Here is a 48,239-nt window from a genome sequence, read left to right as displayed (position 1 = left end):
ATGATTTTCATTTATTGCATCTGTTTGTTTTTAATGGTTGGGTGTGAGAAATGGAAAGAAACTGTCTCCCGAAACGATACAAAACTGAAGGTGAACCCGGCCTTTGTTGCACTTGCTGATGGAGATCGCAAATTAATTTTTCTTGACTGTAGATGAGCAATTTTCATTACAATATTTTCCGTTAACAAAGAGACCAACCTACAGTTTATTAGTGAATTTGCTCAACTATATAGATGCAATTTGAAGCTTTACCATTTGCAGCTTTTCCCGAGTATTTGATCGACTGTCGGGCGACCGAACAACGCCGCTTAAGGTGATCGCGCCTAGAATCATCTTTTTCATGGCGCTGACTGTTTCGGCCGCGTCTATCTTTACTTTTGTGCATGGGCGGGGCACCTCTCTTTTGGACGCGGTATGAGAACCTCGCGTGCGGTCGCAAAACGATGGACGCAGACTGGCTGTTGGTTTATAATATTTTTGAATCGTCCAAATATTCAGAGGAGTGGGAAGAGGATGGAACGAACCGTTGTTGAAACACGGTATGGGCGGCTGCGCGGTGTGGTGAATGGAAGCGTTTTCGTTTGGAAAGGAATTCCGTATGCGAAAGCGCCGGTCGGTGAACGCCGTTTTTTGCCGCCGGAGCCGCCTGAGGCATGGGATGGGGTGCGGGAGGCGACTGCCTTCGGTCCTGTCGTGATGCAGCCGTCGGATCCGATTTTCAGCGGATTGCTCGGGCGGATGAGCGAGCCGCCGAGCGAAGACGGGCTGTACCTGAACGTTTGGTCGCCGGCGGCGGATGGGAAGAAGCGGCCGGTGCTCGTCTGGATTCACGGCGGCGCCTTTTTGTTCGGCTCGGGTTCTTCGCCGTGGTATGACGGGACGGCGTTGGCGAAACACGGCGATGTCGTCGTCGTAACGATCAACTACCGAATGAACGTGTTTGGCTTTTTGCATCTCGGTGATTCGTTCGGCGAAGCGTACGCGCAAGCCGGGAATCTCGGCATTTTGGACCAAGTGGCGGCGCTGCGCTGGGTGAAGGAGAACATTGCGGCGTTTGGCGGTGATCCGGACAATGTGACGATTTTCGGTGAATCGGCGGGAGCGGCGAGCGTCGGCGTGCTGTTGTCGCTTCCGGAGGCCAGCGGGCTGTTTCGGCGCGCCATTTTGCAAAGCGGTTCGGGAGCGCTTCTCCTCCGTTCGCCCAAGACCGCCATGGCGATGACCGAGCGCATTCTCGAGCGCGCCGGCATCCGCCCGGGTGACCGCGGCCGGCTCTTGTCGATTCCCGCCGAGGAGCTGCTGCGGGCGGCGCTGTCGCTCGGTCCGGGAATCATGTACGGTCCGGTGGTGGATGGCCGCGTATTGCGGCGCCATCCGATCGAGGCGCTCCACGACGGGGCGGCCAGCGGCATTCCGATTCTCATCGGCGTGACGAAAGACGAGTACAACCTGTTTACCTTGACGGATCCATCGTGGACAAAGCTTGGCGAAAAAGAACTGCTTGACCGGATCAACCGTGAAGTCGGGCCCGTGCCGGAGGCGGCGATTCGCTATTATGCAGAGACGGCGGAGCCGTCGGCGCCCGACTGGCAAACGTGGCTGCGCATCATGACGTACCGTGTTTTTGTCGAGGGGATGCTGCGGACAGCGGACGCCCAAGCGGCCCACGGAGCGGATGTGTACATGTACCGGTTTGATTATGAGACGCCGGTGTTCGGCGGACAGCTGAAAGCATGCCACGCGCTCGAGCTGCCGTTTGTGTTTCACAATCTCCATCAGCCGGGCGTCGCGAATTTCGTCGGCAACCGGCCGGAGCGCGAGGCGATCGCTGACCAAATGCATTACGCCTGGCTGGCGTTTGCCCGCACCGGCAACCCGAACGGCGATCACTTGCCGGAAGCGTGGCCGGCGTATACGAGCGAGCGCAAGGCGGCCTTTGTCTTTTCAGCCGCCAGCCATGTCGAAGATGATCCGTTTGGCCGCGAGCGAGCGGCATGGCAAGGACGCTAGAAGATTTGATTCGTGAGGGAGCACCGCCATCTGTGAAAAAATGGAGCTTCGGCCTCTCTCCGCTAAACCAACAAAGGAACGGCCAACCGCCGTTCCTTTGTTATTCGTTTGCCCCCTGAGAAGGAAGCCCGAACTGTTCCGCCAGCGCTGGGTCGCGGTCGATGGCCTCGATGAGCTTGCGCATGACGTTGACGTCAAACGTAAAGTTCGCCCCAATCGGCGAGGTGACGAAAATTTTCCCTTTCTTCGCCTCCCGCGCCCGTTTGAATTGATAGCCGTCAATCGCGATGACGACTCGTTCGTCCGGTCTTGCCATTGAAGTCCCTCCAGTCGTTGCCGATTTGCTTTCTATTGTAACGTATTTCGGCGGCGGACGACAATGATCATACCGCACCCGATTCATGGAGCGTCAAGCGGATGGAGGATGAAACGCTCCCCCATCTATGCCAAAGGGGAGGAGCAGGGAATTTTTTGGCCCCATCCCTTCGATTTAGCCCTCTATATAAGTTGAAACTTTGTTTTACATCCAGTAGAACGCCCGCTGCATTCTATCAAAATGACTTGTTATGAAGGAAAACAGAATCGAACAATCGGAAAATCTTTATTGCAACTTATATAGAAAAGACAGGAAATGTAGTCTTTCCTTCAACATCGTTCCATTCTTTCGCTGCCTCCAGGCCGATCAGATCAGGTCAGATACGTTGCGATTTTTGCCAGGCATTCGTCAATGATTTCATCGATTTCCTCCATTTGAGCATCTTCTGGCTTGTATTTTTTTAAAATTTTTAGATGACGGGCTTTCCAATCTAATGTTTCACAAAAAAGAGAATCTGTTCCTTTCGTCGTGTTGAGACAGGCCCGCCAGTTGCCGCCAACGGCGATCTATGGTATAGTGAAATTATTGCAACGTCGGTCGTTGGAGGTGTCAGGCATGCATGCCTTGCTTGTGACGCTGCTTGTCATTGTGTCGATCGCGCTGATCGCAGTTGTCTTGCTGCAGTCGGGCCGCAGCGCCGGGCTGTCGGGGGCGATCACCGGCGGCGCCGAGCAATTGTTCGGGAAGCAGAAAGCCCGTGGGCTCGATGCGGTGTTTCAGCGCGTCACGGTCGTGTTGGCCGTCTTGTTTTTCGTATTGACGATCTTGGTTACGTACGTACAGCCATCATAAGTCAAACATGGGGCGGTCCATAGAATGAAGGGCTGCCCTTTCTATTTCACACCAGAGAGGAAGGAGAACCTATGATGAAAATTGTTCCGCCGAAGCCGTTTTTCTTTGAAGCCGGGGAGCGGGCGGTGCTGCTTTTGCATGGGTTTACCGGCAATTCCGCCGACGTTCGGATGCTTGGGCGATTCTTGGAATCGAAAGGGTATACGTGCCACGCTCCGATTTACAAAGGGCATGGCGTGCCGCCGGAAGAGCTCGTCCACACCGGACCGGATGATTGGTGGCAAGACGTCATGAACGGCTATCAGTTTTTGAAAAACAAAGGCTACGAAAAAATTGCCGTGGCTGGATTGTCGCTTGGAGGCGTATTTTCTCTCAAATTAGGCTACACTGTACCTATAGAAGGCATTGTGACGATGTGCGCGCCGATGTACATCAAAAGCGAAGAAACGATGTACGAAGGTGTGCTCGAGTATGCGCGCGAGTATAAAAAGCGGGAAGGGAAATCAGAGGAACAAATCGAACAGGAAATGGAACGGTTCAAACAAACGCCGATGAAGACGTTGAAAGCCTTGCAAGAACTCATTGCCGATGTGCGCGCCCACCTTGATTTGGTTTATGCGCCGACGTTCGTCGTCCAAGCGCGCCATGATGAGATGATCAATCCAGACAGCGCGAACATCATTTATAACGAAATTGAATCGCCGGTCAAACAAATCAAATGGTATGAGCAATCAGGCCATGTGATTACGCTTGATCAAGAAAAAGATCAGCTGCATGAAGATATTTATGCATTTCTTGAATCGTTAGATTGGTAATGGAGAAAGGAGGGGATGGCCAATGGATCATGTGTTGGCCGAACGAATTTTAACGTTTATGCGCGATGAGGCGTACAAACCGCTGACCGTTGAGGAACTGGAGGAAGCGTTTGGGATTGCGGATGCTGAGGAGTTTAAAACGTTTGTCAAAACGCTTGTCGCCATGGAAGAGGAAGGTCTTGTCGTCCGGACGCGCAGCAACCGCTACGGCGTGCCCGAGCGGATGAATCTCGTGCGCGGCAAGGTGATTGGCCACCCGAAAGGATTCGCGTTTGTCACACCGGAGGAGCCGGGACTGGATGATATTTTTATCCCGCCGTCCGAACTGAAAAACGCCATGCATGGCGACACGGTGCTTGTGCGCGTCCAAGCCGATTCATCCGGGGCGCGCCGCGAAGGAACGATCGTCCGCATTTTGGAGCGCGGGGTGAAAGAAGTCGTCGGCACGTACACGGAAAGCAAATATTTCGGCTTTGTCATCCCCGATGACAAACGGATCGTCAACGACATTTTCATTCCGAAAAACGCGGCGAACGGCGCGGTCGAAGGGCATAAAGTCGTCGCCCGGCTCACCTCGTACCCGGAAGGACGAATGAGCGCTGAAGGGGAAGTCGTCCAAATTCTCGGCCATAAAAACGACCCGGGCGTCGACATTTTGGCGATCATCTATAAATACGGCCTTCCGCTTCAATTTCCAGAAGACGTGATCGAGCACGCCAACCGGGTGCCGGATGTCATTACGGAGAAAGACTTGGAAGGGCGCCGCGATTTGCGCGGCGAGATGATCGTCACGATCGACGGGGAAGATGCGAAGGATTTGGACGATGCCGTCACCGTGACAAAGCTTGAAAACGGCAACTATAAGCTCGGCGTTCATATCGCCGATGTCAGCTACTATGTTGAGGAAGGCTCGCCTATTGACCGCGAGGCGTATGAACGCGGCACGAGCGTTTATTTGGTTGACCGCGTCATCCCGATGATCCCGCATCGGCTGTCGAACGGCATTTGCTCGCTCAACCCGAAAGTCGATCGGCTGACGCTCTCGTGCGAAATGGAAATCACCCCGCAAGGAGAAGTCGTCCGCCATGAAATTTTCCCAAGCGTCATCCGCACGGCGGAACGGATGACGTATTCCGATGTCAATAAAATTCTCGTTGACAAAGACGAAGCCTTGCGGGAAAAATATGCGCCGCTTGTGCCGATGTTTGAGCTGATGGCTGAGCTTGCCGACATTTTGCGGGCAAAGCGGATAAAGCGCGGGGCGATTGATTTCGATTTTAAGGAGGCGAAGGTGCTTGTCGATGAAAACGGCAAGCCGTACGATGTCGTCTTGCGCGAGCGGTCGGTCGCTGAGCGGTTGATTGAAGAGTTTATGCTGGCGGCGAACGAAACGGTGGCTGAGCATTTCCATTGGTTGAACGTGCCATTTATTTACCGTGTTCACGAGGATCCGAAGCCGGAAAAACTGCAGCGCTTTTTAGAGTTCATCACGAACTTCGGCTATGTCGTGAAAGGAACGGGCAACCAAATCCATCCGCGCGCCCTCCAGCAAATTCTCGAAGCGGTGCGCGGCGAGCCGGAAGAAATGGTGATCTCGACCGTCATGCTTCGGTCGATGAAACAGGCGCGCTATGACGCCGAGAGCCTCGGCCATTACGGCCTGTCGACCGAGTTTTACACCCATTTTACGTCACCGATCCGCCGCTACCCGGATTTGATCGTCCATCGGTTGATCTGGACGTATCTCATTAACGGCCAGATGGATCTTGACACCCAGCAAAAATGGGCGGAAAAGCTGCCTGAAATTGCGGAACACGCTTCCGATATGGAGCGGCGCGCCGTTGAGGCGGAGCGGGAGACGGACGATCTGAAGAAAACCGAGTTTATGGAAGACAAAATCGGGATGGAGTTTGACGGCATTATCAGCTCGGTGACGAACTTCGGCTTGTTCGTTGAGCTGCCGAACACGATCGAAGGCTTGGTGCACGTCAGCTACTTAACGGACGACTATTACCGCTACGACGAACGCCACTACGCGTTGATCGGCGAACGGACGGGGAAAATGTACCGCATCGGCGATGAAATCACCGTCCGCGTCATCAACGTGAACAAAGACGAACGGATCGTCGATTTTGAAGTCGTCGGCATGAAGGGACGCCGTCCGCCGAAAGCGAAAGCCGCTCCGGTCGTCATTGAAGGGAAAAAGCAAAAGAAAGGAAAAGCGAAGGCGGAGCCGAAAGCGCAAAGCGGCTCAAACCGCAGCGCGAAGGCGAAAAAGAAGAAAAAGAAAAAACGGTGAGGAAAAGCCGAACGGGCGGCTTTTCCTTCTTTTTCGTTTTTGGTAAAATAAGAAACGCTACAATGAGGAGGGGGAAAACGGATGCCGAAAGGCGAAGGAAAAGTGATCGCCCAAAACAAAAAAGCGCACCACGACTATTTCATCGAAGAAACGTATGAAGCCGGCCTTGTGCTGCAAGGGACGGAAATCAAATCGATCCGCAACGGCCGGGTGAACTTGAAAGATTCGTTCGCCAAAGTGGAAAAAGGGGAAGTGTTTCTTCATAACATGCATATCAGCCCGTATGAACAAGGCAACCGCTACAACCATGATCCGCTGCGGACGAGAAAGCTCCTTTTGCACCGCCGCGAAATCAACAAGCTGATCGGCTATACGAAAGAGCAAGGGTATACGCTCGTGCCGCTGAAATTGTATATTAAAAATGGCTTTGCCAAAGTGGAGCTTGGAGTGGCCAAAGGGAAGAAAAAATACGACAAACGGGAAGACATGAAGCGGAAAGAAGCGCAGCGCGAAATCGAGCGGGCGTTCCGCGAGCGGCAAAAACTATAGAGGGTTGGTGATTCAAAGAAAAAACGGGAGATCCCAATTCTTTTTCTATTTAGAGAAACTTTGTCAGATCGACATGCCTTTCTCGTCCAGCGCCGCCGATCTGGGCGCAAAACCCGTTTTTCACCAGCCTTATAGGGAGTCGGTGGTGTATGGGAAAAACAGTTCTCAATCGAATCTTCTCCAGTGGAGAAGCATTGAAACATCGGCTCTTCTTTCCTGGCGAACTCCATCGCTTTGGCAAAAATGACCGTTTTTCACCGGGGTTGAAAACATTCCCATTGAAAATGCGCATCGCCATGGTATAATAAATAATGCAACAGCCAGTTATCCATCGCTTACGCTATTCCGATCTTTCTTCGCCACCGCGGGGACGATCCGGATTCGACAGGGGTAGGTCGAGCTTAAGCGGCGAGCCGAGGGGGACGTCCTCGTAAAAACGTCACCTAAAGATAACTGGCAAACAAAACTACGCTTTAGCTGCCTAATTGCTGCAGCTAGCTCCTCCCGCCATCGCCCGCGTGGCGTTCGAGGGGCTCATATGAAGCGGGCTACGCCCAAATCCGCCGCCTGAGGATGAGGGAAGAGACGAACCAGGCTAGCCGCCGGGAGGCCTGTCGGTAGGCGGAACGGACGGCGAAGCGAAATATACCGACTACGCTCGTAGATGCTTAAGTGGCGATGCCTCTGGACGTGGGTTCGACTCCCACCGTCTCCATTTCCAACATGTTGCTGTTTCGGATTAAAAATGGTGAACCTCTTGATACGACCGTGTTTGCGGTCGTTTTTCATTTTTGGGGAATCCTAAAGAAATCGATAGAATCCGAAAAAATTTTGCACGGATTTTGCACCGCGTTTTTACCTTGCATTGTATACCGAGTTCGACAGTGACTAAGTAAACAAAATGCCTCTCATCCCTTGATGCCAAAGGGACAAGAGGCATTTGGGCATCCTTCCAGCGTGTATCTAGGCGCGAGGATGGATGCCTAGAATCTTCGGAGGCGGCCTCAGCTCTAGCGCCGCCAAGAGTTGCACTTGTCTATTCTAACCAAGGAATCGAGTCCATGTCGCCTTTTTTTGTTTGGATGTAAATTTATGTTAGTGAATTTGCTCATCTACAGATGATTAAAGGATTCGTTGTTTTTGAAGATGTAACATATTTTGAAACAGATTGCGTTAAAGACTTTGATGCTGATGAAATATTGGAAGTAGTGCTTATTTCCGCCACTCAATCGCTTGAAAAAGTTAAAATAGTAACCGACGGGGTGAACATCATCATGATTGAGGCGGGGAATGTAGAGTGGCACTCACTTTGAGCGCAATGCTTAAGGGTAATTCTTACAATGCGCGCATACCGTTGGCCCGATATTTTTATACAGTTTTGAGAAACAGAAAGAGATTTGTCGGCTGCCCAAAAACGCGGCGATGCATAGCCCCATCACCGAAGTGGTTGTCAGCGGTACAAATACGGGGTGCCGTAGTATTCCGTCCGGTTGAGCTCCGGGTATTCCAAAGTGAAATGAATGAAAATCGGGCACCAATCACAAAACGGGTACGTGTGAAAAAAAGCGCGGTCGCCATAGCGAATGGCTTCGAGCGCCAACGGCAATTCTTTCTTGAATACGTTCGCCCGGCGCGCATTTTCTTGCCGGCCCATTTGCCGGTTGCCAATGAATACATAGAGAAACAATACTAGCTGTTGCCCGGCTTGTTTCCATTCACCGAGCACTTCATCGCGTTGAGAAGTGAGCTGATCAGTGACAAATGCGCGGGAGACGGTGAGGAATAAGGCGCCAGTCGTGTCCGAGTGGGTTAAGGTGTACAGACGGCCGTTCACTGGTGACAGCTGGGTGATTCCAGCGGTCTGGGTGACGTGCAGTCGCTCGGGAGAAAGGTGTTTCATGGCGGTCCCTCCTTCTTTCATCTTGTTCTGCAGCGATGATGGGCCCATAATATGAATATGCGCCTCGTTTGTTCATGATGAATGGATTCGTGATCGGGAAAAAGAGATAAAAAAGAAGGCCGAACGAGCGAATCTTTCGCTTCGTTCGGCCGAGCGATCGGCGCCTGTTAGTCGGTTGCGGCGGATGGCTCTTTGTCTGCCGCTGCTTCACGATGAGCGGCAGGAGTGTCGGCTTCGGCCCATTGCGGGCGCCAGGCGATGCAAAGCGCCCCGCCGATGATGCCGAGAATCGTGCCGACTAAGAAGCCGCCCAAGGCGCCCATGATCGACAGAATGGCACTGAACATACCGATGATGCCGAGCAAGGTGGATAGCCGCGGCATGGCGTAGGAAAGAATCCCCATCAACATGACCATGCCGCCAAGGAAAAAGCCGACGAACACCATGCTTCCGGGAACGAGAGAAATTTCGTATAGCTGCATCGGAACCCATAAAATCACAAGGCTTGATAACAAGAGAAACGTTGCCCCCCAAAACGGGCGGCGTTTCCGCCAGCGACCGAACGCCTGCCAGCTAGAACGAATGATGCCCAATGTTTCTCATCCTTACTGAAATTAGTTGAGTTTTTCAAAGTACACTTTCATGCCCGGCAGCGACACTTTTTGCTGGAATAAGTAGACGGTTTTGATATCGCCGTTTTCGATCGTAATGCTGTCGGCTCCTTGTGTGAATTCTTTGGCCGCTTTCTCGACTGGGTTGCTCGTATCGCCGACATAGCTTTCTTTCATCGTCAAGCTGCCGAAGGAGATGTTGCCGTTGATTTGCGTCGCTTTTTGCACGAGGCCGTCAATGGAGACAGGCTCGCTCGCGACAATGACGACGCGAATGCCCAAGGCCGGGAAGTCTTTCGAAATCCGAAGACCTTGAATCGTCGCTTTATCCATTTCATTGACGAAGACCGGCGTCTGCGGCGCATTGCCTGCTTCCGCCACGCCGCCGTACATTTTAAACCCGCTGCCGTTTAGCTTGTCAAACTGAACAGTGAATTCGCCGACCCCGCTGATTGGTACGGCATAGGCGACGCCTGTCAGCCCGAAGGCGGACAACATAAGAGTGAGGGCAAAAAATCCTCCGAGCAAGGCGAGAAGCAACGGTTTTTTCGCCGTGTGCCCTCCTACAATCAGTGATTGGCTGGCCATATTCATGAACATTCTCCTCCCCTTCACATAAATTGAAAGCGCTTTAAATATAGATTTAATTAAATATTAAAATAATTCAAATAAAATAAAATCCCTACATTTGTAGGGTTTTTTCCCGTCTTCGTCGCAGAGGGGAGAAGGAATCAACGCACGCGTTGCGAAAATACAATAGTGAGGGAACACGGTCGACCAAAAAAGGGGGGCGTTGCCTTGTCAACAGAATTGGACAATCATTTGTTTCGACTGCTGAGAGAGGCTTCGGATATTTTGCGGCAGTATGAAAGGGAAGTGAACCGGGAATGGAAGCGGATCGGCGAAGCGCTTGGCAAGCGGAATGCGCGGGTTCAAGAGGTGTTTTCCACGCTGTGCGCATTCGTTCAGGCAAGATTGCTCCCGTACGGGGGCGAACACCCAGCGAATAGGCATCTCGAACGCATTGCGGCGTTTCATCCGGAGATGGTCATATTTTCCCTAAATTTAATGGAAAATACGGTTCATCAAGTGTTGAAGGCGCATGCGTCAGCGGCTGCTACGCTGCACCCAGCCGTGCGGTATTTGTTTTTCAAATGGAATGAATGGTTGTTGTATGAAATGAATGAGCAATCATTCAAAATCGGCCGCGATTCCTCGTGGAAAAAAGAATCCTTGTGGAAAGACGCCGTCATTTTGTTCAACGAATGGATTTTGCGGGCGCAGACGTTTGAGGAATCGGCGGCGCATATTTGTTTTGGTTTTTCCTATTTTCTTCCTTTCAGCCGCTGCGCTCTGTTTCAATTTGTCAATCAGGAGAGCACAGCCATCGGTCTGCACGGGCATGGCGTGGACAATGGGCAAATTCAGCGCTTGCGCGTGGAATTGGACAGCATTCCGATGTTGAAAGAAAGTGTGGGGAAATTGAAAGCGGAAGTGCATGAATTTCGACATTTTCGTCCGATTTATGTGCCGAGGGCGAGCGAACAGTTTCCGCGCCTGTATGTGGATTTGTTCGGTTTGGCCTCACTGGTGATCGTTCCGGTGTATGTGCCGACGGAAGGGCGGATGATTGGAGGCGTCGTTCTCGACCGCGGACCGGGCCGCTTCTTTGCCGTTGACCGCCGCCTGTTTCCCGCGCTGATGAAATTTGGCCAAAGCGCGGGGGAGTTGCTGTTGAAATGGATCAAGGCGCCAAAAAAAGAATGGGAAGGGATGGCGGAATCCTTGTCGCCAAGAGAAATCGAGATTTTGAAGCTGCTCGCCGACGGAGCCTCGACATTGGAAGCGGCCTGTCAGCTTTATTTGAGCGAATTTACGGTGCGCGACTACATTTCCAGCGCCTTAAGGAAACTCAACGCGAAAAATCGGACGGAAGCGGTGGCAAAAGCGCTGCGTCTTGGGTTGATCGGATGATGAGGCGGACCGGTCTGTCCGGCCGTTTCATTTCACACCATTTTCGCCGATTGCTCACCGTTTGGACACAGTTTTGTTCTATACTGCCTACTGAAAAACATGAAAACATGGCAGGGGGGAAAACTGTGGAACAAACGGTGAAGGCGGCGGACAAACAGCGGCCGATGTATGCGGCGGTCTGGAGGTGGCATTTCTATGCCGGGATCATCTTTGCGCCGTTTCTGATCATTTTGGCGTTGAGCGGGGCCGTCTATTTGTTTAAGCCGCAGATCGAATCGGCTCTGTACGGCCATTTGTACGAGGTGGACAAGGTAGGGGAAAAAAGGCTGTCTCTCGTTGAGCTGACGGAACGGGTCAAGGAGAAATATCCGCATGATTCCGTTGTCTCTGTGACGCTTGAGAAAGAAGCGAATCGGACCGTGAAAATCGGGATGATGGACAAAGGAGAAATGGTGTTTGCTTTTGTCAATCCGTATACCGGGGAGATTCAAGGGGCATTGCGCGCGGATGAGAATTGGACGGAAATCGCGAAAAAAATCCACAGCGAGCTATTGATTGGCGGAACGGCAGCCAACCGTTTTGTAGAGCTGGCGGCTTGTTGGGGCTTTATTTTGTTGGCCACGGGCCTCTATCTTTGGTGGCCGCGGCAATCATTCTCTGTTCTCGGGACGTTTTGGCCGCGCTGGCGGGCGAAAAAACGGTTGGCTTGGCGCGATTGGCATGCAGTGACAGGCATATGGTTGAGCATCGGCATTTTGCTGCTCATTGTGACAGGGATGCCGTGGACAGGGGTCATGGGGGAGGTCATCAACCGCGTGGCGACGGCGACAAACACCGGGTATCCGCCGTTTGCGTTCAGCTTCGGACCGAAGCCGGAATCGAAAGTGGTCACCAAAGACGTGGCGCAAGACGTGCCATGGGCGGCCGAGCAACTGCCGGTGCCTTCTGTTCATACACACAACACGACTTCGTTGTCGCTCGATGACGTGTATGCGATCGCGGAGGCGAAAAAGGTGAAAAAGCCGTTCACCATTTCGCTGCCGCAAGGGCCGAAAGGGGTGTTTACCGTTGCGACATCGAAGACGAAGCCGTGGGATAACGCCACCTTGCATATTGACCAATATTCGGGACGGGTGCTGAGCGATGTCCGCTTTTCCGACTACGGCGCATTGGCCAAAGCGATTACGATTGGCATCGCGTTCCATGAAGGGCGGTTGTTTGGGCTGGCCAATCAGCTCGTCAATCTCGTTTTTTGCCTCGGGCTTGTGTTTTTGTGCGTCAGCGGCTTTGTCATGTGGCGCAAGCGCAAGCCGAAAGACGGTTTCGGCGCTCCGGCGCGGGTGAAAGACCCTCAAGCGGCGAAAACGGTGTGGGGCGGCATGATCGCTGCAGGAATTGTGATGCCGTTATTTGCTTTGTCGCTCGCCGCAATTTGGCTGTTTGATCGTTTTGTTGTGCAAAAGATTCCGAGCATTCGTCGCTTTCTAGCGGCGTAAACATCTTTGGAAGCGGCTTGAATGTCCTTGAGCATCAGGCCGCTTTCTTTTCTCGACGTTGGGTTTTTTTGTCATGTTCTGCATGGGGCGGCATATGGATAAAAAGGGAATCTTCTTCAGCGCATCAAAAGGGAGGAAATGAGAATGAACCAGCCCTACGCGTCCCATGCTTCGTCACCGCAGCTCATTGCCCTGGTTGACCCGTATGTGTACCACGCTTTCCAAGCTTTGAACGGCAAAGAAGTGGTGGTGGAAACCGTCCGCGGTTCGATCCAAGGAACTGTGAGGGATGTGAAGCCGGACCATATCGTCATCTCGGCGCATCAGGCGGTTTATTACATCCGCTTGGCGCAAGTGGTGTCTGTTCGCCTCAGCAATTAATGGAGAGGAGGAAAAGAGTCGTGGTATTTCAGCGGATCGACCGGCTGGCGATTGAATTGCCGAAGCCCAAATACGCGGACCCCAATGCGGCTGCCGCTGTTCAGGAGCTGCTTGGCGGCCGTTTCGGAGAAATGTCGACGTTAAACAATTATTTGTTTCAGTCATTCAATTTTCGGCAAAAACAGAAGCTGCGCCCGTTTTACGAGTTGGTGGCGAGCATCACCGCCGAAGAGTTTGGCCATGTGGAGCTCGTGTCCAATGCGATCAACCTTTGCTTGACCGGCTCCACCCATCCAGGTGATCCGGATACAGCGCCGATGAAGGATGCGAAAGACAAGCGCAATACGTATCATTTTATCGCGACGGCGCAGACGGCGTTTCCCGGCGATTCGATGGGGAAGGCGTGGACGGGGGAGTACGTGTTCAACAGCGGCAACTTGATTTTGGATTTGCTTCACAACTTTTTCCTTGAATGCGGAGCGCGCACGCATAAAATGCGCGTCTATGAAATGACGGACCACCCTACCGCCCGCGAGATGATCGGCTACTTGCTTGTGCGCGGGGGCGTTCATATTTTGGCGTACGCCAAAGCGATCGAAGTGGCTACGGGGGTCGATGTGACGAAACTGCTGCCGATCCCGAAGTTGGATAACCGTGTGTTCGACGAGGCGAGAAAGTATGAGGATCAAGGCGTCCACCGCCGGCTTTATACGTTCAGCGATCGCTATTACAAAGAAATCGTCCGCATTTGGCAAGGAACCCATCCAAGCGATGGACAGCCGCTCGAGGTGGTCGAAGGAGCGCCCCAAGGGGGGGCGATCCCCGATTTGGACGAAGTGCCGGAAGAATTCGCCCCCGGGATTTCGGCCGAAGATTTTTTCGAAATCGCCAAGCGGCTGCAGCGGTCGGCAGGGTTGTGATGAGGCGCCCAACGGCGCCTCATTTTTTGAAAAGCAGGTCATTGAACAAAAAGGACGGCGCAACGAGGGCATGACGTTTCCCTTGAGCGTCCACGATTGGAGGAATCGCTATCTTTCTTCATGTTGTTCACCGGCGGCGCGGGCGGCAACGGTTTGGAGCACGTCGAGGAATGTTCGGGCGCTTTTCGGCAAATACCGTTGTCGGTCGAGGATGGCGGCGGCTTCCGCTGTCATCGAAGAGTCGATGATCTCCAGCACCTTGATGCCAGGGAGGCGAAACAAGGCTACGGTGGATTGCGGCACAATGGTGGCCCCGAGGCCTTGGGCGACAAGGGAGAGCAATATGGTCGCGTCCGGGCATTCGCATAGAACGTTCGGTTCAAAGCCATGGCGGCGGCATTCCTCGATGACCCGCTCGTACTGTCCGGCGCCGTGCACTCGGTGGAGAAGGAGAAGCGGCCAATCCGCAAAATCGCGCATGCATAACGCGGTTTGGCCGGTTTTCCATTGCGCCGGCAACACGCCGACATAACGTTCGCCGGGCAGACGGATGACGTCGTAATCAGCCGAGTCGATCGGCAGGCGGACGATGCCGATGTCAATGTGCCGCTCGTAAAGCAGCTGGCAAATGGAAAATGTATCTCCTTCACGGAGATGAAAGGTCACGTTCGGGGCTTGTTCATGGAAGTGACGGATGGCTTGGGCCAAATAGTAAAAGCACGATTTAACGCAGCCGATCGACAGCGTTCCCGCCGTTCCCTCTTCGATTTCTTTTACTTCCGCTACGGCGTCATCCAGCTGGGCGAGCAGCCGTTTCGCCTTTTCGTAAAACGCTTTGCCCGGTGCGGTGAGCTCCATTTTTTTCGCCTTCCGGTCAAATAAAGGAACGCCGAGCTCTTCTTCGAGCTGCTTCAGCTGCTGGCTGAGCGGCGGCTGGGCGATATGAAGCTTTTGCGCCGCTTTGGTGATTTGCCCCTCTTCGGCAATCGTGACGAAGTATTTCAGCTGCTTCACATCGATCATGGCCGTGACTCCTCTCTTGCTTCCATATCTTTTTCGTATAGGATGGTTGATCATTTTTGTATTTTTCATATATGAAATCATATGTTATATTAATTTTGAACATTCTGAATGATAGCGCTTCCTTATCTATTATACGTGAAAACGGGGGGAATGAAAATGCCGGCCAAAACAGGTCAGGAGTATATGGAGCGGCTCAAGCGGGCGAAAAGCAGCGTGTACATCCACGGGGAAAAAGTTGAGGATGTCACTGTTCATCCGGCGTTCCGCAACGTCGTCCGTTCGATGGCGGCGCTTTACGACCGGCAATATGAAAAGCCGGAGAAAATGTTGTACCGGTCGCCGACAACCGGGCAGTTCGTCGGCATGACGTTCATTCAGCCGACAACCATTGACGAGCTCATCGCCCGCCGCGAGGCGACGCAAGAATGGGCGCGTATGTCGGCGGGGATGATGGGCCGTTCTCCCGATTATTTAAACGCGGAAGTCATGGCCATGGGCGTCGCCAATGATCTATTTGCCGAAGATGATCCGATGTTTGCCGAAAACGCGAAAAACTACTATGAGTACGCGCGTGAAAACGACATCAGCTTGACGCACACGCTCATCCATCCGCAAATGAATCGCGCCAAGGCGCTTCATGAACAAAACGATGCCGATGTGCCGCTCCATTTGGTGGAACGGCGAAAAGACGGGATCATCGTCAGCGGCATCCGTCTGTTGGCGACGCAAGGCGGGATTACGGACGAAATTTTAGTGTTTCCATCAACCGTGAAAAAATCGACAGCTGGTGAAGACCCGTACGCGCTCGCCTTTGCCATTCCGAACAATACGCCGGGCGTCAAGTTCATTTGCCGCGAGGCGTTTGACTACGGGCGGAGTGCGTGGGACCATCCGCTGGCGTCCCGCTTTGAAGAGGGCGATGCCATCGTTTCGTTTGAAAACGTGTTTGTGCCGTGGGAGCGCGTGTTTGTTTGCGGCAATTCATCGATTTGCAACCGGACGTTCCGTGAGACGAACGCGGTCATTCATATGTCCCATCAAGTGGTGGCGAAAAACATCGTCAAAACGGAGTTTTTGCTCGGTGTCACGCTTTGTCTGATCGAAGCAATCGGCATCGGCGAATTCCAGCATGTGAAAGATAAAGGGGCGGAAATCATGCTCGTCCTCGAGACGATGAAGAGCCACCTGTACCGGGCTGAGCACAATGCGAAGCGAGACCGCTGGGGAACGATGACGCCGGATTTTGCCGCGCTCGATGCCGCGCGCAACTGGTATCCGCGCATTTATCCACGGCTTTCGGAGATCATCCGCATTTTAGGAGCATCGGGGTTGATGGCGATTCCGACTGAAGCCGATTTCCATCATGAAGAAATTGGAGATATCGTCCGCCGCGCGATGCAAGGGGCGACGGTGGACGGCTATGAACGCGTCCAGCTGTTCCGTCTCGCCTGGGATCTCACGATGAGCGCGTTCGGAGCCCGACAGACGCATTACGAATATTACTTTTTCGGAGATCCCGTTCGGATGGGGATGGCGTATTTTGACGGCTACGAAAAAGAGCCGTATAAACAGTTTGTACGCGAATTTCTGCGCGGCGCCAAAAGCGTGTTCATTCCTTCCGACAGCCAGCGGTGACAGTGCAAATTGAGTTGGATTTTTCGAAAGGGGAGAAGGATGATGACATTTTCCATTATTCGCTGCGCCCGCGCGGTGCTGCATGTGACCGATTTGGCCGCCGCCCGCGATTTTTACGAACGGGTGCTTGGGTTTGTCGTGACGGAAGCGGATGAGAGCCATCTGTATTTGCGGGGGCTGGAAGAATATCATCATCATAGTCTTCTATTGAAAAAGGGGCCCCGCCCTGCGGTCGAGGCGCTTGGCTACAAAGTCGGTTCCGAGCAGGAATTGGAAGCGCTTTATGAATGGTTTGCGGCGCAAACGCTGCAGCCGAAATGGCTGGAAGCGGGAAGCCAAAACGCCATCGGTCGGGCATTTCGCGTTCAAGATCCGTCCGGGCTGCCGCTTGAGTTTTTTGCCCAGATGGAGAAAACAGAGCGGCTTTTGCAGCGGTATGACTTGCACCGCGGCGCCCGCGTGCAGCGCATCGATCATTTCAACTGCGCGGTTAGAGATGTAAAGAACGCGTACGACTTTTATGTCCATGGTTTGGGCTTTGCCTGCTCGGAGTATACGGAAACAGAGGATGGGAAACTTTGGGCTGCATGGCTGCACCGGAAGCAAAACGTCCACGATTTGGCGCTGATGAACGGAAAAGGGCCGCGCCTTCACCATATCGGGTTTTGGCTGCCGGACCCGCTCAGCCTGATCCATGCGTGCGATGTGCTGGCGGCGGCCGGATATGCGCCGAACATTGAACGCGGGCCGGGCCGCCACGGATTGTCGAACGCCTTCTTTGTCTATTTGCGCGACCCGGATGGCCACCGAATTGAGCTGTATAACGGCGATTATTTGACGAGCGACCCCGATTTTCCGCCGATCCGCTGGGATTTGGACGATCCGCGCCGTCAAACGTTCTGGGGGCATGCGGCGCCGGACAGCTGGTTTGAAGAGGCGTCCATCGTCCTTGACGTTCACAGCGGCCAGCCGATCGAGCCGAACGAACCGACATTGGCGAAGCGGAAACCGACCTTCCTGATTTAGAAAAAGACCGCCGCCTTTCTGCTCGCGGTTTTTTGGGATCAAGATTATATATGATTTTATCGTTGATTTCATATATGATAATGTGTACAATATAAATAAGATTCAGAAAAATAAAGTCAATAGGGGGCAAAGGGATGGCATACCACGAGGCGAAAGAACGGCTGCGCGGCTCGATCGCGCCGGTCGTCACGCCGTTTGATGAGGAAGGAAACGTTGATTTTGCGGCGCTCGCCGCGCTCATCGATTGGCATATTGAAAGCGGCACGCATGGCATTTCCGTCACGGGAACGTCGGGAGAGCCGAGCTCGCTGACGCTTGAAGAGCGAAAACAGGTGATGGAAACGGCGAAAAAAGCGGTGGCGGGTCGGGTGCCGTTCGTGCCGGGGACGGGCTCGACCAACCATGCGGAAACGATCGAGCTGACCAAATTTGCGCAAGAGATTGGGGCCGATGCCGCGATGGTCATCGTCCCGTATTACAACCGTCCGTCCCAGCAGGCGCTGTATAAACATTTTAAGGCGGTGGCCGAGGCGGTCGACATTCCGATCATCGTCTACAACATTCCGGGGCGGACGGCGGTCAATTTGGAAGTCAAAACGTTGGCGCGGCTGGCCGAAGATTGTCCGAACATTATCGGCGTGAAAGAGTCGAACAAAGACTTCGAGCATGTCAACCGGGTGTTGTGGCATTGCGGGCGCGATTTCCTTCTCTTTTCCGGCATCGAGCTTTTGTGCTATCCGATGCTGGCGATCGGCGGCGCCGGATCGATCAGCGCGACGGCGAACGTCGTGCCGCATAAAGTGGCCGAGCTGCACGACGCTTGGTTTGAAGGCGACATCAAGCGGGCGCAAGATCTTCATTTTGAACTGATGGAGCTCAATGATGTGCTGTTCATTGAAACGAATCCAGGTCCGGTGAAAGCGGCGCTCGGGATGATGGGGAAAATCACCCCGAAGCTCCGGCTGCCGCTCGATTTGCCAAGCGAAGAGCATCAGCAGCAAATCCGCCGCACGCTCGTCAAATACGGCTTGCTGGCTGAAGAGACGCAGGACGAAGAAATGCAAAAAGCGACATAAAACAAGCGCGTGCAACCGGTCACGAGTGTTGATGATTCGTTGCTTCCCGAAAACAGAGCGCCATGCAGCTGCACGCTCCGTCGGCAAGCGAACCGCTTGCCGACGGCGGCAGAAAAGCCGGGAACAGTGCTTTCTCAACTGATTTTGATTGGTTCATCAACACGCCTGGCAACAGGCATATTAGATGCAACGAAATCGTTTAACATATCCTTGACGGAAAAGTGGCTCATCCATTTTTGACTGTCGAAGGCAAGCCGCAGGCTTGCCTCCGTCACGCCAAAGCGCGATCAAATGCTCGGTAAGAGCTGCAAATGGTAAAGCTTCAAATGGCATCGATACAGATGAGGAGGATACATGATGGCGAATGTGCGCTTGCGCCTGGCCGGCATGGTGCGGGCGATTGAGGCGAAGGCGGATCCTTGGAGCGGAACGGTGTCGTTTGGCGGTCGGACGCACCGCATCGATGAATGGGAATGGGCTGCGCCTGTTGACGGGGCGATGTACGGGGTGGCGCTGAATGATGAAAAGGAGTGGGAAGCGTTGTCAACCGAAATGAACGCCCCGCCGTATGAAAAGCCGCCGGAAGGCCCGGTGCTGTATATGAAGCCGGCAAACACCATCAACGCCCATCGGCGTCCGGTGCTTCTGCCTCGTTGGGTAAAGCATCTTCAGGCTGCTCCGGCGCTCGGGCTGGTGATCGGGCGGACGGCGGCGCGCGTGCGGCGCGAGCAGGCGCTCGATTTTGTATTCGGCTATACGATCGTGAATGATCTGTCGATTCCACACGAGCAGCGGCACCGCCCGGCGGTGAAGGAGCAGGCGCGCGACGGGTTCGCCCCAGTCGGCCCGTGGATCGTGCCGAAAGAGGAAGCGTCGCCGCTGTCATCCTTGACCGCACGCGTATACGTCAACGGGCGCCTCGTCCAGCGTGCAGACCCGAGCCGCTTTCGCCTTCCAGTCGAACAATGGCTTGCTGAGGTGACCGAATTTATGACCCTTTACCCAGGCGATGTGCTGTTTTTCAGCTGGCCGGCCGATGCGCCGCTTGTTACAGCAGGAGATGTGGTGCGCATCGAAATCGAAAGGATCGGTGTGTTGGAAAATGAAATCGCCCTGGAACAAGGAGGCGATGAATGATGAGGCGGGCGCGTGTGGCCTGGAACGGAATCGTGACCGAAGCCGAGCCGCTCGACGATGGCCGCCTCCGCCTGCCGGACGGAACGATCGTCGGGGAGCTTGAAGTGATGTGGCTTCCCCCGGTGGAGCCGGGAGTGATCGTGGCGCTTGGATTGAATTATGCCGAGCATGCCGGCGAATTGTCTTTTGTTGCGCCGAAAGAGCCGCTTTTATTTTTCAAAGGGAAAAATACGCTCATCGGCCATCGCGGCCGAACCGTTCGCCCGGAGGGGGTCAACATGATGCATTATGAATGCGAGCTCGCGGTCGTCATCGGCCGCCCGGCCAGCCGGGTGAAAGCGGAACGGGCGTACGATTACATTTTCGGTTACACGATTGCCAACGATTACGCTGTTCGCGACTACTTGGAAAATTACTACCGGCCGAATTTCCGCGTCAAAAACCGCGACCGGACGACGCCGCTAGGCCCGTGGATCGTCAGCCATGAGGAAGTCGGCGATCCGATGGCGCTTCGTTTGCGGACGTATGTCAATGGGGCGGTTGTGCAGGAAGGATATACGGGCGATATGATTTTTTCGATCCCGTATTTGCTTGAGTACATCACCGAATTCATGACGCTCGCGCCTGGCGACGTGATTTTGACCGGCACGCCGAAAGGGGCGGTGAACGTCCAGCCCGGCGATGAAGTCGTGGCCGAAATCGAACGCATCGGCCGGCTGATCAATTACATCGTCTAGCCAAAGGAGGAGGAATGATGCCGCACTTTATTTTGGAATACACGGCCAATATCGGCGAAGAGGCCGATATTCGCGGCTTGCTTGAAAAAATTCACCGCGTGCTGATCAAGCGGAGCGATTGGTTTCCCGTCGGCGGCATCCGCTCGCGCGCCATTCGGCTTGACGAGTATTATGTGGCTGATGGGGCCGAAGACGATGCGTTTGTGCACGGGACGCTGAAAATCGGCGCCGGGCGTCCGGAACAGGTGAAAAAAGAAGTCGGCGACGAGCTGTTTGCCGTGATGAAAGACCATTTCGCCCCGCTGTTCGCCAAACGCTATTTGGCGCTGTCGCTTGAGCTGTATGAATTCAGCGAGGCGGGGACGTATAAACACAACAACATTCATGCGCGTTATCGGACATAGCGGGAGGGGAAACGAATGGCAGTGCAACCAAAAGTGCTTCATTATATCAATGGGCAGTTTGTGGAAGGGGCAGCCGGTGCGTATTTCGACAACATCAATCCGTTTACGAACGGGACGATCAACCAGATAGCCGAGGGGCGGAAAGAAGACATCGATGCGGCGGTTCGGGCGGCGAAGGAGGCGTTTGATCACGGGCCGTGGCGGACGATGCCGGTTGAAAAGAGGCTCCGTTATTTGTTCCGCATTGCCGAGCTGATTGAAACATATGCGGACGACATCGCCTATTTAGAGGCGCTCGACACCGGCATTCCGATCAGCCAGGCGAAAAAACAGGCCGCCCGCGCGGCGGAAAACTTCCGCTTTTACGCGGAAATGGTGAAGACGCGCCTTGTCGGCGAGGCGTATCATGTGAATGGTCAGTTTTTAAACTATACCGTTTATAAACCAGTCGGCGTCGCCGGGCTCATTACGCCGTGGAATACGCCGTTTATGCTGGAAACGTGGAAGGTGGCTCCTGCGCTGGCGACCGGCAACACCGTCGTCTTGAAGCCGGCCGAATGGTCGCCGTTGACGGCGAATAAACTGGCGGAAATCATCGATGAAGCCGGGCTGCCCCGCGGGGTGTTCAACGTCGTGCACGGGTTTGGCGAAACGGCGGGCGCCGCATTGGTCGCCCATCCGGACGTGCGCCTCATCTCGTTTACCGGCGAGACGACGACCGGCATGGAGATCATCCGCAACAGCGCGGCAACGTTGAAAAAAACATCGATGGAGCTCGGCGGCAAGTCGCCGCTCATTGTGTTCGCCGATGCGGATCTCGAACGGGCGCTTGACGCGGCGGTGTGGGGCGTATTTTCGCTCAATGGCGAGCGGTGCACGGCCAACTCGCGGCTGCTGCTCGAGCAGTCGATTTACGACGAATTTGTCGCCCGGCTCAAAGAGCGCGTCGACCGCATCGTCATCGGCGATCCCATGGCTCCAGCGACCGAGCTTGGCCCGCTCATTCACCGTGCTCACTGGGAGCGGGTGAACCGCTATATTGACATCGCCAAGCAAGAAGGGGCGGACGTCTATGCCCCCAGCGTTCCAACAGGGTTGGAAAAAGGCAATTTTGTGCCGCCAACGTTGCTGCTTGGTTGCCATAACGGCATGAGGGTGGCGCAGGAAGAGATTTTCGGACCGGTCATGGCGGTCATGTCCTTTGCGGATGAAGAAGAGGCGATACGGCTGGCGAACGATGTGAAATACGGGCTGGCGGCATACGTCTGGACGAACGATATGAAGCGCGGCCACCGCGTCGCCCAGGCGATCGAAAGCGGGATGGCGTGGGTCAATTCACCGAACGTCCGCGATTTGCGCATCCCGTTTGGCGGGACGAAATACAGCGGCATCGGCCGCGAAGGCGGGCATTACAGCTTTGATTTCTATACGGAAGTGCAAGTTGTCCACGTCGCGGTCGGCGACCCGCCGATCCCTTCGTTCGGCAAGGCGAAGCCGCCTTCCGCTTTGTCTGCAGAACAGAAATAACAGCTGGTCAACATATATTATGTGATATATGATAGATGTATGGAAACGAAAGCGAAAAACAAAACCCAATTGGCTTACGAGTATATTCTTTCCCGCATTGAAAACGGCGTCTATGGCCCGGGATACCGCGTCGTCATCGACCAAATCGCCCGCGAGCTTGGACTCAGCAGCATCCCGGTGCGCGAGGCGATCCGCCAGCTCGAGGCGGAAGGGCTTGTCGAATTTAAGCCGTATACAGGCGCCGTTGTGAGCAACATCAACGAGAAAGAATATATCGAGACGCTGTCGGTGTTGGCTGTGCTGGAAGGCTATGCGACCGCGCTTGGCTCCGCCCATTTGACGAAGGAGGCGATCAACGAGCTTGAGCGGTTGAACGAATGGATGGAGCGGGCGCTTGAAGAGCTGGAGCTGGAACGGTTCAGCGAGCTGAACTATGAATTTCATTCCTTGATTTACGCCCATTGCGGCAACGCCTACCTCGAAGAGCAAATCAAGCAAATTTGGCAGCGGATGAAGCGCATCCGCGCCTACGGCTTCACCTTTGTGCCGCAGCGGGCGAAAGCATCGATCGAAGAACATAGAGAGATCATCCGTCTGTTGCGTGAACAGGCGCCGCCGCATGAAATCGAACAATACGTTCGTCAACACAAAATCAACACCGCCGAAGCGTTTAAGCGGCGGCGCTGATCTTCTTCCGCCGGGTGGAGGCCTGGCGGGAGAACGATGATTTGAAAGCGTTGTCAATATAAAAGGGGGGCAAAAAAAGATGAAAAAAGGAATGTCTCTATTGATGGCGGCATTGTTGCTCATTTTCCTTGCCGCCTGTGGGAAGACGGCGACATCGGGAGGAGAGGATGAAATCAAAATTGGCGCCATTTTTTCGGCTTCCGGCGGGGCGGCCCCGCTTGGCAAACCGGAGATGGAGACGGTCAAAATGCTCGTTGAGCAATGGAACAAGCAAGGCGGCATTGATGGAAAGAAAATCAAGCTGATTGCCTATGATGACAAGTCCAACCAAAATGAGGCCGTATTATCCACGAAAAAACTCATCGAACAAGACAAAGTCACTGCCATTATTGGCGGCACGATCAGCGGCAACTCCTTAGCCATGATTCCACTCATTGAAAAAGCAGGCATTCCGTACATTTCCCTCGCCGCAAGCAAACAAATCGTCAATCCAAGCGATGGATCCTCACGTCATTGGACATTTAAAACCGCTCAAGGGGACAATATCGTCATCCAGAAGCTGCTTGGTTTTTTAAAAGAGAAAGGATGGACGAACGTCGCCTGGCTGAACGTCGCCAATGCATACGGAACGAGCGGGCATGAAGAGTTTGTGCATTATGCCCCGGAATATGGGGTGAAAGCCGTCATCGAAGAGGAGTTTGAGGCGACGGTCGATGATGCGAAAGCGATGTTGACAAAGGTGAAAAAAGCGAATCCGCAAGCCATTATCGTATGGGGAACAGCGCAGGAATCGGCGGTCGTCACGAAAAACATCCGCCAGTTGGGCATTGAGGCGCCGATTGTGGAAAGCCATGGCATCGGCACGAAAAGCTTTATTGACTTGGCCGGGGAGGCGGCCAACGGCGTATGGTTCCCTGCCGGGCGCATTTTAGTGGCCGATCAGCTTCCGGACAGCGACCCGCAAAAAGAAACGCTGCTAAAATACAAAGAACAGTTTGAGAAAGCGTACGGCTATGCCCCGACAACGTTTGGTGGACATGCGTGGGATGCGTTCCATTTGTTGGTCAATGCGATCAAGGAGGGCGGCGCGGATCAAGAGAAAATACGGTCGGCTCTGGAGAATACAAGAAAATTTATCGGCATTTCGGGCGTCTTCCATATGTCGAAAGACGACCATACAGGGCTTGACGCCGACAGTTTGGTGATGGTGCAAATTCAAGACGGCAAGTTTGTCCTTGCCGAGCAGTAAACAGGGAATGAGGTCGCTAATTCCCTTTTGTTCCACCTAACCGTTGAAGGAGGGACGGGGCATGGAAGCGTGGAGCCAGTTTGTGCAGCTGTTGTTTTCCGGGCTGACGGTCGGCAGCATTTACGCGTTGGTGGCGCTCGGGTTTGTCATTACGTACAGCGTGACCGGCATTTTAAATTTGGCTCAAGGCGATTTCGCTATGTTGGGGGCGTTGTTTTGCATTACGTTGGTCAATAACGGAGTGCCGTTTGCCGCGGCCATCGGTTTGAGCATGCTTGCGGTGATGGTCGTCGGTGGGCTGTTTGAGCGGCTGGCGATTCAGCCGGCGCGCCGTTCGCCTGTCGCGGTGCTCATTATCATTACGATCGGGGCGTCGTTTGTATTCCGCGGGATCGCCTTGCTTGTTTGGGGGACGGATCCGTACGCGCTGCGCCCCTTTACGGGCCATGGGGCGCTTGAGGTGTTTGGAGCGGTCATCCAATGGCAAAGCGTCTGGGCGATCGTCATTTCGCTCGCAAGTTTTGCCGCCTTGCATCTGTTTTTTCACCGAACATACATCGGCAAGGCGGTGGCGGCCTGCGTCATCAATCCGTTTGCCGCTCGGTTGATGGGGATTGACATCCGCAAAATGTCGCTTGGCGCGATTGCCGTCAGCGCCGGTCTTGGAGCGCTGGCGGGAATCGTCATCGCCCCGATTTCGGGCGCGTCTTATGATATGGGAATGATGATCGGGCTGAAGGCGTTCATCGCCGCTGTTGTCGGGGGATTGACGAACGCCCCGGCGGCGATCGCCGGTGCGTTTCTCGTCGGGCTGCTTGAATCATTTGCGGAAGGATACTTGTCCTCGGGGTACAAAGAAGCGATCAGCTTCGGGCTGCTATTGCTTGTTCTGTTTTTCATGCCAAACGGGCTGTTTGCCAAGATGACAGGAAAACGAGTGTAAGGGGGGCGGATGGATGGAGCACGGTCAACGAATGACGGATGGACGGAAACGATGGCTCTTGCTTGTTGGCGCAGCCGTCTGGCTCGGTCTCCCTTGGCTCGTCTTCGGCAATAACTACGTGCTAAGCACTCTGATTCTCATCGGGCTGTACGCGCTCGTAAGCACAGGGATGACGCTGTTGATGGGGTATGCGGGCCAAATTTCGCTCGGCCAGGCGGCGTTTTACGGCATCGGGGCTTATGCGTCCGCCTATTTGACCGCGCATGCGGGATGGCCGTCCTGGCTGGCGCTGGCTGCCGGCGCGGTTTTGGCTGCTTTGGTGGCGCTTGTGGTCGGCATTCCAGTTTTTCGGCTGCGTGAGCATTATTTGGCGTTGGCGACGTTAGGCTTTGGCGTCATTATGTTTACATTTTTCAAGGAATGGAAAGAGATCACGGGAGGGCTGAATGGTTTTTTTGGCATTCCGCCGATCCGTATAGCCGGGGTTCCGTTGCAAAGCGATCTCCAGTTTTACTACCTCGTTTCGTTGTTTGTTCTGGCCGGGTTATGGTTTGCCCATAATATTGTCCGCTCCCGGGTCGGAAGGGCGCTGCGGGCGATTCATGGAAGCGAGGTGGCAGCAAGCTCCCTTGGGGTGAACATTATGAAATACAAGCTGCAAATCTTTATGCTCAGCGCGGTCTACGCTTCGATTGCCGGGAGCTTATACGCCCATTACGTCACGTTTATCAATCCGGATTTATTCGGCATCGTCCCTTCGATTTACTTTTTAATCATGGTGGTCATTGGCGGGACAGCCAGCGTATGGGGAGGACTCATCGGCGCTGCCGTCTATGTCTGCTTAGGAGAATGGCTCAAAGCCGTTGTCCCGCTGTTGCTTCCGAATGCCGGCGGAGAGTTTGAAATTGTCTTTTTTGGCTTGTTGTTGGTGGTCATGTTGATTTATATGCCGAACGGGTTGACGGGTGTGATGCAAAAGAGGATGCGGCGCTTTTTGGAAATGGGCGGACGTCAAGAGAAGCAGATAGCCGCAGTTGAGGGGCATAAGGCGCGTTCGATCGGAGGGGAGCGGGGATGAGCGCAGTGTTGCTCGAAGTGGAGCAATTGTCCAAGTCATTTGGCGGCGTTCAGGCGGTGCAGAACGTGTCCTTTCACGTGAAAAAAGAAGAAATCGTCGCGGTGATCGGGCCGAACGGGGCAGGCAAAACGACCTTGTTCAATATGATCAGCGGCATTATTCCGCCGACGAGTGGTCTCGTTCGTTTTCAAGGAGCCATGGTCAGCGGCAAACAACCGCACGAGTTGGCGATGCTGGGAATGACAAGGACGTTTCAAAACTTGCAGCTGTTTTCTGATATGACGGTGTTGGAAAATGTGATGGTCGGATTTCATTCACGGTTGAAGAGCGGAATCCTCAGCGCCGGCTTTCGGCTGCCGCGTACGGTGAAAGAAGAAAGGCAAGCGCAGAAACAGGCGTTTTCCTGCCTCGAGCAGGTCGGTTTGGCCCATCTCGCCTGCAAGCGGGCAGGCACGCTGCCATATGGGATGCAGCGGCTCGTGGAAATCGCTCGGGCGGCTGTGTCTCGTCCTTCGCTCATTTTGCTTGACGAGCCGATGGCCGGGCTGAACCCGCAAGAATCAAAGCAGCTCGTTGATGTGTTGCTGGCGATGAGGGAACAAGGCTTTACCTTTTTGTTCGTGGAACATGATATGGAAACGGTGATGGCGATCGCCGACCGGATCGTCGTCCTCGATTATGGGAAAAAAATCGCCGAAGGGGCGCCGGAAGAGATTGCGCGGCATCCTGATGTCATCAAGGCGTATTTGGGAGAGGAGGCGGTCTGATGCTCGTGCTTCGCAACGTTCATGTCTACCACGGCCATTTGCACGTGTTAAAAGGGGTCAGTTTGCAAGTGGACGAAGGAAAAATCGTCACTGTTGTCGGCGCCAACGGGGCGGGCAAAAGCACGCTGCTCGGCACGATTGCCGGCGTCTACGCTCCAACCGAAGGGGAGATTCTTTTTGAACATAAACCGCTTCCATACGGAAAGGTGGAGCAAATTGTTGAAAAAGGCATTTGCCTTGTGCCGGAGAGGCGGCAAATTTTTGACAGCCTGTCCGTGAGGGATAACTTGCTGCTGGGGGCGTACCGCCGCCACCGCCGCGACGGACAGGAAGTGAAGCGCGACTATGAGCGGGTGCTTGAACTGTTCCCGAAACTGCAAACGATGCTCGACCGTCCGGGAGGACTATTAAGCGGCGGCGAACAGCAAATGCTGGCGATCGCCCGCGGGCTGATGGCGAGACCGAAGCTGCTCTTGCTTGACGAACCATCGTTAGGGCTGGCGCCGCTTGTGGTCAAGGAAGTGATGGGGATGCTGACACAGCTCTGCGATCAATTTCAGACGGCCATGATTCTTGTCGAGCAAAACGTGCGTGCCGCCCTGCAGACCGCGGATGAGGCGTATGTGTTGGAACGGGGAAGCATCGTGGTGCACGGGAAGGCCGCCGAGCTGCTTGCCGATGAGCGGGTGGCAGAGGCGTACCTTGGAGCGGCGGGCCGCCGATGACAGCCGTATATCGTCGTTGTTTCTTTCCCCTATTTCTGCTATGATGGGGGTAGATTTGACCCTCATTTCGGCATGAATGGGTCTCAGCCATAGAGGCAAGATGTCGGACGAAGCGCCCGTCGTGTGGAAACATCAAGAAGGAAAGCCGCCCAACCGCCAGCTGAAGGCGTAGGGCTGCTGGATGACGAAAAGGGAAGGATGGGAGAACCGTATGGATGATCGTACATTTCGCAGAGCCATGGGAAAATTTGCGACCGGCGTGACGGTCGTGACGACCGAATTTCAAGGGGAAGCGAAAGGAATGACGGCGAACGCGTTTATGTCCGTTTCGCTCGACCCGAAACTTGTCGTCGTCTCCATTGGTCACAAAGCGCGAATGCATGACATTGTCAAGCAAACGGGGAAATTTGCCGTCAACATTTTGCGGCGCGATCAAGAGGAGTTGTCGCGCTTGTTTGCCGGCCAGTTGAAAGAAGAACGCCATGTTTCGTTTGATTGGGTGAACGGCCATCCGATTTTGCCGGAGGCGTTGGCGAATATTTTATGCAACGTCCACAGCACGTACGTGGCCGGCGATCATACGCTTTACTTTGGGGAAGTGACCGATATTTTGATGAAAGACGAACCGGGCGACCCGCTCTTGTTTTTTGAAGGGAAGTACCGGAGCATTGGACAATAAGCGCCCTTGGATGGATCGGGGCCGCTATGTCGATGCGGGGACGACGCAACAGGCGGTTCAGCCCGTCATCTTGCGTCCCGGCCGTTTCCATGGCGCTATTAGAAAAGGTGTCCCGCTGTTTGGGACACCTTCGTTGTTATTTTTTCAATACATCGTGATCAACGTACCGTTCGCCGTTCAGTTCGCTGATGACGTTGATGGCGACTTTCGCCCCGTCGCCCGCTGTGATGATCGTATGAACGCTGACGCCGGCCACCGTCCCTGCCGCCCAAATGCCGTCGATGTTCGTTTTGCCATTGGCGTCGACGTCAATCACCGTTTTAATGCGCGGCTCCGTGCCCGGTTTGGTGCGCAGGCCGATTTTTTCCGCCAGATCCGTGGCGACGCCGGTGGCGAAAATGACGTGTTTCGCCTCAAAGGAGCCGTTTTCCGTTTCGAGGCGGAAGCCGCCGTCCGTTTTTTGCACGTCTGTCACTTGCGTTTCCACCAATTCCGCGCCGAATTTCGCGGCTTGCCGTTTTCCTGTTTCGACCAATTCCGGGCCGCTGATTTCCGGAACACCGTAATGGTTTTCCACCCAAGCGCGCTTGGTCATGCCTTTGTCGCTGTCAAACAACACTGTTTTCTTTCCCGCTTTGGCGGCGAAGATCGCAGCGCTCGCTCCCGCCGGTCCAGCGCCGATGATGGCGATGTCGTACATCGTGACCGCCTCCTTGTTTTGAATATTGGCACTATCATTCATTACTTTATCACAAATGGAAAAAGGGTCCAAATGATCTGCTTTTTATTTATAATTGCTATCATTTTATATTTACTTTAAATAATTATGGGCGTATAATAGATACCAAACACGCAGCAAAGGGGAGGAAACGCGTGAATAAACCGGCCGTTTGTGAACAGTGCGGCCAGCCGTTGCGGCGGCTGAAACACTCACTGCTTTGCCAATGCGGGACGAAAATTGTGGTTCAAAAATCATATCGCTAAAAACGATTTCCTGTTTCTGTCGTATTCAACCGGCGAATGGCGCCGGTTTTTTTCTGTCCTCATTTGGGGTGGCGGCGAATATATAAAAGTAAAACCGCATTTTTCACAAGGGTTGGTGCCGCTGATGCACGACAAACGAGATTTGGGCGCCCGCTTGGCCGCTTTTTACCGAGGGATGGCGGAGTGGGTGGGACAAAAGCAGAAGTATTTTCCTCTTCCATCCCATGAAGAGAGCCGGGATCAGTTGCTTGCTTACTTATATATGAGGGAGCATATGCCGTCGGATTTGCATGAAGCGATGGAAGACGCCGGATGGCGGCTCGAGGGGCAAGAGGCTCATCTCATCGACGCGATCGAACAAGTTTTGGCATATTTGCGCACGCGGGTTGATGGCGGATGGGAGCTTCGAAAGATGACAAGAAAGGAAGCGAAACAGTTGCTTCATAAACGGGCGGAGGCAGTGTTCGGAAGCCCAAGTTCTGTTCGGCCGACACGCATTATGGTGACGATGGACGAGGCATGGGTGGATGAGCCGGGGCTGATCGAGCGGCTGCTTCTTTATGGCATGGACATTGCCCGCATCAACTGCGCCTACGGTTCTCCAGAAACGTGGGAGGCGCTCGTGGCCATCATTCGTCAAGCCGAGAAGCAGTTGGAGCAACAGCTGCAGGGGAGGCGATGCCGCATTTACATGGATCTGCCGGGGCCAAAAATCCGGGTCGACCGCTTGGCGGTCAACGCGGGGCCGATGAAGCTCTCTGTGAAGAAAAATCTATATGGAGAGCCAATGGAGCCGCTCTTCGGCCTCATTTCCTTCTCTTCTTCCCCGCCGCCGTCTCCGCTCCCCCGCGATGTTTCATTCTTGTGGCAGTTGACGGCTGAGGACGGAGCGACCGTCGAAGAAGGGGATGAACTGCTGTTTACCGATGTGCGCGGAAAAAAACGAAAACTTCGGGTCACGGAACAAATCGCGCCGTCTTGTTTTAAAGTTCTTCTTTCGCGGACGGCCTATGTGCAAAAAGGGATGAAACTGCGGCGCGGGTCGGCTTCCTTCACTCTATGTTCTGTTTTGTTCATTCCAATGAAAGCGTTTGTCACGGTCGGTACACCGCTGTATATTTATTTCGATGACGCTGCGTTTGCACAGGCGCAGAATGGATGCGGTGTGAAAATGACGACGACGTTGGCGAAAGCGTGGCGCAATGTGCGGGCGGGAGACCGCCTTTATTTGAACGACGGCCAAATTGCAGCGCGGGTCGTGAAAGTGCACGAGCGGCATGTAGAGGCCAAAGTCGTTGCCGATGGCGGAAAGCGAAAAGCGATTAAGCAAGGAACGGGCATCCATCTTCCCGATTCGTTTCTCCATTTGACGGTTCCGCCGCTCACCGACCGCGACCTTGAATGGATTCCGTTCATCGCGAGATGGGCGGATATCGTCGGGCTGTCGTTTGTTCAGGCCCCTCATGACCTGCGAAAGCTTTATCATTTGCTTGCCGAACAAGGGGCTGGTTCTCTCCCGGTGATCGCGAAAATCGAAACGCGGGCGGCGCTTCATAACTTCGTTCGCATCTTGCTTGAGGGATTGAAGTTTCCGGCGTTTGGTGTGATGATTGCGCGCGGCGATTTGGCCCTGGAGATTGGATTTGAACATCTTGCGGCCGCACAGAACGACGTTTTGGCGCTATGCCGGGCGGCTCACATCCCGGTCATTTGGGCGACGCAAGTGCTTGAACAAATGGCGAAAAAGGGAATTCCGTCGCGCGCGGAAATCTCGGATGTTTTTCTTGGAAAACAGGCGCAATGCATCATGTTGAACAAAGGAAGGCATATTGCGGAGGCGGTGCGCTTATTGTCGTCGTTGTTGGAAAAGGAGGAGAGGCAGAGTGGATCGCTGGCGATGCCGAAAACGGACGGCGAACAGATGAACCTGCTTAACTTGTGGGAGGATGAAGGGTGAGCGTTGGCCACTGCTTCCGCCGTCTGTTTGAGAAATGAGCCGCGCCAAAAAAGGAGTCCTGCTGTGTTAGGGGGCTCCATATTTTTTGTCTAAATGTAAACCTATATAAAAATAAAGTTGACAAATAAAAAACACATCAGGCACAATAGAAACAAATATTTGGAGAGGAGGGAAGATGTGCGAATCCATTCCTTTGTTTGGGCGGCATTTTTTGCCGCGTTGACGGCTGTTGGTGGGTGGATCAAAATTCCGGTGCCGTATGTGCCGTTTACGCTGCAAATCGCGGCGGTGTACTTGGCCGGCTGTCTGCTTGGCCCAAAAATCGGAGCGCTTAGCCAACTTCTATATGTCTTGATTGGGCTGGCGGGCGCGCCCGTGTTTGCGGAAGGAGGCGGGCTCGGTTATATTTGGAAGCCGACGTTTGGCTATTTGCTCGGTTTCATCGCCGGGGCGTATACGTGCGGCTTGCTTGTCCGCCGCTTTCAATGGACAAGAGCGAGAGACATATTGATGGCGAATGCAGCGGCATTGTTGGTCGTGTATGTGTTTGGCTGCGCGTGGCTGTACATAGCGATGAAATGGATCGCGGGGGCTCCGCTTTCCATCGGCCAAACGCTATGGTTCGGCTTTCTTCTCCCGGTGCCGGGAGATCTCGTGCTTTGCGCCGTTTGTTCGGTCATCGCGGCGCGCGTATGGCCGCGCGTCCGACCGATCATGATGACTCGAGGGATGGGGGGATAAGAGAATGGGGCAAGCCATTTTCATGACGGGAACAGGAACAGAAATCGGCAAAACGGTCGTCACTTCCATCGTGGCGTTGGCGCTGGAGCGGCTTGGGATGAGCGTAAGCGTGTTGAAACCGGTTCAGACTGGACTGGCCGAAGACGGGGTGTCGTTTGCCGAACAATATTGGTACGAACGAGTGGCGAAGCTTTCCGCATCAGAAGGCATGTACTATATGGAACCGGCGATGTCGCCGCATTTAGCGGCGAAGTTGACCGGCACGTCCATCGAACCAGAGAGGGTGGCCGAACGGTTGGGATGGCTTACGCAGCGCTATGATGTGGTGCTCGTCGAAGGAGCGGGAGGGTTGGCCGTTCCGTGGTGTGAGCGCGACGGACGATTCTATATGACGAGTGATTTCCTTCGTGATTATCAGCTGCCGGCGATTCTCGTGTCGCTCTCAAGCCTTGGTGCGATTCATCACGCGGTGACGACGGCGGCGTATGCCGACGCGCAAGGCATTCGTCTGCTTGGCCTGATGTTTAATCAGTTTCAGGAACAAGAGATCATCCACCAAAACAATGTCGAAACGATCGCCGCCTTGCTTCGGCTGCCGGTGCTGGCGGTCGTGCCGCTCCTTCCTGCAGTCTCAAGGAGGGAACTGGAAACCCTAGCTCAGCATTGGATCGAACAAGGAAAGGCGAAACAACTGCTGGAGGTGCTTGGCGTTGGCGTATAGCTACGAGCAATTGGAACAGTGGGACAAGCAGTACGTCTGGCATCCATTTACGCAAATGAAGCAGTATGCCAAAGAACGCCCCTTGATCATTGAACGCGGGCAAGGAAGCTATTTGTACGATGTCGACGGCAACCGGTACTTGGACGGCTATGCGTCGCTATGGGTCAATGTCCACGGCCATAACGATCCGGAGCTGAATGCGGCGCTTCGCGAGCAATTGGAGAAAATTGCCCATTCGACATTGCTTGGTTCGGCGAATGTGCCGTCGATTTTGTTGGCCAAACGGCTGCTTGAATATTGGCCGCACATGTCAAAAGTGTTTTATTCCGATACCGGGGCGGCGGCGGTGGAAATCGCGCTCAAGATCGCCTATCAGTATTGGAAAAACATCGACCCGGTCCAATATGCGAAGAAGAACAAGTTTGTCTCGTTGAAGGAAGCGTACCACGGCGATACGGTCGGGGCGGTGAGCGTTGGAGGCATGGAAACGTTCCACCGCATTTTTGCGCCGCTTTTGTTTGAGCGGATCGAAGTGCCGTCGCCGTACGTGTACCGTATGGACGAATACGGAAGCGAGCAGGAGATCGTCGGCTATTGTTTGCGTGAGCTGGAACGGGTGCTTGAGGAGCAGCACGATCAAATCGCCGCGGTTGTCATCGAGCCGCTTGTGCAAGGAGCGGCGGGGATCATCGTCCATCCGCGCGGGTTTTTAAAAGGAGTGGAAAGGCTTTGCCGCCGGTATGGGGTGCTCTTCATTTGCGACGAGGTCGCCGTCGGCTTTGGCCGCACCGGCACGATGTTCGCTTGTGAGCAGGAAGAGGTGAAGCCTGATCTTGTCTGCCTTGGGAAAGGGATTACTGGAGGATATTTGCCGCTCGCGGCCACACTGGTCACGGAAGAGATTTATGCGGCATTTCTCGGCGATGTGGACGAAGACAAAACGTTTTACCACGGCCATACGTATACGGGGAATCAGCTCACTTGTTCCGTTGCGCTGAAAAACATTGAGCTCATCGAAAAACGCGGCTTGATTGACAGCGTAAAGCGGAAGGCGCGCCGGCTGGCCGAATGGCTTGAGCGGTTGTATGAAATTCCAATTGTTGGCGACATCCGGCAAAAAGGCTTGATGTGCGGCATTGAAATCGTGAAAGACCGAAGAACGAAAGAAGTGTTTCCGCGCGCGGCCATGGTGGAGCACCGGATCATCCTTGAGGCGCGCCGGAGGGGGCTTGTCATCCGTCCGCTCGGCCCGGTGTTGACGTTCATACCAGTTCTTTCGATGAGCGAAGACGAAATGGCTGAGGCGGTGCGCATTTTGTTCGATTCGCTTGCCTGTTTGTACGAACAGGCGCGCGCAGAGCTTCTATAAGCGGGGGCGGCGGACAGTAACGGGTTCGGTTCAGAAGTACAAAATCAAAAAAAACAGTACAAATAACAGCGTAATTAGCACAAAATTCGAACTAAATTTAACAAGGTAAAAAGCACATTAAAACGCTTGGGTTTATTCCAAGCGTTTTAAACTAAAATTATATTGACTTGTTAAATCAAGACTGTTACTAAAAGGTTACTACCGTACTTCAATTACAAAGGCATAACTTGAATCTCCCTTTTCCCATCTTGCTGAAACATCATACACATAAACACCTTTTTCTTTTGGTAATAGTATCACATTATCATTTATTGGAACATTTTCTGTTTTTATATTTGTAAGCCATCTATTTACTACTAATGTATTTTCTTTAGGCTCGTCTTTGAATTCTATTTTCAATTGGGAATTTGGTGGTACAACCACAGGTTTTAGTTCTTGATTTTTAATGAGTTCTGGCGGAGAACTTGTATCAGCACAAACAGAATTAAGTAATCCATTCCAACAATACGAACCTTGTGTCACTTCTACCTTTTTTTCTCCAACAGTTATGGTTGGTAAAGGTGGTTTAGCACTAAATAGTCCAATAACAAAATAACCACCAATGCCTAACACAATTAATACTAATAATGGAATTAAAAACTTTTTCATACACTTCCCTCCTCGTGGGTTAATTTTCCCTTTGCTAATTTTCTAAGTAATCTATATATTACCCGTGGTGCTAGTTGAGCTTTAGCGCTCAACTAGCCCAAGTGTAACCAGGGAATAAGCTAACAATATACCGTCTAGTGCCACTTCAAATCCGATAATCGAATTGGCTCGGATCCCCGTGATGCGATAGTGGTCAACCAGAACCGAGAACACCGTCTCGATCACTTTGCGTTTTTGTTGGATCCACTGCTCCCATGTCTCAGACGCACGATGTTTCTGGTTTTTTCGAGACGGAGTCCAAAGCGCCATTTGGTATTCTTCGTACAGCCTTTTTTGCAAGTCACGGCTAATGAATCCTTTGTCCCCAAAGTTATACGGGTGGGGAATTTGGGTCATCACGCTTTCGGCTGCGATTCGATCGTGGCAAGATGCTTCCGTCACCACATACCCCATTGGCAGCCCTTGATCGGTCACTTGAAGGTGCAGCTTCAACGTACCATTGCTTTTTGGAAGCGCAATACCCGATGTCGGCGATCTCTTGAAACCGTTTGACGCGATGCATTCTTGCCGTATGGCACAATGGGAGCGGCAAGCTGTCCACGACGGCATAGGCATGATGTTGGCCACGTTTTGCCAGCTCATGGCGGATCCATTTGATAGCGAAGCCAAGCGCCCGGCAGCGGCGGTTATACCGGGAACGTTCGAGAAACGAGCCGTTTGTGAACAAATTTCCCGTGACAAAACGATGCCACGCCCGTTCAGAAGTAAAACCGAGCAGCTTTCCTAAAAGATGAATGGCGATGATGACAGCGTCCTCTTGCTTGACCAAATGGCGATTTCGACGATGAAGATGCACCTGAATGCATGAAAGTTGAGCAGAAACAAAAACGAAAATGGCGGCATATTGCTTTTGAATCTTGGCCCGATCTGTAGTAAAATGAAAGTGCTCTTGCATAGGGATCCTCCTTTTTAATGGTTGGTTGCACTTTCATTTTAAGGGGATCCTCATGCAAGGGCTATTTTTATGCTTGTTTGAGTTTATCTAGCACCACGGGTAAAAGAAAATAATTTCCTTTAATGAGAATATCTTATAGAAAGAGACCTTCCTTTGCATTCACGGATCGATGATTTGGGAGAAATCGCCGTTTTTCACCAGCCCTCTAGGTACTGGTCTAAGCAGCGGGCGTTTTTCCTGCATACAGTGGGACTAAAGCAAGCGGAAGGGGGGAAGCAAGATGAGCCATCTCCAAGTGGCGGATGAGCGCATTTGGCGGCCATGGGGCTGGTGGTTTTGGCGGCCGCGCCCGTTTTTCTTCGGCGCTCCGTTTTTTGGCGCTCCATTTTTCGGCGGCTTTTTAGGCGGTTTGCTCGGGAGCGCATTGGTTCCGCTGTTTTTCTATCCGTGGTGGTATGGCCCCATTTGGTGGTGAGAAACCGGCAAGGGTTGGGCGGACGGCCCACCCTCTTTTCTTGTTTGTTGCATATGAATACAGTGTAGCATTCTAGCTTTGGGGAAAGGAGAAGGAACGATGCTATTTCCAGGATTGTTGTTTGGCGCCCCATTTGTCGGCGGCTTCTTGGGCGGATTGCTCGGCGGCGCGTTAGCTCCGCGTCCGTTTTATCCGTACCCGCCATATCCGCCGTACCCGGGCTGGTGGTATTGAACCTAGCCATGAAGAATAAGCATCCCGTCGGTGAAACAGGGATGCTTATTCGATGATTCCGGTGTCGCGGATCGTCACCTCGGCGGTGACGCGGATCGGAAGGTGGCTGTAGTTCTTATAAAAATCGCGGTGGCGAAACTGTCGGTAACGGCTCGCGGCCAGATCGCCGAAGCCGATCGGATCGATGTGTTTTTCTTGAAAACGGCGGAGAAGAGCCGCGGTTTTCGAACGAATTTGTTGTTCGAATGTTTTTTCGACAGACTTGCGGACATCGAATGTGAATGCCCCACGTTTGTATTCGCGTACGACTCCTTCAAGCGCAAGATGAACATGAATATGCGGGCGGGTTTTTGGTCCTGAAAAGGAAATGGTCCGCTTTGTTGAGATATTTTTAATGGATACGTAGTGTTGGCGATTCAATCGGATCGTATGGGTACCTTCACTGTAGGCATCGGCTGCGATTTTAAAGTAGAACATATCACTCCGCCCAATCGTATCGACCATCCGATCGTTGCGAAAGAGAGCAACACCGATCACTTGTACATCTTCACCCACCCGGCGTATATATGGCAAAAAAGGATCTTTTCCGTCCGCATAGTACGTTTTTAAAAATAAATGCAAATTTGTTTTGGGCAAATCGCGCTGCTCGATATTTTGTTTTAGTAAGTTCGAGAGATAAATGCCGCTTCCTTGCCGGCCGTAACGTCCTTCGAGCAAACGTTCAGCTGTCCCATCGACCACCGCCAAATACAGTCTCGCCCCGATGCTCGCATCGCGGTGGAATTTATTGACAAAGGGAAAAATCCCCCGTTTGGCCAGGCGTTTTCCGTACAAGGCGGTCTCAATGCTTCCGTTGACGAGCGGCTCAGATGTTTTATATTGCAGTTCTTCGAGCACGTCTTTCGCCGTAGGGGAAACGGCTGTCAACGTTTTGTTTGCTGTTTCTCCTTTTTTGTAAACCGGGATGAGAACGGTTCCCCGAATTTTCTCTTTTCCTGCTTCATCAAACCCGACCGCGCTTTCAATGTTGATATCATCCAAAATTTCTTTGCGAAGACAGCCGCAAAGGATCGCGACGGTAAACCCGATCAACAGAGCGGTTCGTATGCTCATACGTTTCCTCTCACTTTCTTCACAATATATGTAATGCCTGCAAGACAAGGAATCCATATATAAAGGAAATAAAAGCCGACTCTGTTTAAAATGGTGTTAACGAAGTCTACTTCTTTGCGGTCATGAATGAGCAGCGTGCTGAAAAAACAAATGGCGGCAATGACGAGCAACGCAGTTTTTTGGCGGACCGGAAAAAGCTGCTTGCATATCCGTGAAGAACACCATAATCCTAAGCAGACGTTCGGCAAAATAATCAGCAGCCAGTTGGCGATGCCGATATATTCGAAGCGTTCAATGAACGGCAATTCCACTATTTTCCACATCGTTAACGTCGGCCAAATTTGCCGCTGCAGTTGTTTTTCGCTAAAATATGCCAATGTCAATACGGTAAGCAACGCATAAAACAATGTCGTCGTCAATAAGGCGGCATGCGCCCATTTGGCGGACTGGTTTCCGCGCTTGATAAAAGGGTAAAAGAGCAAAATCGTTTCGTATCCAAGCATCGTCAATGTCATTTGTTTCGCCGCCTTCACAATGGTTGAAGGGGGATGATCCAATATCGGAAGCAGCTGGTAAAAGTCAGTGTAATCAAGGACAAACCAAAAGGTAAACAACAAATAGCTCGGAATGATCAAGCAAAAAAAGCAAATGCCGACAACAACCCGGAATCCGCCAACGGTAATGTATAGACAAAGAAACAAAAATGCGAGTGAAAATTCCCATGTTTTCAAGTCAGGAAACATCCATACTTGAATCACTTCGATATATGTGCGCAGAACGACAAAGGCCATAGCGGCAAAGTAAAGGGCAAGCAATGACGAAAGGGCTCCTCCGACCCAGCGGCCGAAAAGGCGCTGATGAAGGAGGAGGAAATCGCCATCTGCCTGTTGCAGCAACCAGTATAGCACGATGAGAATCAGATGGGACGAAGCGCCGGCAAGCAGGACGGAAATCCAGGCATCATGTCCGGCTGTTTTCGCGATGACCCGCTGAAATCCGAGCACTCCGACACCGATTTGCATGGACACGATCACAAAAAAGGTCATGAAAGGTGAAACTTGTAGACGTTCGGCAACAGAAGCCATTGTCGTCCTCCTGTCGGTTTGTCATTCGTCGATGTCCCGTTTTTCTTTTGCCTTTTTCCTATTAAAGCGAATGGGCTGCTCGGTCCGCAATGTTTCCGGCCGTTTCGATTGGCTTGTAAACGGCAGGCGGATGAACGCGTCTTTTAAATCCCGCCAACGGGGCGGATATAAAGGAGCAAGGAACGGACGACCGAGCGAAGTTAAGTAAAGCAGATGGGTCATGACAATACAAAAACAAAAAGCAACGCCAAGCAACCCCCACATTTCAGCGAACAGGATAAAGGGAAAACGCATCAAGCGAATGGTGTTCCCGATTTTATAAACGGGAGTAGTAAAGGAAGCCAGTGCGGCGAGCGCCACTAAGATGAGCAAAACATTGCTTGTCAAACCGGCTTCAACGGAGGCGGTTCCAATAACAATCCCGCCCACGATCCCGATCGTTTGGCCGACTTTTGTTGGGAGCCGCGCCCCGGCCTCCCTCAATAGCTCAATCGTTAGTTCGAGAAACAACACTTCCAAAATGGGTGGGAACGGAATTTCCCTTCTTGATGTAATCAAGGTGCCGAGTAAATCTTTTGGAATCAGTTCGTAATGATAGTTCAACGTCGCTACATAGATCGGCGTGATCAAAATGGAAAAGGTGACCGAAAACAGGCGGATGAGACGGAAAAACGATGCGATCGTCCAATTGAGAAAATAGTCTTCAAAGGATGAAAAAAATTCCACTAACGTCGTCGGACCAATCAACACATGCGGAGATCCATCCACTATAATTGCTACTTTTCCTTCGGCCAGCACGGCAGCGACTCGGTCCGGGTGCTCCGTATCGAGCAGCTGCGGAAAGGGGGAGTGCCGGTTGTCCGAAATAATTTGTACGATATAAGAGCTGTCGATCATCTCGTCAAATTCCACTTGTTCGATGCGCTGAAGAACCGTTTGGACGTTGTCGGGATTAGCAATGCCATCAATATACACAACGGCGACTTTCGTTTTCGACAGCGTTCCGACCCTTGTCATTTTGACCGTCAAACGGTCGATCGGGATTCGTTTGCGCAATAAGTACAAATTTGTTTCCAACGATTCAATAAACGACTCCTTCGGGCCGACGACGCTAAATTCCACTTCGGGGATAGTGAGTGTCCGTTCCAATGTTTTTTGCGCCTTTATGAGCAGCCCGGTTTCGTCCGTTTCATGAAGGCGGACGAATAAATATCCCTCGAGCAGTTTGGCCTTTACATCATTTGGGTCGCTAGAGATATAGGCGTCGTCGATCGGAAGAGCTTGGCGTATATCTTCTAAAGATGAAAACGGACGATGAAACAAGTATGGGAAAATAGAGCGAGCGACAGTTTCTATATCAACCATCGGCTTGATATACGACACCCATAGATAGAGACCGGATGTGTCGTTCCGGTACACTTTCGTTTGGAAATCCATCGAGCTTCCTAATGTTTGCAGCGTCGCCCATACGGATGGCGGTGGAGCTGTCATCCCTCTCCCCCTTTGTGTTGAGACTTTCTCATTGTCAGACGAGAAAGAGGATGTCCGCGCGCACTAGAGGACATCCTCGTTTGCTTTCTTCACTGCAGTTGGTTTCCTTGATAAGGGAACTGGCTGGTATACCCTTGGAACTGCTGGTACATTTGCTGAAGCTTTTGCGGATCGGCGGCTTCAAGTTTGTACCAGCCTTTTTTGAACATCAAGTTATACAGTTCGCGCTGGCAGTTTTGTGTTTCTGTGAAAATGTTCATCATTTCTTGATATAACGGTTGGTTGCTCGCCTCATGCAAGTACACGCTGTATGCCGACGTCATGTATTTTTCTGTTGTCAACATATCGTTCAAAAAGTCGCGCTCATTCATTTGCGGTGTTTTCGGCACTTGCGTTTCCGGGTTTTGCACTTGTCTTGTGTTCATGCGGCTTTCCTCCTTTTACATGACCGGCGGTTGCGGCGGGTTTTGCAAATGGCGCAAAATCATGTTGTAATGGCGCTGGTGCATTTGCCCGGCGCGCTCGATCGCCTGCACCACTTCAGGGTCTCGGCATTGTGAGGCGAAAAAGTGCGCTTTTTTCGCTGCGAGCAAGTTCCACGACATCATATCGGAAAAATACATGGCGTCTTTTGTGGACACCATTTGCGGCGGCTCGGGCATCGCCGCCTGCGGGTTCATTTGTGGTTGCTGTTGCATCGTTGTTCGCTCCTTTCGTCGGTTGTTCGCTTGTAGATTGTGCAGAGAGTGGAAAATTATGCGCATATAAAAAATAAACCGTGGGGAAAAAACATATTCAATTGAATTGAAACATGGTACAATAAGAATGGTGAATGCGTTTCCATACAAGGAGGCTTGCAACAGTGGAGCAGTTGATGCGCGATTTTTTCCTGTTCTTATCGAAAAATAAAACATTGACGAAATGGGCGAAACGATACGGCCTCCGCTTCGGCGCGTCAAGGTTTGTCGCCGGCGAAACGATCGAGGAAGCGGTGCGCGTCATCCGCCAGCTGAACGAAAAAGGATTGGCGGTCACGGTCGACTATTTGGGTGAGTTTGTCGACAATGAGCAGGAAGCGAATGAGATGGCGCGCCATTGCTTGGAGGCGATTGAGGCGATCAGCCGGGAGAAATTGAACTCGCAGCTGTCGCTGAAAATGACATCGATGGGGCTTGATATTTCCGATGAGCTTGTCATGCGCAACATGCGCCGTATTTTGGATGCGGCAAAACAGCGCGGTGTGTTTGTGACGATCGATATGGAAGACTATTCGCGCTGCCAAAAGACGCTGGACATTTTTAAAACGTTGAAAAAAGAATACGACAACGTCGGCACGGTGCTGCAGGCGTATTTGTACCGGACGGAACAAGACATTGAAGACTTAAAGCCGTACCGCCCGAACTTGCGTCTCGTCAAAGGAGCGTACAAAGAACCGCCCGAAGTGGCGTTTCCGGATAAAAAAGATGTCGATGAGAACTTTAAGAAGATCATCAAAATGCATTTGCTAAACGGCAACTATACGGCGGTGGCGACGCATGACGACGCCATCATCGAATATACGAAGCAGCTCGTCAAAGAATACAACATTCCCAACAGCCAGTTTGAATTCCAAATGCTGTACGGCATCCGCCCGGAGCGCCAAGTGCAGCTGGCGCGCGAAGGATATACGATGCGCGTGTACGTTCCGTACGGCACGGACTGGTATGGCTATTTTATGCGCCGGCTCGCCGAACGGCCGGCCAACGTGGCGTTTGTTTTAAAAGGCATCCTCCGCAAGTAGGGGCGCAAAACAGAGGAAAACGCCGGCGGACGCCGAGCGTTCGGGCGCAGAAGGGGACAGGCATCCAGCGGCAACGGCCATCAAGCCTTTTTGGATTTCAGACAAACGCCGTTGCATGTCACGGGGCGTCGGGCGGTCATTTGAGGTAAACGCCGTTCAGATCGTGCGGCCTCTCTTTATTTGCAGCTATGACAGGCGGGAGCTGACGCCATGGGCGTCAGTCCCCTTGCATGTTGTGTTTTTTGTACTGCTGGTTTTGGCTTGTCCGCTTGCCGCCGCCGTCGGCTTCGACCGTCGGGCCGGCGTTTCCTTTGACGCTTGCGGCGCTGACGCCGCGTTCAGATGGATTTTTTTTCAACCGGGCCATCGGTGGTTCACCTCCTGATCGTTAGTATGAGCAACATTTCGGAGTGCGATGTCGGGAAAAATATGCACAAATATATTGCGAAAATTATCAACATACTATATATTTAGTTATAGAGAGCGGTTTCAACGATATTTTTTTCATCAAAAAATGAATGACCATTCATTCAATGGTGTGAGGGGGAACCGAAATGGTAAAACGCATTCGGCGCGCCGCGGTGCTCGGGTCCGGCGTCATGGGTTCGGGCATTGCCGCCCATTTGGCGAACGTCGGCATTCCGACGCTGCTGTTGGATATCGTGCCGCGGGAATTGACGAAAGAGGAAGAAGCAAAAGGTTGGACGCTCGAGCATAAACAAGTGCGCAACCGCCTCGCCAATCAGGCGCTCGAGCGGCTGCTCAAGCAAAAACCGGCGCCGCTCATGTCCAAAGACAACATCGCTTTGATTGAAACGGGCAACTTCGAGGATGACTTCCACCGGCTCGCGGAAGTCGATTGGATCATTGAAGCGGTCGTTGAAAAGCTGGAAGTGAAAAAAGAAGTCTTCGCTCGCGTCGACGAGGTGCGGACGCCGGGGACGATCGTCAGCTCGAACACATCCGGCATCTCGATCGCCGCAATGGCGGAGGGGCGTTCCGACGATTTCAAAAAACACTTTTTAGGCACGCATTTCTTCAACCCGCCGCGCTATTTGAAGCTGCTTGAGATCATCCCGACGGAGCATACGGATCCGGATGTGGTCGCCTATATGAAATCGTTCGGCGAAGACGTGCTCGGCAAAGGCGTCGTCATGGCGAAAGATACGCCGAACTTCATCGCCAACCGGATCGGCACGTATGGCTTGCTCGTCACCGTCCGCGAGATGATGCAAGGCGGCTACAGCGTCGGCGAGGTCGATTCGGTGACGGGGCCGCTCATCGGCCGGCCGAAAAGCGCGACGTTCCGCACGCTTGACGTCGTCGGGCTCGATACGTTCGTGCATGTCGCCAACAACGTGTATGAAAACGTCGAAGGGGAAGAAAAAGAGGCGTTCCGCGTGCCGGAGTTTATGAAAACGATGCTTGAAAACGGCTGGCTCGGCAGCAAATCCGGACAAGGCTTTTTTGTCAAGCAAGGAAAAGACATTCTCGAGCTGAACTACGTCACGATGCAATACGAGCCGCGCAAAAAGCTTGTCACCCCGGCGGTGGAGATGGCGAAGCAGGCGAAAGGAGCGGCTGCCAAGCTGCAAACGCTCGTGTATGCCGATGGCGACCGCGCGGGAACGCTCCTTTGGAACATCATCGCACCGACATTGCTGTACACTGCCCGCCTTGTCGGGGAGATCGCCGACGACATCGTAGCGATCGATCAGGCGATGAAGTGGGGGTTCGGCTGGGAGCAAGGTCCGTTTGAACTGTGGGATGCGATCGGCCTCGAGAAGTCGGTGCGTAAAATGCAGTCAGAAGGGCGCGACATCCCGTCGTGGATCACGGACATGCTCGACGACGGAGCCACATCGTTCTATAAAACGGAAAACGGCCGGCTGTTCTATTATGCGCCGGGCGGGTATAAAACAGTAGAAGAAAACGAAAAAGTCATCCACATCCGCCGGCTGAAAGAGGCGCGCGGCGTCATCAAGAAAAATGCCGGCGCCAGCCTCATTGACCTCGGCGACGACGTGGCGCTTCTGGAGTTCCATTCGCCGAACAACGCGATTGGCGCCGATATTGTCCAAATGATCAACGAGGCGCTTGAGGAAGTCAACCGCAACTACAAAGGGCTCGTCATCGGCAACCAAGGGAAAAACTTCTGCGTCGGCGCGAACTTGGCGATGATGCTCATGGAGGCGCAAGACGAAAACTTTTTTGAATTGGAACTTGCCGTTCGCCAGTTCCAGCAAGCGCTTCTCAAAATGAAATACAACCCGAAGCCGGTCGTCGTCGCGCCGTTTGCCATGACGTTAGGCGGCGGGGCGGAAGTGAGCTTGGCGGCTTCACGCATCCAAGCGGCGGCCGAGACGTACATCGGGCTCGTCGAAGTCGGCGTCGGCTTGATTCCGGGTGGCGGCGGCAACAAGGAGCTGTACATCAAACGGTTGAACAGCCTGCCGCGCGGCGTGGACGTCGACTACGTCAAAATCGCGGCCAGCGTATTTGAAACGATCGCCATGGCGAAAGTGTCGACGTCAGCGGCGGAAGCGCGCGAGCTTGGCTTCTTGAATCACCGCGACGGCATCACGATGAACGGCGACCATCTGCTGTATGAAGCGAAACAGGCGGTGCTCTCGATGTATGAGGAAGGGTACCGGCCTCCTGTAAGGAAGAAAGTGCCGGTGGCCGGCGAAAGCGGCTATGCCGCCATGCTGCTTGGGGCGCAGTCGATGTTCCATTCCGGCTACATCAGCGAGCACGATTTGAAAATCGCGAAAAAATTGGCGTATGTTCTAGCCGGCGGCAAAGTGCCGTACGGAACGGAAGTCGACGAGCAATATTTGCTCGATCTCGAGCGCGAGGCGTTTTTGAGCCTCATCGGCGAGCCGAAGACGCAAGCGCGCATGCAGCATATGCTTGTGAAAGGAAAACCGCTCCGCAACTAAAGCGGAGGAGATCAAGGGGGGATTGGCGTGAGAGAAGCGGTCATTGTCGCAGGTGCGCGCACACCGGTCGGCAAAGCGAAAAAAGGAACGCTCGCCCACGTGCGGCCGGATGATTTAGGGGCGCTCGTCGTCAAAGAAACGATCAAGCGCGCGGGGAACTATGAAGGAAACATTGACGACTTGATTATCGGGTGCGCCATGCCGGAGGCGGAGCAAGGATTGAACATCGCCCGCAACATCGGCGCGCTCGCCGGGCTGCCATATACCGTGCCGGCGATCACGATCAACCGGTATTGCTCGTCCGGTTTGCAGGCGATCGCCTATGCGGCGGAACGGGTGATGCTCGGCCATTCCGACACGGTCATCGCCGGCGGGGTCGAATCGATGAGCATGGTGCCGATGATGGGGCATGTCGTCCGCCCGAACGCCCGCTTGGCGGAAGAAGCGCCGGAATACTACATGTCGATGGGGCACACTGCCGAGCAAGTGGCGAAAAAATACGGCGTCAGCCGCGAGGACCAAGACGCGTTCGCGGTGCGCAGCCACCAGCGCGCCGCCAAGGCGATTGCCGAAGGAAAATTCAATGAAGAAATCGTGCCGGTCGAGGTGACGGTGCGCAAAGTAGAAGGCAACAAACTCGTTGAGGAGAAAGTCGTCTTTACACAAGATGAAGGCGTGCGCCCGGACACGAATATGGAAACGCTCGCGAAACTCCGGCCGGCGTTTGCGGTAAACGGCACCGTCACCGCCGGCAACGCGTCGCAAATGAGCGACGGGGCGGCGGCGGTCATGGTGATGGACCGCGAAAAAGCGGAGTCGCTCGGCTTGAAGCCGCTCGGCAAGTTTCGTTCGTTCGCGGTTGCCGGCGTGCCGCCGGAAGTGATGGGGATCGGCCCGGTCGCTGCGGTGCCGAAAGCGTTGAAGCTGGCCGGCCTTGAGCTGTCCGACATCGGTTTGATCGAGCTGAACGAAGCGTTCGCCTCGCAATCGATCCAAGTCATCCGCGAACTTGGGTTGGATGAAGACATTGTCAACGTCAACGGCGGGGCGATTGCTCTAGGCCACCCGCTCGGCTGCACGGGCGCGAAGCTGACCTTGTCTTTGCTTTACGAAATGCGGCGCCGCAACGTGCAGTTCGGCATCGTCACGATGTGCATCGGCGGCGGCATGGGAGCGGCCGGCGTGTTTGAGCTGCTGTAGCGGCAGCTGACAGCGAGCGGGCTTCATCAGCTCGCGCGAGGCATGCATCCGCATTTGCCCGTCTGCATGGAACGTCTATTTCCCGGGCGGCGTTGCCGCCCGGATCATCAATCATCTTTCGGGGGAGGAAATCAACGATGGCCAAAACGATGGAAGAAGCGATCAAAGGCGGCAGCTTTTTGATTGAAGACATTCCGGCGGAGCGCGTGTTTACGCCGGAAGATTTCACCGACGAACATCATATGATTGCCAAAACGACGGAAGAGTATGTCAACAATGAAGTGCTCCCGCAGCTCGAGCATTTGGAAAACCACGAGTTTGACCGTTCCGTGAAATTGCTTCGCAAAGCGGGCGAGCTCGGCTTGTTAAGCGCTGACATTCCGGAAGAATACGGCGGTTTGGGCCTAGATAAAGTCAGTTCGGCCATCATTGCGGAAAAAATGGCGCCGGCCGGCGGTTTTGCCATTTCGCACGGGGCGCACGTCGGAATTGGCTCGCTGCCGATTGTGTTGTTTGGCACGGAAGAACAAAAACAAAAATATTTGCCGTATTTAGCGACCGGCGAAAAAATCGCCGCCTACGCCTTGACGGAGCCTGGCTCGGGTTCGGACGCCCTCGGCGCGAAAACGACGGCGAGATTAAACGCGGAAGGCACGCATTACATTTTAAACGGCGAAAAACAATGGATCACCAACTCCGGTTTTGCTGATGTGTTTGTCGTCTATGCAAAAGTCGACGGCGAACATTTCACCGCGTTCATCGTGGAACGCGACTTCCCGGGCGTTTCAACTGGTCCGGAAGAAAAGAAAATGGGGATTAAAAGCTCGTCGACAAGAACGCTCATTTTGCAAGATGTGCCGGTGCCGAAAGAAAACGTGCTCGGTGAAATCGGAAAAGGCCATGTCATCGCCTTCAACATTTTGAACATCGGCCGCTACAAGCTTGGGTTAGGGGCGGTCGGCGGCGCGAAGCGGGCGCTTGAAATCACGCTCAAATACGCCAATCAGCGCCAGCAATTCAAACGGCCGATTTCGCAGTTTACGTTGACGCAGGAAAAATTCGCGACGATGGCGTCGCGCCTGTATGCCGCCGAAAGCTCGGTTTACCGCACGGTCGGCTTGTTCGATGAACGGATGAGCCTGCTTGATGCGGAAAAGGCGAAAGATGGCAAAGAAGTGGCGAAATCGATCGCCGAATATGCGATCGAATGCTCATTGAACAAGTTTTTTGCCACGGAAGTGCTCGATTACATCGTGGATGAAGGCGTGCAAATCCACGGCGGGTACGGCTTTATGCAGGAATACGAAATTGAGCGCGCCTACCGCGATTCGCGCATCAACCGCATTTTCGAGGGGACGAACGAAATCAACCGCCTTCTCGTGCCGGGCATGTATTTGAAAAAGGCGTTAAAAGGCGAGCTGCCGCTCTTCCAAAAAGCGCAGCAGCTTCAGGAAGAACTGATGATGATGGCCGCCGAAGAGCCGGGGACGGGCGCGCTGGAACAAGAGAAATACTTGGTGCGCAACGCGAAAAAAATCGCCTTGATGGTCGCCGGTTTAGCGGCGCAAAAATACGGCCAGCGCATTGAAGAAGAGCAAGAAGTGCTCGTCAACATCGCCGACATCGTCTCGAACATTTATGCGATGGAATCAGCGCTTTTGCGCACGGAAAAAGCGATTCAGGCGAGCGGTGAGGAGAAAAACAAACAAAAATTGCTGTACACGCAAA

The 48,239-nt window shown here is 53.3% G+C and carries 46 protein-coding genes, 1 other RNA gene and 1 pseudogene; 34 read left to right on the top strand and 14 right to left on the bottom strand.

Features of this window, described 5'->3' with window-relative positions:
• Positions 1-513: 513 nt before the first annotated feature.
• The gene (locus BRO54_RS10360; RefSeq protein ID WP_033026229.1) at positions 514-2,010 is read left to right on the top strand and encodes a carboxylesterase/lipase family protein; all 1,497 of its coding nucleotides are present in this window, start codon (positions 514-516) and stop codon (positions 2,008-2,010) included.
• 100 nt (positions 2,011-2,110) lie between these two features.
• On the opposite strand, the gene BRO54_RS10355 is transcribed toward BRO54_RS10360, so the two are convergent.
• A complete protein-coding gene (locus BRO54_RS10355; RefSeq protein WP_013144264.1) occupies positions 2,111-2,326 on the bottom strand; it encodes a hypothetical protein in 216 nt (71 codons plus the stop codon).
• A gap of 615 nt (positions 2,327-2,941) precedes the next feature.
• On the opposite strand from BRO54_RS10355, the gene secG reads away from it, so the two are divergent.
• The 5 genes from secG (at position 2,942) to ssrA (ending at position 7,559) form a co-directional block, all read left to right on the top strand.
• Complete coding sequence (gene secG / locus BRO54_RS10345; protein WP_013144265.1) at positions 2,942-3,178, top strand: preprotein translocase subunit SecG; 237 nt, start codon at positions 2,942-2,944, stop codon at positions 3,176-3,178.
• Positions 3,179-3,252: 74 nt separating this feature from the next.
• Positions 3,253-3,993, top strand: coding sequence for a carboxylesterase (gene estA, locus BRO54_RS10340; protein WP_033004594.1), 741 nt, complete (start codon positions 3,253-3,255; stop codon positions 3,991-3,993).
• A 22-nt stretch (positions 3,994-4,015) separates the two neighbouring features.
• On the top strand, positions 4,016-6,292 hold the full coding sequence (gene rnr, locus BRO54_RS10335; RefSeq protein WP_033026225.1) for a ribonuclease R: 2,277 nt from the start codon (positions 4,016-4,018) through the stop codon (positions 6,290-6,292).
• An 81-nt stretch (positions 6,293-6,373) separates the two neighbouring features.
• Positions 6,374-6,841: an SsrA-binding protein SmpB gene (gene smpB, locus BRO54_RS10330; RefSeq protein ID WP_013144268.1), complete on the top strand. Its 468-nt coding sequence runs from the start codon at positions 6,374-6,376 to the stop codon at positions 6,839-6,841.
• A 366-nt stretch (positions 6,842-7,207) separates the two neighbouring features.
• Positions 7,208-7,559: a transfer-messenger RNA gene (ssrA, locus tag BRO54_RS10325) on the top strand.
• A gap of 732 nt (positions 7,560-8,291) precedes the next feature.
• On the opposite strand, the gene BRO54_RS10315 is transcribed toward ssrA, so the two are convergent.
• The 3 genes from BRO54_RS10315 to BRO54_RS10305 form a co-directional block, all read right to left on the bottom strand.
• Positions 8,292-8,741, bottom strand: a complete 450-nt coding sequence (locus tag BRO54_RS10315; protein WP_033026222.1) for a staygreen family protein — start codon at positions 8,739-8,741, stop codon at positions 8,292-8,294.
• A 167-nt stretch (positions 8,742-8,908) separates the two neighbouring features.
• Positions 8,909-9,334: a DUF6114 domain-containing protein gene (locus tag BRO54_RS10310; protein ID WP_033026220.1), complete on the bottom strand. Its 426-nt coding sequence runs from the start codon at positions 9,332-9,334 to the stop codon at positions 8,909-8,911.
• Positions 9,335-9,355: 21 nt separating this feature from the next.
• Positions 9,356-9,946: a DUF6230 family protein gene (locus BRO54_RS10305; protein ID WP_015375775.1), complete on the bottom strand. Its 591-nt coding sequence runs from the start codon at positions 9,944-9,946 to the stop codon at positions 9,356-9,358.
• Positions 9,947-10,150: 204 nt separating this feature from the next.
• Between BRO54_RS10305 and BRO54_RS10300 the strand changes: the two genes are divergently transcribed.
• The 4 genes from BRO54_RS10300 (at position 10,151) to BRO54_RS10285 (ending at position 14,123) form a co-directional block, all read left to right on the top strand.
• On the top strand, positions 10,151-11,326 hold the full coding sequence (locus BRO54_RS10300) for a helix-turn-helix domain-containing protein (RefSeq protein WP_074043872.1): 1,176 nt from the start codon (positions 10,151-10,153) through the stop codon (positions 11,324-11,326).
• A 125-nt stretch (positions 11,327-11,451) separates the two neighbouring features.
• Positions 11,452-12,822, top strand: a complete 1,371-nt coding sequence (locus BRO54_RS10295) for a PepSY-associated TM helix domain-containing protein (RefSeq protein WP_014196699.1) — start codon at positions 11,452-11,454, stop codon at positions 12,820-12,822.
• 144 nt (positions 12,823-12,966) lie between these two features.
• Positions 12,967-13,203 carry a YuzF family protein gene (locus BRO54_RS10290; protein ID WP_013144273.1) on the top strand — a complete coding sequence of 79 codons (237 nt, stop codon included), beginning with the start codon at positions 12,967-12,969 and terminating at the stop codon, positions 13,201-13,203.
• Between the two features lie 20 nt (positions 13,204-13,223).
• Positions 13,224-14,123 (top strand): manganese catalase family protein, encoded by a 900-nt coding sequence (locus BRO54_RS10285; protein ID WP_014196698.1) that lies wholly within the window; start codon positions 13,224-13,226, stop codon positions 14,121-14,123.
• Between the two features lie 108 nt (positions 14,124-14,231).
• Here BRO54_RS10285 and BRO54_RS10280 read toward each other — a convergent pair whose 3' ends face one another.
• Entirely contained in the window at positions 14,232-15,146 is a 915-nt protein-coding gene (locus BRO54_RS10280; protein WP_014196697.1) for a LysR family transcriptional regulator, read from the bottom strand.
• A 156-nt stretch (positions 15,147-15,302) separates the two neighbouring features.
• Here BRO54_RS10280 and hpaB point away from each other — a divergent pair, with 156 nt between their 5' ends.
• The 14 genes from hpaB to BRO54_RS10210 all read left to right on the top strand — a co-directional run bounded on the left by hpaB (position 15,303) and on the right by BRO54_RS10210 (position 28,816).
• A complete protein-coding gene (hpaB, locus tag BRO54_RS10275) occupies positions 15,303-16,781 on the top strand; it encodes a 4-hydroxyphenylacetate 3-monooxygenase, oxygenase component (protein ID WP_021321751.1) in 1,479 nt (492 codons plus the stop codon).
• Between the two features lie 42 nt (positions 16,782-16,823).
• A complete protein-coding gene (hpaD, locus tag BRO54_RS10270) occupies positions 16,824-17,807 on the top strand; it encodes a 3,4-dihydroxyphenylacetate 2,3-dioxygenase (protein ID WP_021321752.1) in 984 nt (327 codons plus the stop codon).
• 134 nt (positions 17,808-17,941) lie between these two features.
• On the top strand, positions 17,942-18,883 hold the full coding sequence (gene hpaI, locus BRO54_RS10265; protein ID WP_011232502.1) for a 2,4-dihydroxyhept-2-ene-1,7-dioic acid aldolase: 942 nt from the start codon (positions 17,942-17,944) through the stop codon (positions 18,881-18,883).
• Positions 18,884-19,240: 357 nt separating this feature from the next.
• Positions 19,241-20,020 (top strand): fumarylacetoacetate hydrolase family protein, encoded by a 780-nt coding sequence (locus tag BRO54_RS10260; protein WP_021321753.1) that lies wholly within the window; start codon positions 19,241-19,243, stop codon positions 20,018-20,020.
• Complete coding sequence (locus tag BRO54_RS10255) at positions 20,017-20,757, top strand: fumarylacetoacetate hydrolase family protein (RefSeq protein ID WP_011232500.1); 741 nt, start codon at positions 20,017-20,019, stop codon at positions 20,755-20,757. Before BRO54_RS10260 ends, BRO54_RS10255 begins: the two co-directional genes overlap by 4 nt.
• 17 nt (positions 20,758-20,774) lie before the next feature.
• On the top strand, positions 20,775-21,161 hold the full coding sequence (locus BRO54_RS10250; protein WP_021321754.1) for a 5-carboxymethyl-2-hydroxymuconate Delta-isomerase: 387 nt from the start codon (positions 20,775-20,777) through the stop codon (positions 21,159-21,161).
• Between the two features lie 15 nt (positions 21,162-21,176).
• The gene (gene hpaE / locus BRO54_RS10245) at positions 21,177-22,688 is read left to right on the top strand and encodes a 5-carboxymethyl-2-hydroxymuconate semialdehyde dehydrogenase (protein WP_074043871.1); all 1,512 of its coding nucleotides are present in this window, start codon (positions 21,177-21,179) and stop codon (positions 22,686-22,688) included.
• A 39-nt stretch (positions 22,689-22,727) separates the two neighbouring features.
• Positions 22,728-23,375, top strand: coding sequence for a GntR family transcriptional regulator (locus BRO54_RS10240; RefSeq protein ID WP_011232497.1), 648 nt, complete (start codon positions 22,728-22,730; stop codon positions 23,373-23,375).
• A gap of 79 nt (positions 23,376-23,454) precedes the next feature.
• Positions 23,455-24,624 carry an ABC transporter substrate-binding protein gene (locus BRO54_RS10235; protein WP_011232496.1) on the top strand — a complete coding sequence of 390 codons (1,170 nt, stop codon included), beginning with the start codon at positions 23,455-23,457 and terminating at the stop codon, positions 24,622-24,624.
• 61 nt (positions 24,625-24,685) lie between these two features.
• Positions 24,686-25,567, top strand: coding sequence for a branched-chain amino acid ABC transporter permease (locus tag BRO54_RS10230; protein WP_011232495.1), 882 nt, complete (start codon positions 24,686-24,688; stop codon positions 25,565-25,567).
• A gap of 13 nt (positions 25,568-25,580) precedes the next feature.
• Positions 25,581-26,645 carry a branched-chain amino acid ABC transporter permease gene (locus tag BRO54_RS10225; protein ID WP_014196690.1) on the top strand — a complete coding sequence of 355 codons (1,065 nt, stop codon included), beginning with the start codon at positions 25,581-25,583 and terminating at the stop codon, positions 26,643-26,645.
• Positions 26,642-27,412, top strand: coding sequence for an ABC transporter ATP-binding protein (locus tag BRO54_RS10220; protein WP_011232493.1), 771 nt, complete (start codon positions 26,642-26,644; stop codon positions 27,410-27,412). The genes BRO54_RS10225 and BRO54_RS10220 overlap by 4 nt, the downstream gene beginning before the upstream one ends.
• Positions 27,412-28,137, top strand: a complete 726-nt coding sequence (locus tag BRO54_RS10215; protein ID WP_011232492.1) for an ABC transporter ATP-binding protein — start codon at positions 27,412-27,414, stop codon at positions 28,135-28,137. Before BRO54_RS10220 ends, BRO54_RS10215 begins: the two co-directional genes overlap by 1 nt.
• Before the next feature lie 211 nt (positions 28,138-28,348).
• On the top strand, positions 28,349-28,816 hold the full coding sequence (locus tag BRO54_RS10210; protein WP_011232491.1) for a flavin reductase family protein: 468 nt from the start codon (positions 28,349-28,351) through the stop codon (positions 28,814-28,816).
• Positions 28,817-28,952: 136 nt separating this feature from the next.
• On the opposite strand, the gene BRO54_RS10205 is transcribed toward BRO54_RS10210, so the two are convergent.
• The gene (locus BRO54_RS10205) at positions 28,953-29,516 is read right to left on the bottom strand and encodes an FAD-dependent oxidoreductase (protein WP_011232490.1); all 564 of its coding nucleotides are present in this window, start codon (positions 29,514-29,516) and stop codon (positions 28,953-28,955) included.
• A gap of 408 nt (positions 29,517-29,924) precedes the next feature.
• Here BRO54_RS10205 and BRO54_RS10200 point away from each other — a divergent pair, with 408 nt between their 5' ends.
• From BRO54_RS10200 to bioA, 4 genes are all read left to right on the top strand, one after another.
• Complete coding sequence (locus tag BRO54_RS10200) at positions 29,925-31,757, top strand: pyruvate kinase (RefSeq protein ID WP_233499898.1); 1,833 nt, start codon at positions 29,925-29,927, stop codon at positions 31,755-31,757.
• Positions 31,758-31,934: 177 nt separating this feature from the next.
• Positions 31,935-32,498, top strand: a complete 564-nt coding sequence (locus BRO54_RS10195; RefSeq protein WP_011232488.1) for a biotin transporter BioY — start codon at positions 31,935-31,937, stop codon at positions 32,496-32,498.
• A 4-nt stretch (positions 32,499-32,502) separates the two neighbouring features.
• Positions 32,503-33,219 carry a dethiobiotin synthase gene (gene bioD / locus BRO54_RS10190; protein WP_033026211.1) on the top strand — a complete coding sequence of 239 codons (717 nt, stop codon included), beginning with the start codon at positions 32,503-32,505 and terminating at the stop codon, positions 33,217-33,219.
• Entirely contained in the window at positions 33,209-34,588 is a 1,380-nt protein-coding gene (gene bioA, locus BRO54_RS10185; protein ID WP_021321761.1) for an adenosylmethionine--8-amino-7-oxononanoate transaminase, read from the top strand. The genes bioD and bioA overlap by 11 nt, the downstream gene beginning before the upstream one ends.
• A gap of 198 nt (positions 34,589-34,786) precedes the next feature.
• On the opposite strand, the gene BRO54_RS10180 is transcribed toward bioA, so the two are convergent.
• Both BRO54_RS10180 and BRO54_RS10175 read right to left on the bottom strand, forming a co-directional pair.
• Entirely contained in the window at positions 34,787-35,236 is a 450-nt protein-coding gene (locus BRO54_RS10180; RefSeq protein WP_025039205.1) for a hypothetical protein, read from the bottom strand.
• A gap of 81 nt (positions 35,237-35,317) precedes the next feature.
• A pseudogene (locus BRO54_RS10175) lies at positions 35,318-36,191 on the bottom strand (IS982 family transposase).
• Between the two features lie 280 nt (positions 36,192-36,471).
• Between BRO54_RS10175 and BRO54_RS10170 the strand changes: the two are divergent.
• Positions 36,472-36,666 carry a hypothetical protein gene (locus BRO54_RS10170; protein WP_033026199.1) on the top strand — a complete coding sequence of 65 codons (195 nt, stop codon included), beginning with the start codon at positions 36,472-36,474 and terminating at the stop codon, positions 36,664-36,666.
• A 99-nt stretch (positions 36,667-36,765) separates the two neighbouring features.
• Positions 36,766-36,900 (top strand): hypothetical protein, encoded by a 135-nt coding sequence (locus tag BRO54_RS20810; protein ID WP_011232483.1) that lies wholly within the window; start codon positions 36,766-36,768, stop codon positions 36,898-36,900.
• A 45-nt stretch (positions 36,901-36,945) separates the two neighbouring features.
• Here the strand turns inward: BRO54_RS20810 and BRO54_RS10165 are convergent, their stop codons facing one another.
• From BRO54_RS10165 to BRO54_RS10145, 5 genes are all read right to left on the bottom strand, one after another.
• Positions 36,946-38,013: a Ger(x)C family spore germination protein gene (locus BRO54_RS10165; protein ID WP_033026197.1), complete on the bottom strand. Its 1,068-nt coding sequence runs from the start codon at positions 38,011-38,013 to the stop codon at positions 36,946-36,948.
• Entirely contained in the window at positions 38,010-39,098 is a 1,089-nt protein-coding gene (locus BRO54_RS10160; RefSeq protein ID WP_033026194.1) for a GerAB/ArcD/ProY family transporter, read from the bottom strand. The genes BRO54_RS10165 and BRO54_RS10160 overlap by 4 nt, the downstream gene beginning before the upstream one ends.
• Before the next feature lie 21 nt (positions 39,099-39,119).
• On the bottom strand, positions 39,120-40,589 hold the full coding sequence (locus tag BRO54_RS10155; protein ID WP_033026192.1) for a spore germination protein: 1,470 nt from the start codon (positions 40,587-40,589) through the stop codon (positions 39,120-39,122).
• A gap of 89 nt (positions 40,590-40,678) precedes the next feature.
• Complete coding sequence (locus BRO54_RS10150; RefSeq protein WP_033026188.1) at positions 40,679-41,014, bottom strand: spore coat protein; 336 nt, start codon at positions 41,012-41,014, stop codon at positions 40,679-40,681.
• Between the two features lie 15 nt (positions 41,015-41,029).
• The gene (locus BRO54_RS10145) at positions 41,030-41,287 is read right to left on the bottom strand and encodes a hypothetical protein (protein WP_033026186.1); all 258 of its coding nucleotides are present in this window, start codon (positions 41,285-41,287) and stop codon (positions 41,030-41,032) included.
• Between the two features lie 164 nt (positions 41,288-41,451).
• On the opposite strand from BRO54_RS10145, the gene BRO54_RS10140 reads away from it, so the two are divergent.
• The gene (locus BRO54_RS10140; RefSeq protein ID WP_011232480.1) at positions 41,452-42,369 is read left to right on the top strand and encodes a proline dehydrogenase family protein; all 918 of its coding nucleotides are present in this window, start codon (positions 41,452-41,454) and stop codon (positions 42,367-42,369) included.
• Between the two features lie 217 nt (positions 42,370-42,586).
• On the opposite strand, the gene BRO54_RS10135 is transcribed toward BRO54_RS10140, so the two are convergent.
• Entirely contained in the window at positions 42,587-42,736 is a 150-nt protein-coding gene (locus BRO54_RS10135; protein WP_011232479.1) for a YuzL family protein, read from the bottom strand.
• Positions 42,737-42,923: 187 nt separating this feature from the next.
• Here BRO54_RS10135 and BRO54_RS10130 point away from each other — a divergent pair, with 187 nt between their 5' ends.
• The 3 genes from BRO54_RS10130 to BRO54_RS10120 form a co-directional block, all read left to right on the top strand.
• On the top strand, positions 42,924-45,311 hold the full coding sequence (locus BRO54_RS10130) for a 3-hydroxyacyl-CoA dehydrogenase/enoyl-CoA hydratase family protein (RefSeq protein WP_033026183.1): 2,388 nt from the start codon (positions 42,924-42,926) through the stop codon (positions 45,309-45,311).
• 27 nt (positions 45,312-45,338) lie between these two features.
• Positions 45,339-46,511, top strand: a complete 1,173-nt coding sequence (locus BRO54_RS10125; protein WP_011232477.1) for an acetyl-CoA C-acetyltransferase — start codon at positions 45,339-45,341, stop codon at positions 46,509-46,511.
• 137 nt (positions 46,512-46,648) lie between these two features.
• Positions 46,649-48,239 (top strand): acyl-CoA dehydrogenase family protein (locus tag BRO54_RS10120; protein ID WP_074043870.1); only part of this gene is annotated, 1,591 nt, incomplete at its 3' end.

It is taken from the genome of Geobacillus proteiniphilus (assembly GCF_001908025.1).
In the GTDB taxonomy this organism is placed as follows: Bacteria; Bacillota; Bacilli; order Bacillales; family Anoxybacillaceae; genus Geobacillus; species Geobacillus proteiniphilus.
This window is presented reverse-complemented; position numbering and strand designations above follow the sequence as displayed.

Coding starts and splice junctions, on each gene's coding strand:
- BRO54_RS10360 (WP_033026229.1), top strand. CDS start 514: ATGGAACGAACCGTTGTTGAAACACGGTATGGGCGGCTGCGCGGTGTG.
- BRO54_RS10355 (WP_013144264.1), bottom strand. CDS start 2,326: ATGGCAAGACCGGACGAACGAGTCGTCATCGCGATTGACGGCTATCAA.
- secG (WP_013144265.1), top strand. CDS start 2,942: ATGCATGCCTTGCTTGTGACGCTGCTTGTCATTGTGTCGATCGCGCTG.
- estA (WP_033004594.1), top strand. CDS start 3,253: ATGAAAATTGTTCCGCCGAAGCCGTTTTTCTTTGAAGCCGGGGAGCGG.
- rnr (WP_033026225.1), top strand. CDS start 4,016: ATGGATCATGTGTTGGCCGAACGAATTTTAACGTTTATGCGCGATGAG.
- smpB (WP_013144268.1), top strand. CDS start 6,374: ATGCCGAAAGGCGAAGGAAAAGTGATCGCCCAAAACAAAAAAGCGCAC.
- BRO54_RS10315 (WP_033026222.1), bottom strand. CDS start 8,741: ATGAAACACCTTTCTCCCGAGCGACTGCACGTCACCCAGACCGCTGGA.
- BRO54_RS10305 (WP_015375775.1), bottom strand. CDS start 9,946: ATGAATATGGCCAGCCAATCACTGATTGTAGGAGGGCACACGGCGAAA.
- BRO54_RS10290 (WP_013144273.1), top strand. CDS start 12,967: ATGAACCAGCCCTACGCGTCCCATGCTTCGTCACCGCAGCTCATTGCC.
- BRO54_RS10280 (WP_014196697.1), bottom strand. CDS start 15,146: ATGATCGATGTGAAGCAGCTGAAATACTTCGTCACGATTGCCGAAGAG.
- hpaB (WP_021321751.1), top strand. CDS start 15,303: ATGCCGGCCAAAACAGGTCAGGAGTATATGGAGCGGCTCAAGCGGGCG.
- hpaD (WP_021321752.1), top strand. CDS start 16,824: ATGACATTTTCCATTATTCGCTGCGCCCGCGCGGTGCTGCATGTGACC.
- hpaI (WP_011232502.1), top strand. CDS start 17,942: ATGGCATACCACGAGGCGAAAGAACGGCTGCGCGGCTCGATCGCGCCG.
- BRO54_RS10260 (WP_021321753.1), top strand. CDS start 19,241: ATGGCGAATGTGCGCTTGCGCCTGGCCGGCATGGTGCGGGCGATTGAG.
- BRO54_RS10255 (WP_011232500.1), top strand. CDS start 20,017: ATGATGAGGCGGGCGCGTGTGGCCTGGAACGGAATCGTGACCGAAGCC.
- BRO54_RS10250 (WP_021321754.1), top strand. CDS start 20,775: ATGCCGCACTTTATTTTGGAATACACGGCCAATATCGGCGAAGAGGCC.
- hpaE (WP_074043871.1), top strand. CDS start 21,177: ATGGCAGTGCAACCAAAAGTGCTTCATTATATCAATGGGCAGTTTGTG.
- BRO54_RS10240 (WP_011232497.1), top strand. CDS start 22,728: ATGGAAACGAAAGCGAAAAACAAAACCCAATTGGCTTACGAGTATATT.
- BRO54_RS10235 (WP_011232496.1), top strand. CDS start 23,455: ATGAAAAAAGGAATGTCTCTATTGATGGCGGCATTGTTGCTCATTTTC.
- BRO54_RS10230 (WP_011232495.1), top strand. CDS start 24,686: ATGGAAGCGTGGAGCCAGTTTGTGCAGCTGTTGTTTTCCGGGCTGACG.
- BRO54_RS10225 (WP_014196690.1), top strand. CDS start 25,581: ATGGAGCACGGTCAACGAATGACGGATGGACGGAAACGATGGCTCTTG.
- BRO54_RS10220 (WP_011232493.1), top strand. CDS start 26,642: ATGAGCGCAGTGTTGCTCGAAGTGGAGCAATTGTCCAAGTCATTTGGC.
- BRO54_RS10215 (WP_011232492.1), top strand. CDS start 27,412: ATGCTCGTGCTTCGCAACGTTCATGTCTACCACGGCCATTTGCACGTG.
- BRO54_RS10210 (WP_011232491.1), top strand. CDS start 28,349: ATGGATGATCGTACATTTCGCAGAGCCATGGGAAAATTTGCGACCGGC.
- BRO54_RS10205 (WP_011232490.1), bottom strand. CDS start 29,516: ATGTACGACATCGCCATCATCGGCGCTGGACCGGCGGGAGCGAGCGCT.
- BRO54_RS10200 (WP_233499898.1), top strand. CDS start 29,925: ATGCACGACAAACGAGATTTGGGCGCCCGCTTGGCCGCTTTTTACCGA.
- bioD (WP_033026211.1), top strand. CDS start 32,503: ATGGGGCAAGCCATTTTCATGACGGGAACAGGAACAGAAATCGGCAAA.
- BRO54_RS10180 (WP_025039205.1), bottom strand. CDS start 35,236: ATGAAAAAGTTTTTAATTCCATTATTAGTATTAATTGTGTTAGGCATT.
- BRO54_RS10170 (WP_033026199.1), top strand. CDS start 36,472: ATGAGCCATCTCCAAGTGGCGGATGAGCGCATTTGGCGGCCATGGGGC.
- BRO54_RS20810 (WP_011232483.1), top strand. CDS start 36,766: ATGCTATTTCCAGGATTGTTGTTTGGCGCCCCATTTGTCGGCGGCTTC.
- BRO54_RS10165 (WP_033026197.1), bottom strand. CDS start 38,013: ATGAGCATACGAACCGCTCTGTTGATCGGGTTTACCGTCGCGATCCTT.
- BRO54_RS10160 (WP_033026194.1), bottom strand. CDS start 39,098: ATGGCTTCTGTTGCCGAACGTCTACAAGTTTCACCTTTCATGACCTTT.
- BRO54_RS10155 (WP_033026192.1), bottom strand. CDS start 40,589: ATGACAGCTCCACCGCCATCCGTATGGGCGACGCTGCAAACATTAGGA.
- BRO54_RS10150 (WP_033026188.1), bottom strand. CDS start 41,014: ATGAACACAAGACAAGTGCAAAACCCGGAAACGCAAGTGCCGAAAACA.
- BRO54_RS10145 (WP_033026186.1), bottom strand. CDS start 41,287: ATGCAACAGCAACCACAAATGAACCCGCAGGCGGCGATGCCCGAGCCG.
- BRO54_RS10135 (WP_011232479.1), bottom strand. CDS start 42,736: ATGGCCCGGTTGAAAAAAAATCCATCTGAACGCGGCGTCAGCGCCGCA.
- BRO54_RS10130 (WP_033026183.1), top strand. CDS start 42,924: ATGGTAAAACGCATTCGGCGCGCCGCGGTGCTCGGGTCCGGCGTCATG.